The following is a 55638-nucleotide window of genomic DNA, read 5'->3' on the forward strand; positions in this document are numbered from 1 at the left end:
GATCATTTGGACGGCCCGGCGAAAACGCTGCTCGACGACATGGCGTTCTGGGGTCAGGCGGCGAAGCTGGCCAAGGGCGAGACAGAAAATCGTCAAGCCGCATGATCCAAACGGATCTGCCACACGTAGTAGTAGAGTAACGAGTTTGCCCGGCCCCCGCGCCGGGCGTTTTTATGCGCGCCTCCAGGGGCTGCGATTACTGGAAAAGCCCCGTGCAGATCATCGGCATCCAGTCCGCGTGCAACGTACTCAGCGGGAAGGCGCGACGATCCTGCGAGCCCTTCGCGGTCTGCCCGCGCCGCGTCATGACGTAATCGCCATTGAGCAGGTTCACGTCGCAGGTGCCGGTATCCTCGGGATCGATCCGGTCGTAATAGCGGTAGCTGTAGCCCGAGACGACGAAGCCGCCATTGCGCCACGCGATGGAATAGGCGCTTTCCCACGGGGTGCGCCCGATCCCGATCTGTTCGGAATGCAGCTTGAACGCGCTGTCGGAAAGCGGCTCGAGCGAGGGTGTCTGACCGCCCATCTGGCCCGAAAAGACCACCCGTTCGACCGTCATCTCGCGTTTCAGCCCGAAGGTCGGATCACCGAGATAGATCACCAGATCGGCCGCATCCGCGCCGTTCTGCACCAGCATCGCCGCATCCTGCGTGCCGTCGCCGTTCCAATCCCCGGTGAGGGCCGCGAAAATCTCGCCATCCTTGGGCGCCTCCTGAGCTGCCGCCGCGAAGGGCAGCAGCGCCGCGAAGAGCGCGCCCCGGATCGCGAGGCGCGGGATCACGAGGCGATAGCCGCCGCCGATTCCGGCAGTTCCTCGTCGAAGAGGCGCTGGTAGAACTCGGCCACGGTCTGGCGCTCCAGCTCGTCGCACTTGTTCAGGAAGCTCAGACGGAACGCATAGCCGATATTGCCGAAGATGCGCGCGTTCTGTGCCCAGGCGATCACCGTGCGCGGCGACATCACTGTCGAGAGATCACCATTCATGAAGGCGGTCCGGCTGAGATCGGCCACGGTCACCATCTGGCTGATCGTCTTGCGCCCGGCCTCGGTGTTGTATTGCGGGTTCTTCGACAGAACGATCGCGACCTCGGCGTCATGGCTGAGATAGTTCAGCGTCGAGACCAGCGACCAGCGGTCCATCTGACCTTGGTTGATCTGCTGGGTGCCGTGGTAGAGGCCGGTCGTGTCGCCCAGACCCACCGTGTTCGAGGTCGCGAACAGGCGGAAATAGGGGTTCGGCGTGATCACTTCGTTCTGGTCGAGCAGCGTCAGCTTGCCGTCGGCCTCCAGCACGCGCTGGATCACGAACATCACGTCGGCGCGGCCCGCATCGTATTCGTCGAAGACGATCGCGGTGGGGTTGCGCAGAGCCCAGGGCAGGATGCCCTCGTGGAACACGGTGACCTGTTTGCCATCCACGAGCTTGATCGCATCCTTGCCGATCAGGTCGATCCGGCTCACGTGGCTGTCGAGGTTGACGCGCACGCAGGGCCAGTTCAGCCGGGCGGCGACTTGCTCGATATGCGTCGATTTGCCGGTGCCGTGATAGCCCTGGATCATCACGCGGCGATTGTAGGCAAAGCCCGCGAGGATCGCCATCGTGGTATCGGGGTCGAATTTGTAGGTGGAGTCGATCTCCGGCACGCGGTCGGTGCGCTCTGCAAACCCTTTGACCTTCATGTCGGAATCGAGGCCGAACACCTCGCGCAGGTCGATTTCTTCGGTGGGCTTGGCGGTCTGGTCGAGCATCGCGGACGTCCTTTCGTGGTTGGGTCGATTTGTGAACCATCGCGCGCAGGCGTGCAAGGGGGCGATGACGCGTGATGCGCGAGGCTGCTATCGGCCCGTTCCCGCCAGCGTGGCTTGGTTTGAGTTGACCCGGACCCGCCATCCGCTAGAAAGGCCGCAAAGCTTGAGGTGCATCATGCAGCATTACGAATACAAGGTCATCCCGGCGCCCGCGCGCGGCGACAAGGAGCGCGGCCTGAAATCCGGCGCGGACCGCTTCGCCCATGCGCTCTCGGGCGTGATGAACGAGATGGCCACGCGCGGCTGGGAATACCTGCGCGCAGAGACCCTGCCCGCGGAAGAGCGCACCGGCCTGACCGGCAAATCCACGGTCTATCACAACCTGCTCGTCTTCCGCCGTCCCACCAGCGCCGATCCGGCGCGCGCGGTCGGCGCGCATCCCGATCCCGAGGATGCGGCCAATGACGAGGACGCGCCCGAGGCCAAGCGCCGCGCGCTTCTCGCCGATGCGCCGGAAGGCCGCGCGCCGAAACTGCGCGCCAATCGCGACGGGACATTCAAAGACGAAGACTGACGCGGGGCAGGGGCGTTGCGAAGGCGGCGTCCCGAAAGCGGGGCCGCGCGTCCTGAGCCGCCAGTCCCAATACATGCCGCGCGCCCGATGTCGGCGCGCCGGTTGCGTTGCCGTCGGGGCGCCCCGCACCGACCCTTGATCCGAGCAAATAGCGGCCCCATTTCCGCCCGACCCCCTTTCAACATCCGTCATTTCCAGTAGACTGCGTGACCCGACTCGGAGGCAGGCCTCAAACGCCGCCCCGAAGTGGCATTCGGGCAGCAGGCAAGAGGCAAGCATGAGCAACAGCGATCCTTTCGGCTTCAACATTTCGGCCGCGGCGGACAAGAAGCGCCGCTCGCGTGGCAGGCGCGGCATGTCGGGGGCGTTCGAGACCTCGACCCGGATCTGCGACAAGGAAGGCTGCAACGAGCCGGGCAAGTACCGCGCGCCGAAAAGCCCGAAAATCCTCGATGACTACTACTGGTTCTGCAAGGACCACGTCCGCGAGTACAATCTGAACTGGAACTATTTCCAGGGTCAGTCCGAGGAGGAATTCCAGGCCTTCCTCGACAATGCGACCGTCTGGGAGCGGCCGACCAAGCCCTTCAGCAAGGCCAAGGAAGAGGCCGGCTGGGCGCGTCACGGCATCTCGGACCCGCATGAGATTCTCGGCGACAACGCCACGAAGAACCCCGGTCGGACGATGGGCCGCAAGCTGCCGCCAACTGAACGTCGCGCGCTCGATATTCTCGAGGCGAAGGACTCGATGACCAAGGCCGAGGTCCGCAAGTGCTACAAGGCGCTGATCAAAGTGCTGCACCCGGATATGAACGGCGGCGACCGCTCTCAGGAAGAGATGCTGCAAGAGGTCGTCTGGGCCTGGGATCAGCTGAAAGACAGCCGCAACTTCAAGTGACGGCAGGGGCTCTACTTCCTTCGTCTGAGGGCGACAAATCTTATCTTAAGGAATTGGGGGCTCTGCCCCCCGCGCTAACGCGCGTCCCCCGGGATATTTGCGCAAGAGCGAAGACGCCTTTTTACATGTCTTCGCTCTTTTGAAATATCCCGGGGTGAATGCCGCAGGCAGAGGGGCAGCGCCCCTTAGACCCCTTCCCATCCTGCGCCCCCGCCCCATCTCTAGGGGAGGAGGTGCTTCATGAACCCGTTCCCGAGCCTGCGCGCCGTACTGGCGCTCGCCCTGACGATCCCCGTCTTCTCGAGTCTCTGCCTCGCGTCACTCGCCACCCCTGCCGCCGCGCAGAACGTGGGCGAGAAACCCGCGAGCCACGATCTGCCTTTCGTGCTCAAGCCGATCGCGCAGCTGGAAAATCCCTGGGCCATCGCGCCCTTGCCCGACAGCTCGGTTCTGGTGACCGGCAAGGCGGGCAAGATGTGGCATGTCACGGGCGGCAGAGCGCAGGCGATCAGCGGTCTGCCGAAGGTGCAATATAGCGGCCAGAACGGGCTGCTCGACGTCGCTGTCCCGCCCGATTTCCCGGACACGCACGCGGTCTATATCACTTACGTCGCGCCGGATAACGCGCTGCATCTGGCGCGCGGCGTGCTGGACGGCAGCAAGCTCACGCAGCTGAAGACGATCTGGCAGCAGACGCCGGGCGGGCGTGGCCAGCCCGGCGGGATCGTGGCCTTCGGGCCGGACGGGATGCTCTACCTCACGGTGGGCGACCGGATGCAGCCCGACACCGCGCAGGACCCCGACAATCCGCGCGGCAAGATCCTGCGCCTGACCCGCGACGGCGAGCCCGCGCCCGGCAATCCCCATGAGGGGGCAGGCGGCGTGCGCGCCGAGACCTGGACCGAGGGGCACCGCAACCAATACGGCCTCGCCTTCACGCCCGACGGCAAGCTCTGGGAGCATGAGATGGGGCCGCGCGGTGGCGACGAGTTGAACCTGATCGAGAAGGGCAAGAATTACGGCTGGAACGAAGTCTCGAACGGGCGGCACTATTCCGGCCTGTCGATCCCCGATCACGACACGCGGCCCGACTTCTCGCCGCCGAAACTGTGGTGGACGCCGGTGATCGCGCCAGCGGGGCTCGCGGTCTATGAGGGGCGCGACTTTCCCGACTGGCAGGGCGATATGCTGATCGGCGGGCTTGCGGGCAATGGGCTCGCGCTGATCGCGGGCGACGGCTCGGATCAGATCGCGCGCTGGGATTTGCAGATGCGCGTGCGCGACGTGGCCGTGGGGCCCAAGGGCGAGGTCTGGATCATCGAGGATGCGGGGGACGGCGCGCTCTATCAGCTGCTGCCGAAGTGATCTGCGCACGAGCGTAAATGAAAACGACGGCGCGCGCTTCTCAGCGCAGCGCCGCCGCCTTGGACATAGGCCGGGCGGATCATGCCCGGCCTTTCGCGTTGCGGGCTTACATCCGGCCCTTCCACGGCACGACTTTCTTCTCGACCCAGCGCATCGCCAGATCGAAGCACCACGCGATGCCGCCGATCAGGAAGATGCCCACGAGCACGGTCGAGGTCTGCAGGAATTGGCTGGCCGAAAGGACCATGTAGCCAAGCCCCATCGTCGCGGCGACCATCTCGGCGGCGACCAGCGTCGTCCAGCCGAAGCCCACACCGATGCGCATCGCTGTCAGGATTTCCGGCAGCGCCGAGGGCAGCACCACCTCGCGCAGCACCTGCGCGCGGCTCGCGCCCAGCGAATAGGCGGCATGGATCTGCTCGATCGCGACCGAGCGGACGCCTGCGCGCGCACCGAGCGCCACCGGGGCCAGCACCGACAGGAAGATCAACAGCACTTTCGAGGTCTCGCCGATGCCGAACCAGATGATCATAAGCGGCAGATAGGCCAGCGGCGGGATCGGGCGGTAGAACTCGAGGAAGGGATCGAACAGCCCGCGCATCACCGGGCTCATCCCCATCGCGAGGCCCAGCGGAATTCCGATGATACAGGCCAGCGCGAAGGCGGCGAAGACGCGGCCTGCGGAGACGAGGATATGCTCCCACAGCGGCACGCCGGTGAAGCCGGTCGAGATCAGCCCGAAGAGCTTCTGCACGACCGCCACGGGCGAGGGCAGGAACAGCGGTGCGATCAGCCCGGAGGCGGTCACGATCTGCCACAGGCCCAGCACCACAAGAACGGCCACGACCGAGATCTTGATCGTGTTGCCTTCGCCCGGCACGCCATAGGTCTGGCCGGGTTTCGTGGGCGCTTGGCGGAAGATGCGTTTGATCATCGGGGCGGGGCGGCTGTCATCTTGGATATCCATGGTCATGCGGCCTTCTCCTCGTCTGCGAAGATGATGCCGAGAATGGTCTCGCGCATCGCGATGAATTCGGGGGATGCCTTCACGTCGCGGGCGCTCTCGCCTGCGAGGAACCGGCGCGAGAAGGGCAGGTCGAAGCGGTGCGTGATCCGGCCCGGACGGGGCGACATCACGATCAGCTTGGAGCCCATGAAGAGCGCCTCTTCGACCGAGTGGGTGATCAGGAACACCGACTTGCCCTGCGCTTCCCAGATTTTCAGGATCAGTTCCTGCGCGCGTTCGCGGGTCAGCGCATCGAGCGCGCCGAGCGGTTCGTCCATCAGCAGGATGCGCGGATCGGCGGTCAGCGCCCGGCCGATGCCCACGCGCTGCTGCATCCCGCCCGAGAGCATGTAGACGGGGCTGTCCTCGAACCCCTCAAGGCCCAGCACGGTCAGGAATTCGCGGGCGACCTTGTAGCGTTTCTCCTTGGCGACGCCCTGCAGTTTCAGCCCGAAGGCGAGGTTGTCGAGCACGTTCATCCACGGCATCAGCGCGTGTTTTTGGAACACCACGGCGCGGTCCTGGCCGGGGCCGGTGACGGGGGCGCCGTCGAGTTTGATCTGGCCCGAACTGGGCGCGAGGAAGCCCGCGATCAGGTTCAGGAGCGTCGATTTCCCGCAACCCGAGGCGCCGAGGGCGACCACGAATTCGCCCGGCTCGATGGTCAGCTCGACATTGCGAAGGGCTTCGACCGGCTCGGATTTGTCACGGGCGGGGTAGAGTACGGAGGCGCGGCGGATTTCAAGCATCTGGGCTTCCTTTCCGGGGCGGAGCTGGGGAATGGGAAACGCCCGGCCAGAGGGCTGGCCGGGCGCTGGGCGTGTCGTTACTCGCCCATCGCGTCTTGCAGCGGCTTGAGCGTGATGAACTGCGAGTAGTCATCCGCGACGGTGTCGATCCGGCCCGCTTCCTTCAGGAATTCGGCGGTCGATTTGATCGCGGGGGCCATCGCACCACCCAGCCAGTCGGAGCCGACCTGATCGGCGGGCTTGAGGAAGGTGTAGCCACCGAGGATGCCCGGAACCTGTGCTGCGTCCGCGCCGGTATTCGTGGCGATCTCTTTCACCTCGTCGCTGTCGGCGGTCCAGGCGTCCTTGTTGTCGATATAGGCGGCGTCGGCCTCGGCGGTGACCTTCACGAAGCCTGCGACGGCTTCCGGGTTTTCCTCGGCCCACTGGCTGTTGACGACCCAGCCGTCAAAGGTCGGGTAGCCCCATTTCGCGGTCTCATCCGCGCCCATGATGCGGGTGCCCGATTTCAGCAGCTGCGACTGAACCGGATCCCAGATCCAGGCGGCGTCGATGGCGTTCTGCTCCCACGCGGCCGCGATCTGGTCGGGCGACATCGACAGGATGGTCAGGTCGCTTTCCGAGATGCCCTCATGCTTGAGCGCGCCGGTGAGCGAGAAATGCGCGGTCGAGCCGACCGGCACGGCCACGCGCTTGCCCTTGAGGTCGGCCAGCGACGAGATGCCCGAGCCTTCATGCGCGATCAGGCTCTCGGCCTGACCGATCACGTCGCCGATCATGAACAGCTTGATCGGAACGCCCTGGCTGGCGGCGATCGCGAAGGGCGAGGAGCCGAGCGCTGCGAGCTTCACGTCGCCCGAAGCCATCGCGGCGATCACGTCGGTGCCCGAGGCGAATTTGCGCCACTCGACATCGTAGCCCATCGCCTTTGCATAGTCCTCGGTCTTCACCTTGGTCATCATCGGGATCGGCGTCCCGAAATTGCCGATGATCAGCGTTTCTGCCGAGGCCACCGTGGCCATCGGCAGCAGGCCGATCAGCGCGAGCGTCGCGTAACGGGCGGTTTTCTTGAACATGTCTATCCTCGTCTGTTGGTTGAGCGGGCCGTTTGCGGCCTCTTTCGGGGAGGGGCCGGGGCGGTTGCCCGCCCGGGCCAGTGTTGATCCGTGTCAGGCGCTGAGCTTGGCCAGCGCGCGGTCGATCGTCTCGGTGATCCGGGTGATCTCGGACGGGCCGACAATCAGCGCGGGGCTCAGGCACAGCGTGTTGTTGAAGCCTTTGAACGAGCGCGAGGTCTTGCCGATGATGACGCCTTCCGCGTCGCAGGCACCGACCACACTTTCGACGAGCTTCTCGTCGAGCGGCTCTTTCGTGGCGCGATCCGCGACCAGTTCGAGCCCGCAGAACAGGCCCTTGCCGCGCACATCGCCCACGACGGCGTGCTTGTCCTTCAGTTCCATCAGGCGGTCCATCAGCAGATCGCCCATCGCGTTGGTATTCGCGAGCAGGTTCTCGTCCTCGATGATGCGCATGTTCTCCAGCGCCGCCGCCGGGCCCGCCGTGCAGCCGCCGAAGGTCGAGATATCGCGGAAATAGCTCATCGGATCGTCGGGGTCGGAGCGGAACTTCTCGAACACGTCCTCAGTCGTGATCAGGCACGAAATCGCGGCATAGCCCGAGGCCAGACCCTTCGCGGTGGTCACGAAATCGGGCTTGATGCCGTAATGCTGGTAGCCGAACCATTCGCCGGTGCGGCCCATGCCACAGACGACCTCGTCCATATGGATCAGGATGTCGTATTTGGTGCAGATTTCCTGAACCCGCTCCCAATAGCCCGCGGGCGGGGTGATGACGCCGCCGCCTGCCGTGATCGGCTCGAGGCAGATCGCGCCCACCGTGTCGGGGCCTTCGCGCAGGATGACCTCTTCGATCGCGTTCGCGGCGCGCAGGCCGTAATCCGCGTCATCCCATTGCGCGCGATATTCGAGGCAATGCGGCACGGCGACGAACCCGTCGGGGAAGGGGCCATACTGGTCGCGGCGCTGTTCCTGACCGCAGGCCGCCATCGCGCCCAGCGAGGTGCCGTGATAGTCGCGCTCGCGGTAGAGGATCTTCCACTTCTTGCCGCCGTGATGCTTGTGCGCGATCTGGCGGACCATCTTGAAGGCTTTCTCATTCGCCTCGGAGCCCGAGTTGGCGAAGAAGACGCGGCTCAGGCCCGGCGTCTTTTCGACCAGACGGGCGGCGAACTGCGCCGCCGGGATCGTGCCCGCCGAGCCTGCGAAATAGTTCATCTTCAGAAGCTGGTCGCGCACGGCATTGGCGATGCTCTCGCGGCCATAGCCGACATTGACCGTCCACACGCCGCCCGAGACCGCATCGAGATAGTCGCGACCATTCTGGTCCCAGACCGTCATGCCCTTGCCCTCGACAAGAATGCGCGGATCGCGGTGGTCCAGGGCTGCGTGCTGGAACAGGTGGTGCCAGACATGGGCGCGGTCGGCTTCGACCGTGGCGCTGATATCGTTGAACTGACCGTCCATCGGGGTTTCCCTTTCCTTTGGGTTCGGCGCCAATCAAGCATTGCGGCAGCGCAGCATGTGAGGGCCAGAGCGCCAATTCCGATGGGGCCAGATTTCGGCGTCGATGTATTTCGGGCAGAGGTTTTAAGCCCTGAGCTGGGCAAATGACCGGAAATTGGGCGATTGCCGAAGATCGGGCGGCGTCTGGACCGCTCGACCTTGCTCTTCGATGGGGCCAGAGCGCAGATGCGAGGGCAATTCAAAGGAGCCAGATCATGGATCGCTTGCCCGTCTCCATCGACCGTAACAGCCCCGAGCCGCTGCAAAGCCAGCTGCGTCAGGCGCTGATCGCGGCGATTCACGCGGGCAAGATGGCGCCGGGGCAGAAGGTGCTGTCCTCGCGCGCGCTGGCCGAGAAGCTGGGCATCGCGCGCAACACCGCCACCGCAGTCTATGACGAGTTGGTCGCGCGCGGCTATCTCGAGGCGCAGCCGCGCCGCGGGCTCTTCGTCGCCACCCGCGGACAGGGAAAGGGCCAGAGCGTCGCAGGCGCTTCCGTCGTCGATTGGCAGGCCCGCATCGGCGTCACCCCATCGAAACTCAACCATATCCGCAAGCCGCTGAACTGGCAGGACTATCCCTATCCGTTCATCTTCGGGCAGGTCGATCCGCGGCTGTTCCCGCTCAACGCGTGGCGCAATTCCTCGCGCGATACATTGGGGCGGGCCTCGCTCGACTGGTGGGCGGCGGATCGCGCGGTCGATGACGATCCGATGCTGATCGAACAGATCCGGACCCGCATCCTGCCCGAGCGCGGCATCTATGCGCGGCCCGAGGAGATCCTGATTACGCTCGGCGCGCAGGAGGGGTTCTACCTGCTCGCGCAGCTTCTGGCGGGGGCGGGCAAGCGCGTGGGCTGCGAGATGCCGGGCTACCCGGATTCGCGCTTCATCTTCGAGATGTCCGGCGCGCAGAGCGTGCCGCTGCCGATCGACGAGAAAGGTGCGCGGATCGCTTCGGGGCAGGGGCTCGATCTGGCACTTCTGACGCCCGGCGCGCATTGCCCCTCGATGGTGATGATGCCGGGGCCGCGCCGCGACGAGATCCTCGCGCGGGCTTCGCAGGACGATTTCCTGATCATCGAGGACGACTACGAGGGCGAGGTCGCCTTCGCCCGCGAACCGGCGCTGAAATCGCGCGACCGGGACGGGCGGGTGATCTATCTCGGCACGCTGTCGAAGACGCTCGCGCCGGGGGTGCGCCTGGGCTTTCTGGTGGCCCCCGAGCCGCTGGTGAAAGAGGCGCGCTGGCTGCGGCGGCTGGTACATCGCTCGGTCCCGCTCAACAACCAGCGCACGGCGGCGATCTTTCTGGCCGAGGGGCATTACCTGTCGCTGCTGCGCAAGCTGCGCGCGGCCCATGCAGACCGTTGGTATCGCGTGATGGAGCATCTGCCCGATCTGCTGCCCGGCTTCCGCGCGCCCGACCCGTGTCATGGCGGCTCATCTGTCTGGCTGGAACTGCCCGAGGGCGTCAACGGGCGCGAGCTGATCGCAGCGGCGGGGGCGGAGGGCATCTTGCTGGAAAATGGCGATCCTTTCGTGGCCCCGGAACAGGCGGGGCGTTTCATCCGGCTCGGCCTGTCGCTGATCCAGACCGAAGCCATCGTGCCGGGGATGCGCCTCTTGGGCGAGATCGCGGCGCGGCTGGCGCAAGAGGGCGTCTCTGGCCCCAACGAAAATGCCGCTCTGGACCAATCGGGCGCGCAGGCGGCGAGCTAGGGCGAGGGAACGACCCTGACGGAGCCGATGATGTTCGACGCCACGACCCTCTATGTGATCCTCGCCGTGGCCTATGCGGCGGTGCTGCGCGGCATGGCGGGGTTCGGTTTCGCGATTGCCGCCGTGCCGATCCTGTCGCTGTTCATCCCGCCTCTGGAGGCGGTCGCGATGGCGGTGCTGTTGCAGGTGGTCGTGGGGCTGCACGATCTGGTCAAGCTGCGCGGCGCGGTGCATCGGCCCTCGCTGCTGCGGCTCTGTGCGGGGTCACTGATCGGGACGCCGCTGGGGATCTGGGCGCTCAGCGCGCTCAGCCCCGATGCAGCGCGGATGGCGATTGCAGTGCTGGTGCTGGGCGGGCTCGCGATGCTGCTGCGCTACAAGCCCGCCGCCCCGCAGCCGCATTCGGGGCTGGCGCTGCTGGCGGGTGTGGCCTCGGGGGCGTTTTCGGGTCTGGCCGCGATGCCCGGGCCGCCGGCTGTGGTCTATTATCTCGGCGCAGGTACGCCGCCTGCGCAGACGCGGGCCTCATTGCTGCTGTTCTTCTTCGTGGCTTCGGTGATCGCGGTGCCGGGGCTGTGGCTCGCAGGTGCGATTGACGGAGAGGTGCTCTGGCTCACCGCGATTTCCGTGCCGCCGATGGCGCTGGGCACCTGGGCGGGCACGGCGGCTTTCGCGCGGCTCGATCATGCGCAGTACCGCAAGATCGCGATCGGGGTGATGGCGATCTCGGCGGTGCTGGCAGGGTGGCGGGGCCTCTCGGTCTATCTGTGATCGGCCCCGCGTAACTTCAGTCGCGGTGGATCTGGAACGGCGCCCAGCTCTGGCTCACCGGCATGATCTCGATCGAATTGATATTCACATGCGGCGGAAGCGCAGCCACCCAGTAGATGCTCTCGGCGATATCCTCGGGCTGCAACGGATCGGCCCCGGCATAGAGCTTGTCATAGGCTGCCTTGTCGCCCCCGGTGCGCACGAGGGTGAATTCGCTCTCCGACAGGCCCGGCTCGATCGAGGTCACGCGCACGCCGGTGCCCGACAGGTCCGAGCGCAGCCCGAGCGAGAACTGCTGCACGAAGGCTTTCGTCCCGCCATAGACATTGCCGCCCGGATAGGGCCAGTTCGCCGCGATCGAGGCGAGGTTCACGATCAACCCCCGGCGCGCAATCAGCCGATCCAGCGTGAGCCGCGTCATCACTGCGAGCCCGGTGATATTGGTGTCGATCATCGCGCGCCAGTCATCCAGATCGCAGTCCTGCGCAGGGGCGGTGCCGCGCGCGAGGCCCGCATTGTTGATCAGCGCGTCGATCTGCGCGAAGCCTTCGGGCAGGCTGTCGAGCGCTGCACGCGTCGCCGACTCGTCGCGGATGTCGAAACACAGGGGATGCGCGACCTCCGGACCGCCGAGCGCCTCGACCAGCGCGTCGAGCCGTTCCTGACGGCGCCCGGTCACGATGACCTTCCAGCCCTCATGGGCGAAACGGCGGGCGATGGCGTCGCCGAACCCTGCGGTGGCTCCGGTGATGAGGGCGGTTTTGGTCATGAAGGGGCCTTCCTGTCTTGCTGCCTGTCGGGCCGCGCATCTCGGCGCGGCGGTCGCGGCCAGTCTGTCTTCGTGGTCTGCCGGTGCGACAGGGCCAGTCGGGGATTTCCCATGGGGCCAGTCCTGCGCGCCCGCGCACCGCTTGCCGCGGCACGATAGGGGCAGGGGGGCGGAACTGCAATTTCACGGGCGCGTGATTGCGACTATATGATCCGCGTGGTGCGGTCGGTTCTCGGGCTGCGGGGGCGCCCAACGGATCGAAGCGCGTTGAGTCTTTGTGCTATCCTGACGTTCGGGACGGCGCGCAATTGGCGTCTCGCGGATCGGATATGGAAAGGTAGCAAACTCGCATGGCTCTTTGGGTTCTGGCCATCGTCGCTATCGGGCTGCTCGGTCTGTTCGCAAGGCGGCGTCTCGACCTGCGGGCAGACGGGGCCGAGATGGCGCGCCTGAGTGCATTTCAGCCCACCGATCCGCCGCGCTTCTCCGCCGATATGGTCGCCGATCTCCCCGAGCCCGCGCGCCGATTTTTCACCTTCGCCATTGCGGAAGGAACGCCGCTCTACACCGTCGCCCGGCTGGAGATGCAGGGGCAGTTCGGCATGGGCGACAAATCCGCCCCCGGCTACATGCCGATGCGCGCCACGCAGGTGCTCGCCGCGCCGCAAGGCTTCGTCTGGGCGATGTCGGGCGGGACCGGCGGGATGCGTCTCAGCGGCTCCGACAGCGCCAAATGGACCCGGTTCTGGATCGCGGGGCTCGCCCCCGTGGCCCGGTTCGGCGGTAGCGCGGATCACAAACGCTCCGCCTTCGGGCGCTACGTGGCCGAGGCGGTGTTCTGGACGCCCGCCGCCGTGCTGCCGGGCCCGAATGTGACGTGGGAGCCGATCTCGACGAACATCGCCCGGATGACGATGCGCCATAACGGGCTGGAGCAGGCGGTCGACCTCACCGTCGCCGAGGATGGCCGCCCCGAGCAGGTCCGCTTCCTGCGCTGGAGCAATGCGAACCCGCAAAAGCGCCACCGGCTTCAGCCCTTCGGCGGCTATCTCTCGGAGTTTCGCGAGGTCGAGGGCTTCCGTTTGCCGACCCATGTGGAGGCGGGGAACAACTTCGAGACGGAGGCCTATTTCCCGTTCTACATCGCCGATGTCACCGAGATCCGCTTTCCCAGGTGACTGCGCCTACCCGTGCTTCATGGTCGCTCTTCACCGGGGATCACTTCCGTCACGGCGCCTTCACGCGTGAACATCATGTCACGCTTCCACCAGACGACGATCGCGGCGACGCCCACCAGAATCCATGTGTCCCAAGGCTGCGCATCCGGCCAGAACGGGTTGATGAGCTGCCAGTGGAACAGCATCGGCAACAGAAGGCTGCCGCGCGTCGCGTTGAAGATCGGCGTGACCAGAACCGCGAGGGTGATATTGCCGATGAAGAAGGGCAGGAAGCTCCATTGCGCGAAAACCACCCCCGCGAGGTAGAAGGCGGGCAAGTGCCAGACGCCCCAGATCGCGCCGATCAGCACGCCCGCCCAGAATGGGGCCAGATGACGCTGCAACAGCGGTTGCGCGACGCCGCGCCAGCCGAACTCTTCGATCGGGCCGAGAAGCAGCATCATGAACATCACGCTGACCATCGCGCCCACGCCCTCGGGCGGCATCGGCGCAAGCAGGGGGCCGCCCTTGATCAGCGAGCCCGCCATGAAGACGAGCGGGATCACGAGCAGGATGAAGCCCCACCACGGCTCGGGACAGCGCCAGATCAGAAGCCGCGACAGAAACCTGCGCAAACCGCCAATCCCGGCGGAGGCCAAGACCACCGTGAAAGCCGCGATGGCCGGGGCCCAGGTGGCCAGAAAGAAGAGCGGGTGGGAACCGCTGATCTGGCCGAACCGCGCGGCCATGGCGTCAGGCCAGAAGATGTAGCTACCGATCACGCCCCAGGTGATCGCGAAGGTCAGCGCGAGGAAGGCGAGCAGGGCGCGCGCCGTGGATTTCGGGGTACGGTATTCGCGCGCGACAGACATTGGGTTGGCCTTGGAGCGTGACGTCAGGAAGCGCGTCACCGTCGCCGCTTTTCGCGCGGATTTCCTTGTTCTGGGTCAACCAGATCGACCCTCGAACACCCGCGTCAGGCTAAGGGGCCATGAACCGCCGCCGCGCCTCCACCGCGATGTTGTAGCGCTGTTCCAGATCGGCGATCAGCGCCATCGCGACGCGCTTGGCATCGTCGCCCTCGGCCTCCCGGTAGCTCTCTTTGGCGGCCTCCAGCAGCTTCTTGAGCTTGAACTCCTCGGGCAGCGCGCCGGCTTCGGCCATGATGCGCGACGCCACGGCCGTCGCCATATCGGTGAACGCCTCGCCCGAGCGATCCGGGAGCGGCTTGCCCTCGCCGGAAAGCCCGCTCAACTGGCCCTCCGCGAGGGCCTTCTGGATTTGCCGCTCGACGAGGCGGTTCAAGGATTGGGTCATGCGACGGTCCTGCCTGTTCCGGCGCCGCGCGAGAAGCGCGGCACTGCCGCGAGCATAGCGCGCTTAGAGCGATGCGAACACTCAGAGTTCTGTGCGAACCCTGTGAAAGACGGCGCGCGGGTTCAGGCCGGTCGCGCGAATTGCGGCAGCACCCAAAGCCCGTCCGGGGCCGCCGCGCCCACCTGCAACTCGCATCCATAGGTGCGACTGAGGACCGGCCCGCGCATCACCGCCTCGGGCGGCCCATGCGCCTCGATCCGGCCTTCGCGCATCAGCACCATCTCGTCGGCCAGCTGCGCCGAGAGGTTGAGGTCATGCATCACCGCGACCACGCCGCCGCCCGCATCGGCGAAGCGGCGCAGGATCGCCATCACTTCGAGCTGATGCGCGATATCGAGGCTCGCGACCGGCTCGTCGACCAGAAGCCAGCGCGGCCCCGCGTGACTGACCGGTTGCCAGACCTGCGCCCGCACCCGCGCCAGATGCGCGCGGGCCTGCTGGCCGCCCGAAAGCGACTGGATCGCGCGATGGGCGAGATCGCTCAGCCCGACCTCGGCCAAAGCGGCGGACACGATTTCGGGGTGATCCGCCTCGATCCCGGCATGCAGCCCCATCCCCACGACCTCGGCCACGGTGAAGGGAAAGGCGACGCTGTTCGATTGCTCCAGCACGGCGCGCAGCGCGGCCAGCCGCCAGGCGGGCGTCTTCGCGATCTCATGACCTTGCAGCGTGATCCGCCCGCGATAGGGCAGCGCCCCGGAGGCCGCTTGCACCAGCGTGGATTTGCCCGAGCCGTTCGGGCCGAGGATCACCGTCACCGCGCCGGGTTTGGCGCTCAGCGAGAGGCCCTGCAACACGTCGCTACGCCCTCGCGCGACATGCAGATCAGAAATCTCGAGCATGTTCAGACGCCTCCCAGTCCTTGACGGCGGATCAGGATCCACAGGAAGACCGGCGCGCCCAGAATGGCGGTGACGATCCCGATGGGCAGTTCCGCGGGCGCGACCACCAGCCGCGCGATCAGATCGGCGAGCACGAGAAGCGCCGCGCCGAGGAGGGCCGCATCCACCAGCAGCGTCTTGTGATCCGGTCCGCCCGCGATGCGCAGCAGATGCGGCACCACGATGCCCACGAAACCGATCCCGCCCGCCATCGCGACAGCCGCCCCCGCCAGCGCCGCGACGCCGATCACCGCGCGATGCTTGAGCCGCTCTATATCGTGGCCCATATGCGCCGCCGTTGCCTCGCCCAGTGCCAGCGCGTTTAGCCCGCGCGCAAGCCGCGGGGTCAGGATCAGCGCGGGCCCGATCAGCAGCCCGCCCACGAGCAGCTTCATGTCGCTCGCGCTTGCCAGCGACCCCATGCCCCAGAAGGTCAGATCGCGCAGCTGCGTGTCATCGGCGAGGTAGGTCAGGATGCCGGTGAGCGCGCCCGCCAGCGCGGCCAGCGCGATCCCGGCCAGAAGCAGCGTCGCGATCGAGACCTGACCGCCCCGGCTCGCAACCCGGTAGAGCAGCAGTGTGGCACTCCAGGCCCCGCCGAAGGCTGCGACCGGCACCAGCCATGTGCCGAAAAAGGCGGCGATGGCGGCGGGGAGGAAGCCGCTCAGCACGATCATCGCAACGGCCCCGAAGCCCGCGCCTGCGCCGACACCGATGATGCCGGGATCGGCGAGCGGGTTGCGAAACAGCCCCTGCATCACCGCGCCCGCCACCGCGAGCGCCGCCCCGACCATCAGCCCCATCACCAGCCGCGGCAGCCTAATATCGAGCAGCACGACGCGGTCGCGGGTCGAGATCTCCGCGCCGGTCAGCCACTGTCCCAGAACCTGCGGCAGCGAGACCCCCGCCGCCCCGGTCCCGAGCGACAGGGCCGCCGCGATCACCAGCAGCGCGATCAGACCGAGCCGCAGCGGCGCGCAGGGGCTGCGCATGGCGTCGGGCAGGGCGAGGGAGGTCATCGCCATCGCCTCAGCCCTCCGCCTCGGGATAAAGCGCTGCATGCAGAGCTTGCGCGGCCTGCGGCGTGCGCGGCCCGAAGCCCAGTAGCAGCATCCCGTCCATCGCGACCAGCGCGCCGCTTCGGGCCGCGCGGGTCTGCCCCAGCGCGGGGTGGGCGAGGATGTCGCGCTTTGTCACCGCCATCTCGCCCTCGCGATCCATCGTCAGGATCACATCCGGATCGGCGGCAAGGATCGCCTCGTCGGTGACGGGCTTGTATCCGGCGAACCCTGTCGCGGCATTCACCCCGCCCGCAAGCTCGATGATCGCCTCCGCCGAGGAGCCTTCGCCCCCCGCCATCACGCGGCCATTCTGCAGAGACAGCACGAAGAGCACCCGCTTCGGCGTGGCGACAGCGCCCGCCAATTTGCGCACCGCGTCCATTTCGGCGTCGAAACTGGCGGTGAGCCGTTCGGCTGCCTCCTCGCGACCAAGCGCAGCGCCGACCACCGCGATCTTCTCGCGCACGCCTTGCACGCTCGGATCGCCCGGCAGCGCGACGAAATCGACGCCCGCCGCCTTCAGCGTCTCGACCGCTTCGGGCGGGCCTGCCGTGGCTTCGGCGAGGATCAGGTCGGGATCGAGCGCCAGCACTCCCTCGGCCGAGAGCGCGCGGACATAGCCCACATCGGGCAGCTCGGTGATGCGCTCGGGATATTGCGAGGTGGTGTCGCGCGCGACGAGTCGATCCTCCGCGCCAAGGGCCACGACGATCTCGGTCACGGCCCCGCCGAGCGAGATCACGCGGGCGGGCTCCGCCAGTGCGGGGCCTGCGGTGAGAAGGGCTGCGATCAGGGCAAGACGCTTCATGCCTGACCCTCCAGATGCGGCAATGCGCGGATCGTCGCGTTGAACGCCTCGACGCCGCCATCCTTGCGCGAGGCGAAGATCTGCGTGATCAGCGCGCCGTGCCTGTCGAAGGCCTCAAGGCTGAGCGCGGGGCCGTTCTTCGTCGGCTTGTCGACCAGCCAGACCTCAGCGATGTGATCGCCGCGCAGATGCAGGTTGAAGCGCAGGTCGAGCACGTTGATCCACGGGCCCATCGGCTTCACCGTCTCGATCGTGCCGCCGTGGATTTCGATGCAGCCCGCATTGCCGACGAAGATCATCAGCGGCGTCCGGTCGGCGGCGCAGCGGGTCAGCAACGCCTCGACCGCGCTGGGCGACATCTCGGTGGCATAGGGCGCGCCCGCGATCCGGTAGGCGCCGAGCCGGTTCATCTTAAGCTTCGAGACCAGACGCAGGAACTGATGCGTGTCGGTCAGCTTGTCCCATTCCGCGCGCAGGGTCTCGGCCTTCTCGGGCAGCGATTTCGCGGCCTCGACCGTCGCACGCGGCGCAAGGTCGAGCTGATCAGACTGTTCGGGCAGGCGCAGCGCCGCGACGAGCGCGTGGAAGGCCGCCACGTCGCTCTCGGGTTTCAGATGCACCTTGTGGATCGCATCGCCCGCCCGGTCGAACACCTGGATCGAGCGTTTCTCACCATCCTCCAGCGCGAAAGCATGGGCCCAGTGCTGCGCGAAGAGACGCAGGTCGATCTCCTTGCCGAGCACCATCTGCGCATGCGCGCCCGAGTGATACTCTTCGTAAGTGCCGCGCCGTTCGATCACGCAGCTCTCGTTGCGGGTCAGCGCCATCACGTCTCCAAGCGCGGTCAGGCGCGGCATGATCGCATCGGGATGGGCTTCGATCGCGGTGGCGGTCGTGCCGATCTGGGCGGCGACCAGTTCGGCCTCCGCGATGCCATGCTGCGAGGCGAAATCGCGCGCGCGCATCTCGGGGCGTTCGGCGCGGAGCGCGCGGATACCTTCGGGGGAAAGCTGTTGGGGCAGGGTGCCGTCTGCGGGCATGGGGGAGTCCTCTCGTCGTTTTCGCAAGGAGCGCGAATCTGGCGAGAGGGCGAAGCCTCGAGCTGGGCGCGGATGGGGTCAAATATATCTCAGGAATATACTTGACTAGTTTTGTCGGATTCTCTAGCTGGTCACATCATCGAGATCAAGACAGTTTCTGCGCTGCCAGCGTCACGCCAGCCCCATGCAGACCACAAAGGGGACACTCATGGCTACGACGCCTCGCGCCGCGCGGATGCGGCTTTTCACGACAGTTACCAGCCTCGCGCTGATCGCCGCCGCAGGTCCGGCACTCGCACAGGAAAGCGGGACCGATGACGGCTACACGATGCTGGGCCGCCTGATCTATGGCTGGGGTACGCCGAAAGTGGCGATCGACACGCCGCAGGCGGTGACGGTGATCGACCAGCAGGACCTCGACGAGGAACAGCCCCGCACGATGGGCGATCTCTTTGCCGACGTGCCGGGCGTGCAGGCGGCGGGCGCCTCGGCGCGGATGCTGGGGCAGGCCTTCAACATCCGCGGTATCGGCAATGCCGAGCAGACCGGCAGCCAGAACCGCATCATCATCACCGTCGACGGCGCGGTGAAATTCTTCGAGCAATATCGCACCGGTTCCTTCTTCGGCGATCCCGAGCTTTACAAGCGCGTCGAAGTGCTGCGCGGCCCGGCCTCGTCCACGATGTATGGCTCGGGCGCGATCGGCGGCGTGGTGAATTTCACCACCAAGGACGCCACCGATTTCATCCCCGAGGGGCAGACCGGCGCGGTGCGGCTCAAGGGCGCGTATGACAGCAATGGCGACGGCAAGATCGGCACGCTGACCTATGCCCAGAAGCTGGGCGAGGATGCGGATATGCTGTTCAGCTATTCGCAAGGCTCGTCGGATGACATGGAAGACGGTGCAGGCGAAACGATCCCGGCCACCGCAGGCGATCGCTGGTCGGCGCTGCTGAAGTCGAACTACTATTTCGGCGAGAACCGCGATCAGCGCCTGACGTTTTCCGCCTCGCGCACCGATAGCGACCTGAAGGATGCGGCCGTCGCGCAGACCGGCGGGGCGCTCGCCTCGGCATTCGGCACCTCGGATCTGCATGCGATCGACGACACGCTCAGCCTGACCTACGCTAATGAAGGCGTGGGCAACCCGTGGGTCGATCTCGAAGCGCAGCTGAGCTACTCGAAAACCTCGACGGAGCGCGACAATTTCTCGCTCGGGATGATGTGTTCGCCGGGCCGTTTCTCAGTGCTCTGCCCGAATACGGCGAGCTACGAGACCACCGCGCTCAAGCTGGAGAACACCGTAGAGATGTCGCGCGGCGCGTGGGAGAATTACCTCACCTTCGGCACGCAGCTCTCGCATCAGAACCGCTACGCGAATTCCTCGGTGGGCGAACCCGCCTTCCACCCCGGCGGCACCGAGGACAAGCTGGGCCTCTATGTGCAGGGCGAATTCGTCTGGAACGACAAGCTGACGATCACGCCGGGCCTGCGCGTGGACCGGGCGTGGCTCTCGCCCGATGCGGCGGCGGCAGCGCAAGGCGGCACCGATCAGGACGGCACGGCGGTCTCGCCGAAGATCGCGGCGCTTTATCAGTTCAACGACACCTGGGGCGTCTTCGGCTCGCTCGCGCGGACCGAACGGATGCCGACGTTGGACGAGCTCTATCAGACCGACGGGATCGGGGCGGCGGGTCGCACCGCGAGCCTCAATCTCGACAAGGAGAAAGCCACCACGGTCGAGCTGGGCGTGACCTATCAGACCTCGGGCCTGCTGTCGGAGGGCGACAGCCTTTCCGCGAAAGCCACGCTGTTCCACAACGATCTGACCGATCTGATCGCGGCCAACCCCTCCGGCTCGGTCGGCGTGCCCTATTTCCGCAACGTCGATTCCGCGAAAATCTGGGGCGGCGAGATCGAGGCGTCTTACGAGGCCGATCGCTGGTTCGGCCAGCTCGCCTATTCAAAGGTGAAATCCAAGGACGAGGCGACGGGCCAAACCCTGACCGACACGCCCGCCGAGAATATCGCGCTGACGCTGGGGGCGAAATTCCCCGATCAGGGTGTGCGCGCGGGCTGGCGCGTGCAGGGCTTCAGCGGGATCGAGACGGCGTCCGCCTCCACCTCCGCGCCGGGCTACGCCACGCATGATCTCTTCGTCAGCTGGAAACCCGAACGGCTCGCCGGGATCGAGGTGAACCTCACGGTCGAGAACGTCTTCGACCGCGAGTATCGCAACAACCTCTCGCTCGACAACGCGCCGGGCCGGAACGTGAAACTCGCCGTCGCGAAAGCCTTCACATGGTGAGGGCGGCGCTTCTGACACTGCTTTGCGCGTGCCTCCCTCATGGCATTTCCGCGCAGGGCGCGCCCCGGCTCAGCTTGACGCTGGCCGGGGCAACCGAGGCCGAGGACGCCTGCCGGTTGAGTTTTCTCGCCGAGAACGGGCTGGGGCGCGATCTCGGCGCGCTGGTGGTGGAGGCGGTGATCTTCACCCGCGCGGGCGCGGTCGAGCGGTTGTTGCTCCTCGATTTCCGCGACTTGCCCGCGGGCAAGCCCCGCGTGCGGCAATTCGATCTGGCCGGGCTGCGCTGCGAGGCGCTTGGCCAGATCCTGATCAATGGCGTCGAGACCTGCGAGGGCGGGGACGAAGCGGCCTGCGCGGACGCTCTGGAAACCGGCTCGCGCGTCGACGGAACGGAGGTGACGGGATGATCTCTCTTGCGGCAATCCAACAGGGTTTGAACGATTTCGTCGCGCTGGGCGGCTGGGTCGTGGCGCTGCTGCTATGTGTCTCAGTGATCGCCGGGGCGGCGGTGCTGTGGAAGCTCTGGCACCTGATGAGCTTGCGGATCGGTGCTCACGCGCGGTTGGAGACCGCGCTCGACCTGTGGCAGGCGGGCCAGCGCGGGGCGGCGCGCCAGAGCCTTGCGCAAGCCCGTGGCCCTCTGGCCGAGCTGACCCGCCGCGCGATGGCTGCGTCTGAGCCGCAGGCGCTGCGGCCCCGCCTGCAGACGGAGACCGAAATCCAAGCCGCCCGCAGCGAGGCCGGGATGCGGCTGCTGGACGCCATCGCGCAGACTGCGCCGCTGCTGGGCCTGTTCGGCACGGTTCTGGGGATGATCGAAGCCTTCCAGACCTTGCAGAGCGCAGGCGCTTCGGTCGATCCGGCGCAGCTTGCGGGCGGCATCTGGGTGGCGCTTCTGACCACCGCGCTCGGCCTCGGGATCGCGATGCCGGTCTCGCTGTTTCTCTCCTTCGTCGAGAGCCGCATCGCCCGCGAAAGCCAGACTGCCGCGCTGATGATCGAGGCGCTCTGCGGCCCGGCGCTGCCCGAGGGCGCACCTGCCCGGGCCGAACTCAATCGCGCTGTGCAAACCGCCGGGGAATGACATGCGCAAGCCGCTTCGCCGCCGCAGCCTGTCGATGACCTCGCTGATCGACGTGATCTTCCTGCTGCTGATGTTCTTCATGCTGGCCTCGAGCTTTTCACGCATGACCGAACTGCCGATCGCGGCGCGCGGGGCAGGGGGCGCGGCTGCGCCCGAGAGCAAGCTGGCCTTCCTTAAGCTCGGACCCGAGCGGATCAGCCTGAACGGCAATGCGGTGGACTTGGGCGCGCTGGAGGCGGCCCTGCGAGTCGATTTCGGACAGTCCCCGCCGCGCCTGCTGGTCAGCCTCGATCCTGACACGTCGAGCCAGCGGCTCGCCGATCTGCTGGTGAGGCTGCGCGCGGTGCCGGGGCTGCAAGCGGAGGTGCTGGGATGAGCGCCCGTTTCACCCGCCGCCGGAGCGAGCCGATCCTGACCCTGATCAACGTGGTCTTCCTGCTGCTGGCCTTCTTTCTCGTGGCCGGCACGCTCGCCGCGCGCCCGCCCGCCGACCTGCAACTGCTCGCATTGCCGGAAGGCGCTCGCGCGCCCGAGCCGGGCCGGGTGGCGCTGAGCGCGCAGGGCGACATTCTCTGGCCCGAGGGCGTCGCGGATGCGTCCGCCTTCATCGCGCAGCTTCCGCCCGAGGCAGGCGGCGTGGCCCGTATCCTGCCCGATCGCGCGGCGCCCGCGCCCGCGCTCGTGGCGCTGGCCCGCGATCTCAGCGCGGCCGGGGCGCAGGGCATCCGCCTCGTGGCCGAACGGGGAGAGGCGCCATGACCCGGGGCGCGCTCATCGCCTGCGCGGCGCTTGCGGTCTCGGCCGGGCTGCACGCGCTGGGACTGGCGCAGACGCCTGTCGCCGCACCGGACCTGCCGCCCGCAGGCGGGCAGGCCGCGCAGGAGGCCCCGCTTCTGGGCAATGATTTCGCCGATCTCGCGGCAGGACGCGCGACGCCGGTTGTGCCGGAGCGCGCCGAACCGATTGCCCGCAAGGTCACGCGCCCGGTGCAGCCGGAGACGCCCACCACACCAGATGCGGCAAGCCCGTCCGCGCCCACAGCGCCGGACCGCCTCGCCGCCGTCACCCCCACGCCCGAGACTCTGCGCGCCGAGAGCGCGCTCGCCCCGCAGCAAAGCCAGCGCCCCGAGGCGCGCCCCGAACGCCCCGCGCCGCAGCAGGTCGCCAAGCCCAGCAAACTGGCCCACAGCGAAGCGAGGCCCACACCCCCAAGCAACGCGGGAAATGCCGCCCGCGATGCCCGGCGCGGCACCTCGCAAGGCGTGGCCAAGGCGCGCAACACCGCCGATAAAGGCCAGCCCGCCAAGGCCCCCAGCGCGGCCCGGTCCGGTCAATCGCCCCGGCAATACGCGGCCTCGGTCATCCGCAAGATCCAGTCCACGCCGAAGCGACGCGGGCAGGGCCGGGGGCGCGCCGTGGTCGGCTTCGTGATCTCAGCAAACGGGCGCCTGAGTACGGTGCGCATCCTGCGCGGCTCCGGCTCCTCGGGCCTCGACGCGGCGGCGCTCGACCATGTCCGCCGGGCCGCGCCGTTCCCGCCGCCTCCGAAGCCGGGAATGAAGTTCTCCTTCGAATTCGTCGCCCGCGGTTAAGGCTCCGACCCTCAAACGACCCGGAAGGCAACTCGCACAGGTCAGGCAGAACCGGATTCATCCGGTAAAACAGAGCTTTGCACGGCGTTCTTGCCAGCGCTTGAATTCCGTATCGCGTGGTCGCATTCTCGACGACGAAGGGTGGAAAACCATGTCGGAGACACTGTCGGCACTGGGCGGAATCGGGTTGTTCCTGCTCGGCATGAAGATAATGACCGAGGCGCTGCGCGAAGCGGCAGGCGCGAACCTGCGCCGCCTGCTGGCACGGTTCACCACCACGCCGCTCAAAGGCGTCGCGAGCGGTTTGGTCACGACGGCAGTGATCCAGTCTTCCTCAGCGACCACGGTGATGACGGTCGGCTTCGTCGGCGCGGGGCTTCTGAGCTTCACGCAGGCGCTCGGCGTGATCTACGGCGCCAATATCGGCACCACCGTCACCGGCTGGATCGTGTCGCTGGTCGGCTTCAAGCTAAAGCTGGGCGCGGTAGCGATGGGGCTTTTGTTCTTCGCGAGCTTGACGCTGTTTCTCTCGCATGGCCGGGCGGCGCGCATCGGGCGCGTGCTTGCGGGGTTCTGCCTGCTCTTCATCGGGCTCGACATGATGCAGCAGGGCATGTCGGGGGCCGCGGACTGGATCACGGTGGAGCGCATCCCCGGTACCGGAGTGGGCGGCTTGCTCGCGATGGCGGCGCTGGGGCTGGGGGTCACGGTGGTGATGCAATCCTCCTCGGCGGCCATCGCGGTGGTTCTGGTGCTGGTCAGCAACGGCGCGCTGCCGCTGATACAGGCGGCGGCAGCGGTGATCGGGATGAACCTCGGCACGACCTTCACCGCCCTGATCGCCGCCTTCGGGGGATCGCGGGCGATGCAGCAGACCGCAATCGCGAACCTGCTGTTCAATTGCGGGACGATGGTGATCGCCTTTCCGCTGCTGCAGCTAATCGCGGGGCCTCTGGAAGCGCTGGCCGCGCGCACCGGTGTGGATACCGCGCTGGTGCTGTTTCACACCGGCTTCAACCTGCTGGGGACGCTGGTCTTTCTGCCCGTCACACGCCAATTCGCGACGCTCGTCGCGAAGCTGCGCCCCGATCTGGGCGGGCGCGCACCGCCCGAGTTGGACCGCCACCTGCTGAGCGACGAGGGCGCGGCGATGCAATCGGCCCATGCGATGGTGATCTGGGCCGCGCGCGAGGTCTTCTCGGCCTATTCGCTGGCCATCGGCCCTGCGCGCGATCTGCGGCGGATGTCGGCACTGGGCCCGCGGGTCGGGATCGCGCTCGATGAGCTGAAGGATTACATGGCGCAGATTTCGGTCCCGCGCGACAAGCCCACCGAGGCCGCCGCCTTTGCGGCCCTCATGCATCAGGCCGACCATCTGATGCGGCTGGTGGAGCAGGCCGAACATCGCGGCTATATCGCGATCCTGCTGCGCGGCAAGATCACGCCGCGGCCCGCGCAATGGTTCGCCGCCTGCCTGTCGCCCGAACGTCCGCTCGATCTGCCGCAGATCGGGGCGCGGATGGGGCTGATGGCCGATCCGGTCGCCCATCGCTTCGCGCGGCACCGGCGCGGGCTTCTGCTGGGCGAGCATGTCGGGCTTTATACGATGCAGGAGACGTTTCAGGCGACCGATGCGATGCGCTGGTTCACGCGGATCATGCACAACGTCCAACGCGTCGGGGAATATGAGCGCGAGGTGCGCAGCAATCTGGACCATGAGGCCGTCTCCGCCCCCGAGGCCGCGCCGCCGCCTGTCGCCGAGCTCGCCTGATGATATCCGTAAGCCGGCCGAGCCGTCCGCTCATGCGGCATGGGTCGCGCGCATCCCACCGTGCCCCCGTCAATTACCCACGGAGGGTCCGTCTAGGGGCTTTGGGGCATCCCGAAGTGGATGACGTGTCGACCTGCCATCCAAAAATTAGATCCACAACGTTCGTCGAGAATAGCCATATGCAGATCGAGCACGTGGTCCCGCGCTTTCTCCGCTGCAGTCAGCCAGGTCGAATAGGTAGAAACCCAGTAATCGACGTGACGAAGCGCAGGCTCGCGCTCCACGAGGGGAGAGGAGCACCTTCACAAATTCCGGGAAGAGCATCAGGATCGCCGTCTCGATGCCGCATGTCGGGCGATTGCTTCAACCTGCACCGCCCGGCGTGAACGCTGCCCGGGCGCCAGTCTCGGCCGGTTAAATGACCCGGGGCTGCTCAGCCAAGCGTTACCCCCGAGCGCGAGGGGCCAGCCAGCGGGAAGCAGTCTCAGCCCGCGGATCGGACGGCGTCGAGAATTCGGTTCTCCGCGTCTCTCAGGCCGCGTTGGGGCGATTTCCCGTTGAAGACGATGTCGTGGATTTCTTCCCCGAGCGTGCGTTCGATCAGGTTGAATTCCGGCACCGGCGGGCGCGCCCAGGTCACCAGCTCGTTCTTGCGCGCCATCCGGTCGACCATGCTGACGATGGGCGAGGAGGCCAGCGCCTCCGGGTCGGCGCAGACCGAGAAGCGCGGAGCCACGGGGAAGCCGTTCTTCACGTGCTCCTTCATCGCTTCGGGCGAGACCATCCAAGCAATCGCGTCGATAATCTGCTTCTGCCGCGCGGGTTCGACATAGGCGGGGATCGTCAGAAGGAAGCCGCCGATAGGGGCCGACACGCGACGCATCCGGCGCGACGGTGGGGGGAGATAGGCAACACGCCGGGCAACGCGGGAGCTCAGCTCATGCTCGAAGCGCGCCGCGCGCATCGTCCAGCAATAGGCAAGCGCGGTCTGACCCGACATGAAGTAGTGGATCCGCCGCTCCCAATCCATCGTCGCGATGTCGGGGGGAGAAACCTCGACGAGCTGCTTCATGTATTCGATCACTTCGAGCGCATCCTCGGTATCGATCTGAAGCTTCAGCTTCTCGAACGTGTCGAAGCTCCAGCTCTCCTGATTGCGCAGCGGCATGTCGATGACCGTAGTCCGGCAGGCTGCGAGGAAGAACATGAAGGAGTTCGCGATCGGCATGCCACGCTGACCGTTCCACGCGATGCCGTAGAAGTCGTCCTGCGGGTTATGGAATTCCCGCGCGGCGGCGATCGTCTCGTCGAAGGTCTTTGGATAGGCGAGGCCGCGGCTCTCGAACAGATCCTTGCGGGCCGCGAGAATCTCGATCGTGCAATAGAGCGGGATGCCGTATTGCGTCCCCTTCCAGTTGCCGGTCCCCCAGACCGAGGGATGGAAATCCAACGCGTTGATCGCGGCATCCGAGATGAGATCGTCCAGCGGGGCGAGCTCCCCACGCTCCGCGAATTCCCCAAGCCACGGCATGTTCATCGCGACGACGTCATAGCGCGGCGACATTTCCGAAAGGGTGCGCCGCGTGTTGGCATAAAGGTCTGGCAGACGCTGAAGATCGAAGCTGCTGCGCTTGCCGAAATCGTTGCGGAAATCCGACCACATGTTGCGCATGGCGATGAAGTAGTTGTCGTCGTTCAGCAGGAACTTGATATCGCCAAGGTTGATCGAGGAGATGTCCTCGCCGCGCACGGGGGAGATGATCTGCGAGGCGAAATAGCTGCCACCGAAATAGTATTCGCTGGTCTCCATCCCGCGCCGCAAACCGAAGGTCTTCGCCAGATGCCCCTTCACGTAGGTGGCGTAGTCCATGAAAGTGTTGAGCAGGGTGTCGGAAGGTTCGAGGAAATGCGTCTTCAGGCCGTTGCCGCGCGGCACCTGCCGGATCAGGCCATCCTCGATCATCTTCAGGATCATGCGGTTGCCGGTGCTGTAGGGCACATCGGCGAGGCTGATCAGGCCCGACTTGTCGATCGGACTCACACGCAGATGCGCGTCGACCAGTTCGAGCGTGATGTTGAAATACACGTCCGGCTTGCCGCCGGGCATGTTCGCGTCGAAGGGCGCACGAAGCTGCCGGAGGAAATCGACGATCCGGGACAACTCGTGACTCGTGAGTTCAGCATCCTGAGGTTGCATGGCCTCCGAATGCTGCTCCGCCAATTTCATCTTGTCGACAACTTTTCCTGCCATTTCACCAATGCGAAGAAATCTTCGTCCTGCATGCCCGCGTTCGAGGCGCTTCTATAAAGCTCGAGGATCAGGCCGGTTGTCATCAGCGGCACGCTGTTGCGTCGGGCGGCTTCGCTGATGAGCGTGAAATCCTTGATCATCTGAGACACTGTGAAAGCGGGCGTGAAGTCATCTTCGACGACCGGCTTCTGCTTATATTTGAACAGCGGCGAGGCCACTGCGCTTTCGCAAATTACATCCATCATATCGGCTCGGGTCAGGCCGCCGCTGGCGCCGATCGCCAAGGCTTCGGAGAGCACCGCGGAAGAGGCGCCGACCAGAGTGTTCAAAACGAGCTTCATGTAGCGCGCTTCTTCTCCGTTTCCGAGGAAAAATTGCCGTGCAGAGAGTTTGCGGATGTAGGGGAGCGCTTCGTCCCAGCCCGCGCGGTCTCCCGAGGCGAGCACGGTGAGCGCGGCACTCGCCGCCATGTCTGTGCTGCCGGAAAGCGGCGCTCTGACATAGTTGATTTTCTTCGCTGCGAGAACCTTCGCAACGCTTTCGGAGCATTCGGGGGAGACTGTGCTCATCTCGACCAGCGTCGCGCCCGCGGGCAAGGTGGTTGCGAGGCCGAGGTCTTCGTCATTGCCGACGACATCCAGCAAAGCCTGATCGTTCGGCAGCGTCGAGAAGACGATACCCGCATTAGCGAAGTCCGAGATAGACGTGGCCTCGGATGCGCCCACAGCGGTCAGGCGATCACGGCTCTCCTTCGCCGGATCGGACACGACGAGTTTCGCGCCGCTCTCTACGAGGTTGCGCGCCATGGGGCCGCCCATTTTGCCCACGCCGATCCAGCCAAGCGTCTGTTGCGTATCGATCTGATCCGTGTCTGCCACTTGGGTCTGGCTCATGCTGATATCTCCCACTTCTGTACTGGGCCGACATTACGTCGCCAAAATGGTGGTGATGGATGTAATTTATCCGAAGCGGAAATTTTTCTGCAGTGATGGCCGGATTGGTTTGTTACGAATCGTCGCAGCCAAATGGCGATCTCGATGTCGGGGTGATCCCGGCAGACCCAGAGGATCGCGAGACTTGGAAAGGGAGGAAAAGCTTTGAAAGCTGTTCGTTTTCACGGAGCGAAGGACATCCGCGTCGAGGATGTCGAAGAACCGTCGAGCAAACTGGCGCCGGATGACGTTCTGGTCGCGCCGATCGTGACCGGCATCTGTGGCACCGATCTTCACGAATATATCGCGGGGCCGATCGTCACCCCGTCCGAACCGCATATCTATACCGGCGCGTCCAACCCGCAGATTCTTGGCCATGAATTCTCCGCCAAGGTTCTCGCAGTGGGCGACGAGGTCAGCAATGTCACGGTGGGCGAGCGTATCTCGGTTCAGCCGCTCGTGGCGCCGCGCAATGACTACTATGGCAAGCGCGGTCTCTATCACCTCTCGCCGCAACTGGGCTGCATCGGCCTGAGCTGGGCTTGGGGCGGCATGGGCGAGAAGGCCGTCATCAAGGATTACAACGCGCAATCCGTGCCCGAGGGGCTGACGGATGATCAGGCCGCGATGATCGAGCCGGCTGCGGTGGCGCTTTACGGCGTGGATCGCGGCGGCGTCGAGGCGGGCTCGACCGTTCTTGTCTCGGGCGCCGGTCCGATCGGTGCGCTGACGGTGCTGTCGGCCCGTGCGGCGGGTGCGAGCACGATCATCGTGTCGGAGCCGAACCCGAACCGTCGCCGGATCATCTCGGAAATCGCGCCCTATGCGCATGTCGTCGACCCGCGCAGCGGCGAGCTGCCGACCGTCGTCGGCGATCTGACCGAAGAGGGCGTCGGCGTCGACGTCGCGCTTGAATGTGTCGGGCTCGAAGCCTCGCTCAACGCCTGCGCCGAAGCGGTGCGCCGCCAGGGCAAGGTCGTGCAGGTGGGTCTGCACATGAAACCCGCCAGCATCGACGCGATGCTCTGGGCGCTCAAGGACATCTCGGTCGAAGCGACCTGGTGCTACCCGACGCAAATCTGGCCCCGGATCGGCCGCATGGTCGCCTCGGGCAATTTTCCGATCGAGAAAGTCATCACCTCGCGGATCGCGGCGGAAGATGTCGTCGACAAGGGCTTCGAGGCGCTTCTCGATCCTGCCGGGGAACATCTGAAAATTCTCGTCACCACCTGACGAAACGGAACTGCAAGAAAGGGGCGAAAACCCATGGCTGAACAGAATATTGCGTTGATTGTCGGGGCGACCGGCCTCTCGGGCAGCTACACCGCGCGCGAATTGAAATCTCACGGCTGGACGGTCGTGACGGTGTCGCGCAGCGATGTCGATCTCGAGTGGTCCGACCGGCACATTGCCGCAGACCTGACCGATGCGGAAGCCAGCAAGGCCGCGCTGGCTGCGGCCAAGGACGTGACGCATGTGTTCTATTGCACCTGGTCGCGTCAGGCCAACGAGGAAGAGAACGTCCGCGTGAATGGGATGATGGTGCGCAACCTCTTCGAGGGGATCGCAGGCGCGCCGATCAAACACGGAGCGCTGGTGACGGGGCTCAAGCATTACCTCGGTTCGTTCGACGATTACGCCAAGGTCACGCCCTACACGCCCTTCCTCGAATCGAGCCCGCGTCTGCCGGGGCCGAACTTCTACTACGCGCAGGAAGATGTGCTGCTGGAGATGGCCGAGAAATACGGCTTCACCTGGTCGGTGCACCGCCCGCACACGATGATCGGCTTCACGGTCGGAAATTACATGAACATGGCGGTCACGCTCGCGGTCTATGCCTCGATCTGCAAGCACACCGGCAAGCCGTTCCTCTATCCCGGTTCGCCCGAGCAATATAACGCGGTCACCGATGTGACCGATGCGCGCATCCTCGCCAAACAGTTCTACTGGGCCGCGACGACGCCGGAAGCTGCGAACACACCCTTCAATACCGCAAATGGCGATGTCTTCCGCTGGACTTGGCTCTGGGCGCGGATCGCCGAGTATTTCGGCCTCGAGGTCGCAGAATACCCCGGTCACACGACGCCGCTCGAAGAGCAGATGGCGGATGCGCCCGCAATCTGGTCGGAGATGGTGGCTCGATATGGGCTGCAGGATATCCCTCTGACCAAGCTCGCCTCGTGGTGGCACAGCGACGCCGATCTCGGCCGCGAGCTGGAATGCTTCACCGACATGACCAACAGCCGGAAGCTGGGCTTCGACGCTTATCAGAGCACGCCCGACAGCTTCTTCGACGTCTTCGAAGAGCTGCGCGAGCGCAAGATCATTCCGGCGAAGTGAGGAGACTGAGATGCATTACGTGATCCATTGCCTCGACCATGACGGTGCCGTCGACAAGCGGCTGGCCAATTACGAGGACCACAAAGCCTATCTGGCTCAGGCGCCGGTGAAGACGGTGATCTCGGGCCCGCTTCTGGCCGATGACGAGGAAACCATGATCGGCAGCTGCTTCGTGCTGGAGGCCGACAGCCTCGCAGAGGTCGAAGAGTTCAACCGCAACGACCCCTTCGCGAAGGTCGGTCTGTGGAAGTCCGTCTCGATCCGTCCGTTCTCCAAGCGCGTGGACAACCGCTGATGTCGGGGCCGGTCAAAATCGCCCTCGTGGGCATGGGATGGTGGGGGCAGAAGATGCTCGCCGTTCTGTCGAGCGCCCCCGACGACATCACGGTCGTCCGCGCGGTGGAGCCGAATATGGATGCGGTGCGCGATCTCTGCGCCGAGAAGAGCGTGACGCTCAGCGCGGATTACGCCGATGCGCTGAACGATCCCGAGGTCGAGGCCGTCGTGCTGGCGACGCCGCACTCGCTGCACACGGATCAGATCGCCAAGGCCGTCGCGGCAGGCAAACATGTCTTCTGCGAAAAGCCGCTCGCGCTCACCGCCGAAGAGGCCGCGCGGTCGGTCGCGCTTTGCGCCGAAGCTGGGTTGGTTCTCGGCATGGGCCATGAGCGCCGCTGGGAGCCGCCGATCGCCGAGATGCTGGCGAAGGCCGATGCAGGAGAGCTGGGCCGTATCCAGCAGATCGAGGCCAATTTCAGCCACGACAAGTTCGTCGGCATGGACCCGAGCAACTGGCGCGTTCAGGCGAGCGAAGCACCCGCAGGCGGCATGACCGCGACGGGCATTCACCTGCTCGATCTGTCGGTCCGCCTTCTGGGCCGCGCGGAAAGCGTGCTGTGCATCTGCGAGCAGCTGTCTTCGGAACTGCCGCAGGGCGACACGGTCGCGGCCTATGTGAAATTCGCCGGGGGAGGGACCTCCTACGTGTCGGCTTCTCTGTCGAACCCGTTCATGTCCCGCTTCACGGTCTATGGCTCGAAAGGCTGGATCGACATCCGCGACAAGGCGCATGTCGAGGCGCCGGATGGCTGGATCGTCACCTCGGCCATGGCTGGCGGGCCGATCGAGACCGTCGAGATCGGCAAGGCCGAGCCCGTGAAGGACAACCTGGTGAGTTTCGCCCGCGCCGTGCGCGGACAGGAAACCTACCCGATCACCGCCGATCATCTGGTCGACAATATCGCGCTGCTCGAGGCGGTCTTCGCCTCCTCCCGCAGCGGTCAAATCGAACGCGTGGCGCAACCCGCCGCAGCGAAAGTTGGAGCCTGACATGAAAGCCCTGATCTTCGACGAACCGAACAAGCCCATCGTGACGCAGGTGCAGACGCCCGGCATCACGGACAACGAGGTGCTAATCCAGTCGCGCCGCGTCGGGATTTGCCACTCGGATTACGAGCTGCTGGCCGGTCAATACATCATCCCGATTTCCTATCCGGTCGTTCCGGGCCACGAATGGGTCGGCGAAGTCGTCGAGGTCGGGAAGAATGTCGACGGGCTCAAGCCCGGCGATCGTGTGGTCGGCGAATGCGTGATCAACACGCCCGAGCGTATCCACCACTTCGGCTTCTCGATGGACGGTGCGGATCGCGAATTCTTCGCGGCACGTCCCGAATGGCTGCACAAGCTGCCCGATGCGGTGGACGACGCGAAAGGCGCGCTGATCGAACCCTTCACCTGCGGTTATTACGCGGTGCTGCGCCATGGTGGCGTCTGCGCGGCGGATACGGTCGTCGTCTCGGGCGGCGGCACGATCGGCCTCGTCTCGGCTGCTGCCGCGATCGGCATGGGCGCCCGCGTGATCGTGGTCGACCCGGTGCCGCTGCGCCGCGAGATCGCGATGAAGCTCGGTGCGGACGGCACGATCGATCCGACCGCCGGCGACCCGATCGAAGCGGTGCAGGAGATGACCAAGGGCGGCGCCGATCTCGTGGTCGAATGCGCGGGCCATCCGGCCTCGTTGGCCAATGTCTTCGACTATGCCCGCGACGACGGGAATGTCTCGATGGTCGGCATCAATATCGGCCAGAAATTCCCGGTCGAGCTGGGCAAGATCCAGATCAAGAACCTCAACGTGAAAGGCTGTATCGGCTCGCCCGGCGTCTGGCCGGCAGCGATCCGGTTCCTGGAGCGCACCGGGCTCGATCTCTCGCCGATCCAGACCCACAGCTACAACATCGATGACGCGATGACCGCGCTGGAGCTGGGCAAGTCGCCCGACAAGGCGGTCAAGGTCACCTTGGAAATCAGCTGAGACGCGACGCGAGGGAGGAGGAGAAAACATGGCTGAGACGACGCCGCATAGCTTCGGAGGTTCGATGGGACTTTCTTCGATGTCCCTGTCGAAGGGCTTCGTCACCATCGTCGCCTCGACGCTGGCGCTCATCCTCCTTTGCATCATCTTCGCACCCTCGGCGGTCACCGCCGGGTCGCTGATGGGCAGCCTACCTTTCGCGGCGGTGCTTGGCATCGTCGGGCTCGGCCAGATGCTGGTGGTGCAGCAGGGCGGCTTCGATCTGTCGGTGCCGGGCTCGGTATCGCTCGCGGTTGTGATCGCGACCCACATGCCCAATGGGCAGGACGCAGGGCTTCTGCCCGCCCTGATCATCGCGGTCGGCTTCGCGCTCGCCGCGGGGGTGCTCAACGGCATCATGGTCGCCTATTTCCGCCTGAACGCGATCGTCGCGACCATCGGGATGAACGCGCTTCTGTTCTCGGCTGTCTTCGCGATCTCGGGCGGCGTGCCGCGGATCACGACGAACTTGCTGGCCCATATCGCGGGCGGTCAGACCCTGGGTATTCCCCATTCGGTGCTGTTCGCACTCGCCATTCTGGCCCTCGTGTCCTTCGGCCTGAAAAAGACGGTGGTTGGCCGTCGCTTCGAGGCGATCGGGGCCAATCCCAAGGCGGCCCGCGCGGCTGGGCTGAGCGTCAAACCCTATCAGGCGATGGCCTATGTGGCGGCGCAGATCCTTTACTGCACCGCGGGCATCCTGATCGCAGGGATCACCCGCGAACCCACGGCATTTCAGGGCAACAGCCTGCTTCTGCCCTCGGTCGCCGTCGTGGTGCTGGCAGGGACATCGCTTCTGGGAGGGCGCGGCTTTCCGATCTCGGTCGTGATCGCCGCCTTCTTTCTCAATCAGCTCAGCCAGTTCGCTCTGTCGATCGGTGTGCCTTACTCGGCGCAGACCATCGTGCAGGCGCTCGCTCTTGTATTCGGCATCGGGGTCTACTCGATCGAATGGACGACCCGTTTCAAGAAAGAACAGACAAGTTCTACAGAGGAGGAGAACCATGAAACTGTCTAACCTGAAAGGATGCGCTGCCTATATGGCGCTGGGGCTTGGAATTGCCCTTTCGGCCTCGGCGGCCAGCGCAGAGGACGCACCCTCCTGGTGCGGCCCGAACAAAGCCTCGCTGGCGCTGCTCGACGGTTTCGGGGGCAATAGCTGGCGTCTGGTGACGACCGCTTCGGGCAAGGAGGAAGCCGCGAAGTGTCCGAGCATCACCGACTACTACTATGCCGACGGTCAGGGCGACACGCAGAAGGCGATCTCCGACATCAACTCGATGGCGGCGCGCGGTGTCGACGCGATGGTCGTCTTCGGCGATGCTGGTCCTGCAATCCTGCCCGCGCTGACCAAAGCCTATCGCTCCGGCGCGGTCGTCGTGCCCTACCGCGTGAATGTTGGCGGTGAGGCTGGCAAGAACTACACCCGCTTCGTCGGTGCCGACTTCGTCTATGATGGCGAAAGCTGGGGCAAGTGGATCAAGGAGAACTTCCCGGACGGCGCGAACATCCTGTTCCTGTCGGGCCCGGCGGGCAACAGCCAGGGTCTGGACGAGCTCAAGGGGATGAAGAACATCCTCGACGACAGCTACAAGTTCCTGAACCCGGACCCCTTCGCGGTCACCAACTGGGACCCGTCCCTGACGCAGCAGGTGCTGTCGGCCGCCATCGCGCAGCATGACAATATCGACGTCATCGTGTCCGACTTCGGCCCGTCGCTCGTGGGCGCGCTGCCGGTGTTCGCGAATTTCGACCGCTCGATCCCGGCGCTCGCGACCTCGGATGGCAACTCGCTCGGCTGCTTCTGGGAGAAGACCCACGCGGACAACCCTGATTTCAAGCTCTTCACGGTCGCGACCGGCAACGACAACGTTCGTCTCGCCGTGCAATGGGCGATCGCAGAAGCGACCGGTGGCACCCCGCCGTCGGAAGAAATCTTCAAGGCTCCGAACTTCGAGGACTCGACCGATGGGGATCCCAACCCCGTCCAGTGTCGCTCGGATCTGCCCGGCGCGATCTATCTCTCTGCTCAGCTTTCGGGTGACGAGCAGGCGAAGGCCGTCGGCCAGTAACCTCCCCCTGTCTCCGGGCGGCGCGATCCGCCCGGAGACTGCCGCGCCAACCCCCTCAGATCGGCGGAACTAAACGGATGATAGCATTGGCTGAAATCGAACCGATGGAGAAGGCGGACGGGCTCCGCGAAACGTCAACGGGCACCCCCGTGATCCGCTTGCGCGGCGTGTCGAAATCCTTCGGGGCGGTCCGCGCCCTGAGCGACGTGAGCGTCGACATTCACGCAGGCGAGGTGCATGCGATCCTGGGCGAGAACGGGGCCGGGAAATCGACCCTGATGAACCTGATCACCGGCGTTCTCCAGCCTAGCACCGGTCGGATCGAATTCGACGGGCGGGACGTGATGCCGCTGTCACCGGAAAGCTCGTCGGCGCTTGGCGTCGCGATCTCCTATCAGCACCCGGCAATCCTGCCCGACATGACGGTGCTCGAGAACCTGCAGGTTTCTCTGCCTGCCTCTGTCTTCCAAGGCGACCGCAAGGACCGCGTCGGCCAGCGTATGCTGGAAGAGGTCGGCCTCGAGGTGCCGCTGAACGCGCGTGTCGATACCCTGACCATCGCGCAGAAACACCTGCTGGAACTGGCGAAAGCGCTCGCCGTACAGCCGCGTGTGCTTATTTTGGATGAACCGACGGCCGCGCTTGATCAGGACGCGACGGATATGCTGTTCGCGAAGGTGCGGGCGCTGAAGGCCTCCGGCACCGCCGTCATCTATATCACCCACCGTCTGGCCGAGTTGCGCCAGATCGCGGATCGCGTGACCGTGCTGCGCGATGGCCGCCACCGGGGTAGCGCGCCTGCGAGCGAGATCAGCAATTCGCAGCTTCTGGACCTGATCGTCGGGCGCCGTCTGGCCTCTGCCTTCCCGCCGAAATGCGCCGACGCCAATCCCCCGATCAACTTTGAGGTCGAAGGCCTCAGTGGTCGCAAATTCTCGGACGTGGCCTTCGCCTTCGGGCGCGGCCAGATCATCGGCGTCGCCGGTGTCGAGGGCAACGGCCAGTCCGATCTGATGCGCGCCTTGGTCGGCCTTCAGTCCTACCGCGGCGCGATCAAGCTCCATGGTCGCACCCTCTCGCCGAAAGAGCTGAAACACGCGGCGGCCTTCATGCCGTCGGATCGCCATACCGAAGGCCTCGCCGCGGATCTAACGATCCGGGAAAACGCGACCTTCGCCTCGCTCGACAAATATGCCTCGAGCGGCGTGCTGGATCGCGGCAAGGAAATGCAGAAGGTGCAGGAGGTGTTCTCGTCGTTGGCGGTGAAGGCCGCGGGCGTCGAGGCGAAGGTCTCCCAGCTTTCGGGCGGCAACCAGCAGAAGATCGTGATGTCCCGCGCGCTTCTGTCGGAGCCGGGCTTCATCGTGGCCGACGAACCCACGCAGGGCGTCGATGTCGGCGCGCGCTTCGAGATCTACCGGATCCTGCGCGAAGTCTCCGATGCGGGCACCCCGGTGATCGTCAACTCCTCGGATGCGGCGGAACTGGAAGGGCTGTGCGACATCGTTCTTGTCATGTCGCGGGGCCGCATCGTCGAGACCCTGCGCGGAGACGACATCACCGAGGCCCGTATCGTGGGGGCTGCGGTCGAGGCCGACACGCATGCGCATCACGTCGATGAAGAGCATCGGGCGAAAGAGGGCTTCGGCGCGAAGCTGCGCCATTTCGTGCAAACCGATAACGCGACGATCGTGCCGCTCGCGCTGGTGACGGTGCTGCTCGCGCTGTTCGTAAGCGCGCAGAACGAGAATTACCTGTCGTCCTTCAACGTCTCGAACATCCTGATCCTCGCGACCGCGCTCGGCTTCATCGCCTTGGGGCAGACCATCGCCCTGCTGATGGGCGGGATCGACCTCTCGGTCGGGCCGCTCGCGGGTTTCCTCGTGGTGATCGGGTCTTTCTTCATCAACGATGGCAGCCCGGCCACGACGATGGCGCTCGGTTTCACCCTGATGTTCGGCGCGGCGATCGTCGTCGGATTGATCAACGGCGTGCTGATCCGTTTCGCCAATTTCACACCCATCGCAGCCACTTTGGCGATGTTCATCGGTTTGCAGGGCATGAGCTTCGTGCTGCGCGAAGGTCCGGGCGGCTACATCTCCTTCGATGTGATCGACACGCTCACCCGCAGCTTCGGTCCCGTGCCGGTCGCCTTCGTCGTGATGATCGCGATCGCCATCGCGATGGAGCTGGGCCTGCGCCGCAAGCGGGCAGGGTGGCAGCTTCGCGCAGTCGGCTCGCATGAGGAATCCGCACGTCGGATCGGTGTGCGCACGGACCGGACCTTCGTGCTCGGCTATATCGCCGTGTCGCTGCTGACCGCACTTGGTGCGATCATGCTGATGGCGCAGATCGGCGTCGGCGACCCGGCGCAAGGCGTGAACTACACGCTGGGCAGCATCACCGCGGTCGTCCTGGGCGGCACCAGCCTTCTCGGCGGGCGCGGCACCTTCATCGGCTCGCTGCTGGGCGCGGTGCTTTTGACCGAAGTGCTCAACGCCGTGTCCTTCCTCGGTCTGTCGCAGGCCTACCAATACGGCTTCCAAGGGGTGCTGATCCTCGTGGCGGCGCTCATCTACACGACCGCGCGTCGGCGTCGCGAGGAGTAACCTCGCGGCCCACGCTGGCTCAATTCAACGCCTCGTCTGTGCGAGGCGCAGGGAGGAACCATGCCTGAAGCGTTCATCTACACATCCACTCCGGGGCGCATCGTCTTTGGCTCCGGGACCCTGGCGAAAGTCGCCGAGGAGGTGGAGAGACTGGGCTGCGCCCGCGCGCTGATCCTGTCGACGCCGTTCCAGAAATCCGATGCCGAGGCGCTTGCGAACAAGCTCGGGGAGATGGCGCCCGGAACCTTCACCGAAGCCGCGATGCACACGCCGGTCGCCGTGACCGAGGCCGCGCTCGAAGTCTATAACGAGACCAAGGCCGATTGCGTCGTGGCGCTCGGCGGTGGTTCGACCATCGGCCTGGGCAAGGCCATCGCCTGGCGCAACGATGCGCCGCAGGTGGTGATCGCGACGACCTATGCGGGCTCCGAGGTCACCGACATTCTCGGCCAGACCGAGAACGGGCAGAAGACGACCGTCCGCGATCCAAAGATCCGCCCGGAAACCGTGATCTACGACCCCGATCTGACGCTGGGCCTGCCGGTCGCGATGAGCGTCGCGAGCGGCCTCAATGCAATGGCCCACGCGGTCGAGGCGCTCTACGCGCCCGATGCGAACCCAGTCACCTCGCTGATGGCGGTCGAAGGGCTGCGTGCGCTGAAATCGGCGCTGCCGCGGATCGTCGAGACGCCGGAGGATCGCGATGCCCGGGCCGATGCGCTCTACGGGTCGTGGCTCTGCGGCACCGTGCTGGGCGCGGTCGCCATGTCGCTGCATCACAAGCTTTGCCACACGCTCGGCGGCGGGTTCGACATGCCCCACGCGGAGACCCACGCGATCCTGCTGCCGCATACCGCCGCCTATAACGCCGAGGCCGCGTCGGCGCAGCTCGCCCGAGCGACCGAGCTGTTCGGCGGCGATCTGGGCGGCGGACTCCACGACTTCGCGCGCTCCGTCGGCGCCCCGCTCGCGCTGGCCGACTTTGACCTCAGGGAAAGCGATCTGGCGCGCGCCGCCGATATGGCCGTGCAGAACCCTTACAAGAACCCGCGCGACGTCACGCGCGACGGCATTCTCGACCTGCTGACCCGCGCCCATGCCGGGCAACGCCCCGTCACGACCTGATAGGAATGAATGACATGACCCAAGAGCCGAAGATCGCCTATTTCACCGAGGACGCCTCGGTCGAAACCGTCAACGCCCGGGTTTCGGAGAGCACCGATGCGCGCCTCCAGACCGTGATGGCAAGCCTCGTCCGTCACCTGCATGCTTTCGTCAAGGACGTCGAACTGACCCAAGCCGAGTGGGATATCGCGATCGATTTCCTCACCAAGACCGGACAGATCTGCGACGAGAACCGTCAGGAGTTCATCCTGCTTTCCGACGTGCTGGGCGTCTCGATGCTGGTCGATGCGATCAACAACCGCCGCCCGACCGGGGCGACCGAGAACACGGTGCTCGGGCCGTTCCACGTCGATGACGTGCCGGAATACGAGATGGGCGCGAACATCACCCAAGCGGGCGGGCGCGAGACCTGCCGCTTCTATGGCATCGTCACCGATCTCGACGGCAACCCGGTCGAAGGCGCGCGCATCGACGTCTGGTCGGATAGCGAGGACGGCTTCTACGACGTCCAGCAGCCCGACATCCAGCCGCGCAACAACAATCGCGGCGTGTTCACCACGGGGCCAGACGGGCGCTACTGGTTCGAGGGGATCAAGCCGGTCTCCTACCCGATCCCCGATGACGGTCCGGTGGGCAAGATGCTGGGCAAGCTCGGGCGTCACCCGTATCGCCCGGCGCATATGCATTTCATCGTCAGCGCCGAGGGCTTCGATCCGGTGACGACCCATACCTTCGTCGCGGGCGACAAATACCTGACCTCGGATGCGGTGTTCGGCGTCAAGGAATCCCTGATCGCCGAGTTCACCCCGGTCGAGAATGGCGAGACGCTGTGGGAGTCCAATTACGACTTCGTGCTGCATCGGACCGAGTGAGCGGGGAGGCTATCATGTCGAACAAAGACGAGATGGGCGGCGTCGTCGTCACGGGCGCTGCGCGGGGCATCGGCTTCGAAATCGCCCGGCGCGCGGCGGCGGCTGGATATGGCGTGGTGATCGCCGATCTCGATGACGCGGCAGGCGAGGAGGCGGCAAAAGCCCTGACTGCCGAGGGCGGTCGCGCGATCTTCTGCGAGACCGACGTGACGGACCGCGCCGCCACCCGCGCTGCCATTGTCGCCTGCGAGTCGGAGTTCGGCTTTCTCCATGCCATCGTCAACAACGCAGGTTTCAACCGTCCGCAGCCGTTCCTCGAGACGACCGAGGAGAACTGGAACCAGATCATGACGGTCAACGGCATGGGCGTGATGATCGGCATTCAGGAAGCGGCGAAGGCGATGATCGCGGCCAAACGGAAAGGTAAGATCATCAATACCGCCTCGATGGCCGGTCGCGCCGGCTTCGGTGATTTCGCCCCATATTGCGCAAGCAAGGCCGCCGTCATCAGCCTGACGCAGGCCGCCGCGCGCACCCTTGCCCCGCACGGAATCACCGCGAACGCCTTCGCTCCCGGCGTGGTGGAGACCGATCTCTGGACGGTGCTCGACAAGGATTTGATGGAAATGGGGGTGTCTTCCGAGCCGGGCGAGGCCCTGCGCAACTTCGCCGCCGGAATCCCGCTCGGCCGGACTTCGACGCCGGCAGATGTGGCCGGAACGGTGGCTTTCCTGCTCTCGCCGGACTCCGACTACATGACCGGCCAATGCCTGCAGATCGACGGCGGGATGATCATGCAATGACCGCAACCGAGGAGACACGACCCATGACCAAGCATACCCCATTTCCCCGCATCGCCTTCATCGGAACCGGTGCGCAGGGTGCCTCCATCGCGGCGGATTTCACGCTCGCAGGTCTGGACGTCACCTTCATCGACCAATGGCCCGCGCATGTCGAAGCGATGCGGGCGAACGGCCTGACGGTCAATATGCCGACCCGCCAGCTGCGCACGCCGGTCAAGGCGCTGCACCTGTGCGAGATCGCCGAAATTAAGGAACCTTTCGATCTCGTCTTCATGGTGGTGAAGGCCTACGACACGCGCTGGGCGGCGGAGTTGATCAAGCCGGTTCTGGCGGAGCACGGCTTCGTCGTGGGGCTGCAGAACGGTATGACCCAAGAGGCGATCGCAGAGATCGTCGGCAAGCATCGCACGATCGGCGCGGTGATCGAGATCGCATCGAACATGTGGGAACCCGGCATCACCACGCGCCAGAACGACACCGATGAAAGCTGGTTCGCGCTGGGCGCGCTCGACCCCGAGCAGCAGCCGCGCGTGGAGGAGGTCGCCAATATCCTGCGTCATTCCGGCACCGTCGAGGTGGTCGAGGATATCCACTCCGCCAAATGGATGAAGCTCGTGGTGAACGCCGCGGAACTGATCCCCTCGGCGATCATCGACACGGCACTCAACGATGCCGCGCGCCAACCCGAATTCCTCGAGGTGATGCGCAAGGCGGGCTATGAGGCGATGGACGCGGCGCTGGCCGACGGCGCCACGGTCATGCCGATCATCGGGATGCCGCCGGTCATGAGCAACCACCCAGAACGCTTTGTCGACGAGATCTTCGACGAGGTGCTGCGCACTTTCTCGCGCGAAGATACGCTGACGACCTCGCTGCAGGACTGGCGCAAGGGCAGGCGGGCCGAGGTCGACGAGGTGAACGGGCTCGTTGTCGATATCCTCGAAGCGAAGGGGGAAGCCGCGCCGATGAACCGCAAGGTCGTCGAGATGGCCAAGGAGATCGAAGCGGGCAAACGCGTCCTCAGCCCCGCGAACGCGGGCGAACTGGTGGCGCATTACCGAGGGCTAGTGCAGTAGGGACGTGCCTGCTCAGCTCGTAAACCCTTCGGCAGCTTGCACGGGGCTGCGCCGTCGCCGGTGGTTTTTCGGTAGCAAAGGTTGTCGCACGTTCAGCGGATTGCGCCTGAATTCGGATAAATTGCTTGGATGATGCCTCGCGCAAGGCGATAAGCGGAGGGAAATGGCAATAGATCGACGCGCGACGTGAAGATACATAAGTTCGATATCAGTGGACATCCTGGGGAGACTGTCGGTGACATCACCCACCGGCGCCTGCGCGGCGACATCGTGCATGGGCGGTTCAAACCGGGGCAGAAGCTGAAGCTCGATCTGCTGCGCAAGAAATACGATATCAGCGTGACGACGCTGCGCGAATTGCTCAGCAGCCTGACGAATGAGGGGCTCGTCACCGCCGAGGGGCAGCGCGGCTTCGAGGTGGCGCCGATCAGCAAGGCCGATCTGCGCGATCTGGCCGACTTGCGGCTGCTGCTCGAGACCCACGCTCTGCGCCAGTCCATCGCGAATGGCGACATAGAGTGGGAAGCGGGCGTCGTGTCTTCGCATTACAAACTGGAGACGATTGAGCGCGAGCTGATCGCGGGCGGCGACGGGCCGGTGCAACCTTGGGTGCGTCACGACTGGGATTTCCACTTCGCGATGATCGCGGCGTGCGACAGGCCGAACCTGATGCGCACGCATTCCTCGGTCTTCGATCGCTTCATGCGCTATCACATGATCATTCTGGAGTTCCGAGGTGAGAAGGCCAAGGAAGACCACATTCGTTTGCGCGATCTGACCTTGGCCCGGGATGCGGATGCCGCCGTGGAACTGCTGATCTCCCATGTCGAAAGCGGCGTCGACCACATTCTGGCGACCGGTCGCGTTCCCTGAACTCTTTGAAAGACGGTGTCTGACAGTCGGCAAGCGGGTGGAGAAGAACACCCGCTCGTGATTTTGTCCGTCGAAAATAAAAATGTATGATATTTTTAAAGTTGACATATGAAATTGGAGATGCCGAATTGAATGAGCCGCTTTCGATGCGGCGAAAGGGAGGAACTATGACCAAATTGACTCGCCGCAGCGTGCTGGCGACAGGGGCCGCTGGTGCAGCCGCGACCCTGATGGCAGGCACTGCATTCGCTCAAGATCGCCAACGGCTCCGCCTGTCTTCGGTGGTGTCGAATAACGACATTCGCGCCAAGGCCTTCGCCCGCATTTCCGAGGATGTCGCCAAGGATTTCGACCTGCAGGTCTACAACCAGTCGACGCTTGTTCCGCAGGGGGGTGAACTGACCTCGATCCAGCGCGGGACGCTGGAAATGGGCCTCGTCGCGCCGCAGAAGCTGGCCGATCAGGTGCCGGAATGGTCGATCCTGACTGCCGCTTACGTGCTGCGCGATGCGGCCCATATGAAAGCCGTCTTCGACAGCGACGTGGGCAAGCAGTTGAACGATCTTGCGGCTCAGGCTGGGCTCCATGTCCTCGCGCCGGTCTATTTCGGCGCGCGTCAGGTCAACCTGAAGCCCGAGAAGAAGATCAACACGCCCGAGGATCTGAAGGGGATGACCCTGCGCATGCCGGGCGGCGACGCGTGGCAGTTCCTTGGCGAGGCGATCGGCGCCAGCCCGACGCCGCTGGCCTATTCCGAGGTCTACACCGCGCTCCAGACCGGGGCGATCGACGGTCAGGACAACCCGCTGCCGAACGACTACAACATGAAGTTCTACGAGGTCACGAGCCAGATCGCCCTGACCAGCCACCTTGTCGGTTTCGATGTGCTTGGTATCTCCAAGAAGGTCTGGGACGACATGAGCGCCGATCAGCAAAAGCTGCTAAAGGACTCCGTGGACAAGGAAATCGCCGCCAGCACCGAGGAGCACCTCAAGCGCGAGCAGGAACTGGTGGACTTCTTCAAGGAACAGGGGCTCGAGGTCTACGAACCCGACCGCGCCGCCTTCCGGGACTACGCCCAGAAGAAGTATCTCGCCAGCGACTTCGCCAAGAGCTGGCCCGAGGGGATGCTCGAACAGATCAACGCGATCCAGGCCTGACCCCCGGACACACTGAGGGCGGGGGGCCATGCGGGCCCTTCGCCCCTCGAAAGGCAAACCGATGCAAAACACGAGCCGCCGCTGGCGGAACGTAGCGCGCCGTCTGGCAGACGCCGTTCCGGCGCTGCTTCTGGCCGCCATGTTCCTGGCCTTCATCGTTCAGGTCTTCATGCGCTATGTCCTGAACCACCCCGTCGGCTGGACGGTCGAGCTCTGCGTCATCGCGTGGCTCTGGGTCGTGCTGTGGGGGCAATCCGTCTCAGCGCGCGAAGAAGACGAGATCCGCTTCGACATCATCTACGGCGCGGTGCGGCCCAAGGTGCGCCGCGTGTTCCGCATCCTGTTCTCGCTCTTCATCGTCGGGATTTATGCGGCCTCACTGCCGGATGTCCTGAGCTACATCTCCTTCATGAAGATCGAGAAGACGGCCTATATGAAGATCCCCTTCAGCTACGTCTTCTCCGTTTTCGCAATTTTCACGGCGGTCACGATCCTGCGCTATGGCTGGATTCTGATCAAAGAGCTGCGCGGTCAGGGGCCCGAAGATGACAATCCCGACCTGACGCATGTCGCGCGCAAGGATTTCTCCGAATGAGCTGGGAATTCACCCTCGCCGTGGCGGCCATCGTCGCCACCGCTATCGTCGGCCTGCCGATCGGGCATGCCATGCTGGGGGCCTCGATCCTCTATCTTCTGCTCGAACAGCAGGACATGAGCATCGCCGCCGAGCAGGTCCTGCGCGGGCTCTACGGTTCCTACGTCCTGCTGGCGATCCCGCTGTTCATCTTCGCGGCGGACCTGATGAATATCGGCTCGCTCTCCGACCGGCTGCTGGATTTCTGCCGCGCACTGGTGGGGCGCTTCCGGGGCGGGCTGGGCCATGTCAACGTCGTGTCCTCGCTGATCTTCTCGGGCATGTCGGGCTCGGCCATCGCCGACGCGGTGGGGATCGGCAAGATCATCATCCAACTGATGACCAAGGACGGGAAATATCCCCCGGCCTATGCCGGAGCGATCACCGCCGCCGCCGCGATTATCGGCCCGATCATTCCGCCCTCGATCCCGATGGTGCTCTATGCGCTCGTCTCCGACACCTCGATCGGCTACCTCTTTCTCGGCGGCGTGGGGCCCGGTCTGATCCTCGCGCTTCTGCTGATGGTAATGAACGCCATTCAGGCACGCCGTCACGACTTCCCGGTGGAAGTGCCCGTGCCGGTGCGCGAGATGCCCCGCATCACGCTGCGCGCCGTGCCTGCCCTGCTGATGCCGGTGATCCTTCTTGTCGGCATCTATGGCGGCATCACCACGCCCACCGAAGCGGCCGCACTCGCCGCGCTCTATGCCTTCCTGATCTCGACCTTCCTCTACCGCTCCGTCAGCCTGCGGGCGGCCTATGAGACCGTGTGCCAATCCGCGCGATCCACGGCGAGCGTGGGCATCCTGATCGCAGGGGCGCTGGCCTTCAACTACGTGGTCACGGTCGAGCAGATCCCGAATGAGATCCGCGGTGCCTTGGGCGACATGCAGCTCGACCGCGTCACCTTCCTGCTTCTGGTCAACGTGCTCCTGCTGGTGCTCGGGTGCCTGCTCGAAGCCAATGCGATCCTCCTCGTGATCGTGCCGATCCTGCTGCCGACAGCCGTATCGCTCGGTGTGGACCCGGTGCATTTCGGGGTGGTCGTCGTGGTCAACACGATGATCGGGCTCGCAACGCCCCCCTACGGATTGCTGCTCTTCGTCGTCAGCGGGATCACCAAATCCCCGATCGGCCAGACGATCCGCCATCTCGTGCCCTTCCTGATCATCATGATCGTCGGGCTCGCAATCATCACTTTCGTGCCGGGCACCGTGCTGTGGCTGCCCCGGCTTTACGGTTACGGCGGCTGACAGGCCGCAAATCAGGAGACCCCACATGGCCCAGAAAGACCTTCCGATCCTGGTCATCAATGGCCCCAACCTGAACCTGCTCGGCACGCGCCAGCCCGAGATCTACGGGCACGACACGCTCGAAGATGCCGAGCGGCTGAGCCGCGATGCGGCCGCTGCGGCGGGGGTGGAAATCGACTTCCGCCAATCCAACCACGAGGGCGAAATCGTCGACTGGATCCAATGGGCCCGCACCAACGCCTGCGCCATTCTGATCAACCCGGCGGGCTTCACCTCGACCTCCATCGCGATCCTCGATTCCCTGCTGATCTTCGACGGGCCTATCTTCGAGGTTCACGTCTCGGCCCTGTTCCGGCGCGACGAATTCCGCCACCCCTCCTACGTCTCGAAAGCGGCGACGGCGAAGATCGAAGGCTTCGGCATTGCAGGCTACGGCTTCGCGATCACCCGGATCGCCCAACTCGTGAAAGGCGCCAAGTGATGCCTGCCCCCGAGAGCCCTTCCGAGACCGCGTCGGACGATGCAGTCATCCGGCTGGGTCTGATCGGTGACAATATCGCCGTCTCGCAGGCCCCCCGCCTGCACCGGCTGGCCGGGCTGCAGAACGGACGGAAGGTGTCCTATGACCGGCTTGTCCCGCGCGAGCTTGGTCAGGATCACGCGACGATCCTCGCCAACTGCGCCGCACAGGGTTATCGGGGGCTCAACATCACCTATCCCTACAAGGAGAAGGTGGCGGCGCTGGTCCGCATCTCCGACCCGATGGTGCGGCGGCTGGGCGCGGTGAATACCGTCCTCTTCGAACCCACCGGAGCCGAGGGCCACAACACCGATCACTCCGGCTTCATCTCCGCCTACCGCGCCGCGCGAGGGGGCACTCCGCCCGGAGCCACCCTGCTTATCGGCACCGGCGGCGTGGGGCGAGCCATCGCCTTCGCGCTGGTTGCGCTCGATGCCGCCGAGATCCGCCTTGCCGACCACGACATCGAGAAGGCCGAGGTTCTCGCGTCGGAACTCGAAGCGGCGAAACCGGGACTTCGCGTCACCGTGGGGCGGGACGCCGCCGAGATTTCCGAAGGCGCCGAGGGGCTCATCAACGCGACCCCGGTCGGCATGACCGGCCATCCGGGCTCGCCACTTGAGGCATCCGCAATCACCGGCGCATGGGCCTTCGACGCCGTCTACACGCCGGTCGAGACTGAATTCCTCGCTGTGGCACAGGCGGCGGGCCTGCAGGTCATCTCGGGTTACGAGCTGTTCATCTGGCAGGGCGTCGATGCCTGGAAGCTCTTCGCGGGTCTCCCGCTCGACGTCGCCCGCTTGCGCAGCGACCTCGCGAAAACCGACCCGGCCACATCCTGAAAGGAGGCCTTCCATGAAAACCGCCATCGCCACTGTCTCGATCTCGGGAACGTTGCAGGAAAAGCTGGAGGCGATCTCCGCTGCGGGCTTCGACGGGATCGAGATTTTCGAACAGGATTTCATCGCCCATGACGGTGGGCCGCGCGAGGTCGGCCAGATGGTGCGCGATCACGGGCTGGAGATCTTCCTCTTCCAACCCTTCCGCGACTTCGAGGGTCTGCCGGAGCCATTACGCCACCGCGCTTTGAGACGCGCCGAGCATAAGTTCGAGCTCATGCGCGAGCTCGGCACCCGCGACATGCTGGTCTGTTCCTCGGTCCATCCCGAGGCGCTTGGCGGGATCGATCGCATGGCAGACGATTTCGCCGCCTTGGGCGAGCTTGCCGCAGGCTACGACGTCCGCGTCGGGTTCGAAGCGCTGGCATGGGGGCGCCATGTCTGGGACCACCGCGACGCGTGGGAAGTCGTGCGCCGGGCCGATCATCCTAATGTCGGCCTGATCCTCGACAGCTTCCATACGCTCGCCCGCAAGATCGACCCGGATACGATACGGCGGGTCCCGGGAGACAAGATTTTCTACGTCCAGCTTGCCGATGCCCCGGCGATCGACATGGACCTGCTCTACTGGTCGCGCCACTTCCGCAACATGCCGGGGGAGGGCGATCTGGACGTCACGGGCTTCATGCGCGCCGTGATGGCGACCGGCTATGACGGACCGGCGAGCCTCGAGATTTTCAACGACCAGTTCCGCGGCGGCCCGACGCGAACCATCGCACGCGACGGCTACCGCTCCCTGGTGGCGCTGATGGACGATGTCCGCCGCACCGAGCCCGGGCTGGAAGACAAGATCGACGAAATTCCGGCGCGCGTCGCCGTGGACGGGGTCGAGTTCATCGAGTTCGCGGCGCAGGGCGCGGAGGCGGAGGCGCTGAAGACGTTGCTCACGACCCTCGGCTTCCGCATGTCGGGGCGGCATCGCAACAAGATGCTGGAAGTCTGGCGTCAGGGCGATATCCGCATTCTTATCAATGCCGAGACAACGGGCTTTGCCGCCTCCACTTGGACCGCGCGCGGCACCAATGTTTGCGACATCGGCCTCAAGGTCGCGGATGCGGCCTCGACGGTCACGCGTGCGCGAGCGCTCGGCGCCAAGACCTTTTCGCAGCCCGTCGGGCCGGGGGAACTGGACATCCCGGCGATCCGTGGGCTTGGGGGCTCGGTGCTGCACTTCGTGGATGCCTCGAGCGGTCTCAGCGAAGTCTGGGACGTCGAGTTCGAGCCCGCAGAAGACATGTCGAACCGCGACGCTGGCCTGACCTCCATCGACCATGTGGCGCAGACGATGGAATATGACGAAATGCTCAGTTGGGCGCTGTTCTACACGACGCTGTTCGACATGCAGAAAGCCCCGATGGTCGACGTGATCGACCCGGACGGGCTCGTGCGCAGCCAAGCCATCGCATCGCGCGCGCGCCCGGATGGAAAGGGCCTGCAGGTTACGCTCAACGGAGCCGAGACGCATCGTACCCTCGCGGGCGATTTCCTGACGCATGGCTTCGGCGCGTCCGTGCAGCATGTGGCTCTGAGAACCGACGATATGCTCAAGACCGCCGCCGCGCTGGCCGATCTGGGCTTCGACCCGCTGCCGATGCCGGCCAACTACTATGCGGATCTCGAAGCGCGCTTCGACCTGTCGCCGGAATTTCTGGAGCGGCTGCGCGCGTCGAACATCCTCTATGACGAGGATGCGCATGGCGCCTTTCTTCAGCTTTACTCGCGGCCCTTCGCAGGGGGCATGTTCTTCGAAATCCTCGAAAGGCGGGGCGGCTACGAGGGGTTCGGTGCGGCCAACGCCCCGTTCCGGATCGCCGCGCAGAAGCGGTTTGGCCGCGTGAAGGGCATGCCCGAGGTCTGAGTGACGGCGACTCGGTGAAATGTCCCCAAGTGTCTTGGCGACGGGAGCAGCGAGATGCCGAACTCGGCTTGCCGCTGATCCTCCATTCTCCCGCGTACTGTCCGTTTCCCCGTTTCGCAGTGAATGGCGGCATGCTCAGTCTCTGGTGTGATTATCACCAGAAATCAGTCTCTTACGATTTCGAGGAAGCTGGAGCGGGTAGCGGGAATCGAACCCGCGCGTTCAGCTTGGGAAGCTGACAGGCTACCATTACATCATACCCGCATGGTGCGAGCGCAGAGGTATTCCAGCCGAAAGCCACGGTCAAGAGGGATCGCGCGGGTCCTCGTGCCCTCCAATGAAAAAGCGCCCGGCGAGGATCAACTCACCGGACGCCAGGCGCCGCGCGAAAATTAGGGAGACGAGGCGCGGGGTCGATTTACATCTTCGGCTGAAGCACGGTGTCGATCACGTGAACCATGCCGTTCGACTGCTTCACGTCAGCGGTCTGAACCGTCGCGACATCGCCTTTCGGATCCTTCAGCATCACCATGCCGTCCTTGACCATAGCGGTCAGGTTACAGCCGCCGAGCGTCTCAATCGTGGCCATGCCGTTGCCCTTTTGAACGGTCGCCATGATGTTCTCGGCGGTGATCACGCCCTTGGCGACGTGGCAGGTCAGGATATGCGTGAGCATTTCCTTGTTCTCGGGCTTCACCAGCGTCTCGACGGTGCCCGCGGGCAGCTTGTCGAAGGCCGCGTTGGTCGGTGCGAAGACGGTGAACGGACCGTCGCCTGCAAGCGTGTCGACGAGACCCGCAGCTTTCACCGCGGCGACCAGCGTGGTGAGGTTCGGAGCGGCCGAGGCATTGGCTGCGATCGGCTTGCTCTCATACATTTTCGCGCCACCGACCATCGGGTTTGCCAGCGCGGGCAGGGCGAGGCCCAGCGTTGCGGCTGCGGTGAGCGATGCGGCGAATGCGCGGAATTTCATGGACATAGGTTTTCCTTCCCTGTTGAGTGACGGTTGTTCCCGCCAAAGCACAAGGGTTACGGCGCGCCGGGGGCGAGCCGATCACTTATGTCTTATCACGAAACCGTGTGCAGCCTGATCCGGCCTGAAATCGGGCGTCTCGCAGCGCCCCGAGGCGAGGCCCGAAGGCCCGCCTCAGCCGCGCCGGCGGCGCCTGCGCCCGCCATCCTCGCCCGATCCGCCGGTGTTGAAGCTGACCTCCGGAAGCGGTGCGATCTTGCGCAGCTCGGGGAAGGGGGCGGTGGCGTGCGGCAGCGCGTTCGCGGCCACGAAATGCTCCTGGAAGCGGGGCTCGATCGCGGTCTCGACCTTGGTGATCTGATGCACCTGCGCCTCGATCTCGCGCCGCGCCTTCACCGAACACAGTGCCATATGCGCCCCGGTGCCCGCCGCGTTGCCCGCCGAGGTGACGTGATCGAGCGGCGCATCCGGGATCATCCCCAGCACCATCGCGTGCTTGGGCGAGATATGCGCGCCGAACGCACCGGCCAGCACCACGCGGTCGACCGTGTCCACGCCCATCTCGTCCATCAGCAGACGCGCGCCCGCATAGAGCGCGGATTTCGCCAGCTGGATCGCGCGGATGTCGCCTTGGGTGACAGTGATGCGCGGGCCTTCCTCGCCGCCGTCATAGATCACGTATTCATGGGTACGCCCGTACGGCTCGCAGCGCGGCGTGCCGACCTGCTCGGCCGAGCCGATCAGCCCCGACGTGTCCACGATCCCGGCCATCCGCATCTCGGCCACGGCCTCGATGATGCCCGAGCCGCAGATGCCGGTGATCCGGGGCGTGCCGAATTCGGGATCGGTCGACCAGTGGTGATTGCCAATGATCTTGAAGCGCGGCTCCTTGGTCGCGGGGTCGATCTCGATGCGCTCGATGGCGCCCGGAGCGGCGCGCTGGCCGCTGGAGATCTGCGCGCCCTCGAAGGCGGGGCCGGTGGGTGAAGAACAGGCCAGAACCCGTTGTTTATTCCCAAGAAGTATCTCGGCATTGGTGCCGACATCGACGATCAGAGACAGGTCGTCGCGCTTCTGCGGGGCCTCCGACAGCGCCACCGCCGCCGCATCCGCGCCGACATGGCCCGCGATCAGCGGCAGGATATAGGCGCGCGCGCCGGGGCTGGCCTCGATGCCGATCTCGCGCGCGGCGAATTCAAGGCTTTCCGAGGTCGCCAGCGCGAAGGGCGCCTGACCCAGCTCCACCGGATCGATGCCCAGCAGCAGGTGATGCATCACCGGGTTACAGACCACGACCGCCTCGACGATCTCACCCGTCTCGACCTTCGCCTCGCCTGCCAGTTGGCGCGCCAGATCGCCCATTGCGTCCCGCACGGCATTGGTCATTTCCTGATCGCCGCCGGGGTTCATCATCACGTAGGAGACCCGGCTCATCAGGTCTTCGCCGAAGCGGATCTGCGGGTTCATCACGCCCGCGCTCGCCAGCACTCGCCCGTCATCGAGCGCGACCAGATGCCCCGCGATGGTGGTCGAGCCAAGGTCGATCGCCAGCCCATATAGCGGCACCTCGCGCACGCCGGGGAAGATGCCGGTCACGCGCGGCCCGTCGCCCGCATCGTGGATCGCGACCGTGACTTTCCACTCGGCCTTGCGCAGCGCGGGCTGCAGCATCCGAAGCACATCAAGATCGGCGCACACGCCCTTGATCTGCCATTGCTTTTCCAGCGCCTGCGAGAGCCGCTGCAAGTCGCCCTCGGGGCGGTGCATATCCGGTTCCGCGACTTCGACATAGACGGGCCGCGTCGCCGGATCCATCTCCATCACGCGCTCGGAGGCTGCCTTGCGCACGACCTGTTTGTGCACCTGACTTTCGGGCGGCACGTCGATCACCACGTCGTCGAGGATCTCGGTCTGGCAGCCCAGACGCCGCCCCGGTTTCAGCCCGCGAATCCGGTCGTAGCGCTCCTCGACCGCATTGATCGGGCTGACCGCGTCCGGCTCCACATGCAGGCCGAGTTTCGGGAAATCTCCGAAGGAGGGTGTGCATTGGCATTTCGAGCACACGCCGCGCCCGCCGCAGACGGAATCGAGGTCGACCCCCAGCTTGCGCGCCGCTGCGAGCACCCTTGTGCCACGCGCCACGCGCCCCCGCTTTCCAGAGGGGGTAAAGATCACCTGCACGTCGTCGGCCATATCGCGCTCCCGTTTTCCTTGCCCCCGTTCTAGGGCCCAAGCGGGGCAGAGCAAAGCCCGCAACCGACGCGCCTGCATGAGAAATCGTCATCATCATCATGCAGCCGATGCGCGCCGCCCATTGCTCTCCCCAGCGCCGCGTTCTATCTAATCGGGCCATGAAGATACTCTTTCTAGGCGATGTGATGGGCCGCGCGGGCCGCGCCGCGATCACCGAAACCCTGCCGAAACTTCGCGAGGAGTGGCGCCTCGATTTCGTCGTGGTCAATGGCGAGAACGCCTCGGGCGGCATGGGGCTTACCGGTGATCATGCGAAGCTTCTGCTGGATGCGGGCGCGGATGTGGTGACGCTGGGCGATCACGCCTTCGATCAGAAGGATATGCTGCGCTTCATCGAGAGCGAGCCGCGCATCATCCGTCCCGTGAACTACGCCAAGGAAGCGCCGGGCAAGGGCGCGCGGGTGTTTCAGGACCGGCGCGGGCGCAAGGTGCTGGTGGCGCAGGTTCTGGGCAACGTCTTCATGAAACGCGCCTTCGACGATCCCTTCTCGGCCATCGAGGCAGAGCTGAAACGCTACCCGCTGGGCGGGGCGGTGCAAGCAGCCCTGGTGGATGTGCATTGCGAGGCGACGTCGGAGAAGATGGCGATGGGCCATTGGTGCGACGGGCGTGCAAGCGTCGTCGTGGGCACCCATACACATGTGCCCACCGGCGATGCGCAGATTCTCGAGAAAGGCACGGCTTACCTCTCCGATGCGGGCATGTGCGGCGATTACGATTCCGTCATCGGCATGGCGAAGGCCGAACCGATGCGCCGTTTCGTGACCGGCATGGCGAAGGAACGCTTCTCGCCCGCCCGCGGTCCGGTGACGCTCTGCGGCTTTTATGTCGAGACCGACGACAAGACCGGGCGCGCCACCCGCTGCGAAGCGGTGCGCACCGGCGGCAGGCTCGCACAATCGGTGCCAATCTGAGCGTCGTTCGCGTCCCGAGTTGCCCGAACCTCATGCCGTTACGTGGAAATTTCCTCTGCCGCGGGCAGAGCGCGCTTGCTCGTGCAACACGTGTCGATAGTATCGGGCCGATGCGCTTACGCGAGAGCCTGACATGATCCAACTGCCCTTCACCGGCACCGAGACCGCCGTCGCGGCCCTTCTCGTCGTGGGGTGGATGTTCGTCATGTTCGTCCGCGAGACATGGCCGCCAGAGGTCACCGCCATGGCGGGCGCGGCCCTGATGCTGATCTTCGGATTCGTGCCCTACGAGAACGCCGCCGCGATTCTGTCGAACCCGGCGCCCTGGACCATCGCCTTCATGTTCCTGATCGTCGGCGCCCTTGTGCGGACCGGCGCGCTCGACGCGATGACGCGCTATGCGGAATCGCGGATCGACCAGAACCCGAAGCTGACCGTACTGTTGATGTTCGGGGTCACGATGTTCGCGAGCGCCGTGATGAACAACACGCCGGTCGTCGCGGTGATGATCCCGGTCTTCATTCAGGTCGCGCGCAAGCTGAACCTCTCGCCGTCGCGGCTCTTGATGCCGCTGAGCTATGTCACGGTGATGGGCGGCATGATCACCCTGATCGGCACCTCGACCAACATTCTCGTCGATGGCGTCGTGCGGGGGCGGGGGATGGAGCCTTTCACCATTTTCGAGATCGCGCCTCTGGGCTTCGCGATCTGTCTGGTCGGCGGGACGTTCCTCGCGATCTTCGCGCCGAAGCTGATCCCCGAGCGGCAATCGCTCTCCTTCATGCTCGGCGACCGTCCGAAGATGAAATATTTCACCGAGGTCGCGATCCCCGAGGAAAGCGGGCTGATCGGCGAGTCGGTGCTCGAGACCGACACGTTCAAGCGCGAAGGCGTGCGGGTGATCGACGTGCTGCGCGGCGATGCCTCGCTGCGCCGGGACCTCGCCTCTGTCGAACTGATGGCGGGCGACCGCGTCGTGCTCCGCTCCGAGATGGAAGAGCTTCTGGGGATGCAGAAGAACCGCGACCTGCGCATGGTCGACAAGCTGTCCTCGGTGCAGACCGAGACGGTGGAAGTGCTGATCTCGCCCGGCTGCCGGATGATCGGGCAGCGTCTGGGCGATATGCGCCTGCGCCGCCGCTACGGGGTCTACACGCTGGCCGCGCACCGCCGGAACCAGAATATCGGCCGTCAGCTCGACGATCTGATCGTGGTGGTGGGCGATACGCTGCTGCTCGAAGGCGCGCCCGAGGATATCGCGCGTTTGGCCGCCGATATGGACCTCGTGGACGTCTCGAAACCGCAGGCGCGGGCCTATCGCCGCTCGCATCTGCCGCTTGCCATGGGCGCGCTCGGCGCGGTGGTGATCTTCGCAGCCCTTGGCGTGGCCCCGATCCTCGCGCTTGCGATGGTGGCGGTGGCGGGCATCCTCGTGACCCGCTGCATCGACACCGACGAGGCCTTCACCTTCATCGAGGGCCGCCTGCTTGCGCTGATCTTCGCGATGCTCGTGGTCGGCGCGGGGCTGGAGCATTCCGGCGCGGTCCAGCTGATCGTCTCGGGCGTGGCTCCCTTCCTGAAGATGCTGCCGCCGCAGCTCGCGCTGATCGTGGTCTATTTCCTCGGTCTCGTCATGACCGAGTTGCTGTCGAATAACGCGGTCGCGGTGATCTACACCCCGATCGCGATCTCGCTGGCTGCTGCCCTCGGGCTCGATCCGCGGCCCTTCGCGGTGGCGGTGATGTTCTCGGCCTCGGTGGCCTTCGCGACCCCGATCGGGTATCAGACTCACATGATGATCTATGGCCCCGGTGGCTATAAGTTCACCGATTTCCTGCGCGTCGGCATCCCGATGGATATCGTAACCGGGTTGACCGCCTGCCTGCTGATCCCGCTGATCTGGCCCTTCTGAGGAGGTTCCCCCATGCGCTTTGCCGCCCGTCTCGCCGCCCTGTCGCTTCTCGCACCGCTCGCGCTCGCCGCCTGTGTGCCGGGGCAGGGCACCCGCGCACCCTCCTGGCCCGACCGGGTGACCTTTCAGGGCACCGTGATGCGTGTCTCCTTCATCGACGGCACGGTCTGCCACGCGAATATCTCGGGCCAGTATACCGGCGATCTGGCCGGGTGCCCGCATCCGATGCGCTATCAGGTGACCCGGTTCGAGCCGAGCTATCTCGGCGGCGTCGCGGTCGGCAATATCTTCCAGCCCTATGCCGAGGTCACGCTGAAGGACGCGCAAGGCCGCCGCTGGAGCTTCAAGACTCCCGAGCCGATCCCCTCGCGCAGCCAGCCCGACGGGGTCCTCAAGCTGCCGCATTGATCGGCAATGGCGGGCGCCCGGCACCGCCTGCAACCCATCTATCTTGAATCATCCCCCCGTTGCGCACTATACGGGGTCGATTTCGCGACTATTCCGAACGGAGATACCCATGGCAGGCCACTCAAAATGGGCCAACATCCAGCACCGCAAGGGCAAGCAGGATGCGGCGCGCTCGAAGATGTTTTCCAAGCTCTCGAAGGAGATCACGGTCGCCGCCAAGATGGGCGACCCCGATCCCGAGAAGAACCCGCGCCTGCGCCTCGCCGTGAAAGCGGCCAAGTCCCA

Annotated in this window: 54 protein-coding genes and 1 tRNA gene (2 of these 55 cut by a window edge); 37 read left to right on the forward strand and 18 right to left on the reverse strand. The window is 65.3% G+C overall.

Translation table 11 applies throughout. The features are described from left to right. Nucleotides 1-105 carry the end of an NAD(P)H-dependent oxidoreductase gene (locus BMI85_RS14545; protein WP_078601783.1) on the forward strand. The gene continues 495 nt to the left of window position 1, outside the view, so only the last 105 of its 600 coding nucleotides appear in the window; its start codon lies off the left edge, out of view; its stop codon occupies nucleotides 103-105. Nucleotides 106-196: 91 nt separating this feature from the next. Here BMI85_RS14545 and BMI85_RS14550 read toward each other — a convergent pair whose 3' ends face one another. After that, nucleotides 197-784, reverse strand: coding sequence for a hypothetical protein (locus BMI85_RS14550; protein WP_078601784.1), 588 nt, complete (start codon nucleotides 782-784; stop codon nucleotides 197-199). Further along, nucleotides 781-1752 carry a cobaltochelatase subunit CobS gene (cobS, locus tag BMI85_RS14555; protein ID WP_078542657.1) on the reverse strand — a complete coding sequence of 324 codons (972 nt, stop codon included), beginning with the start codon at nucleotides 1750-1752 and terminating at the stop codon, nucleotides 781-783. The genes BMI85_RS14550 and cobS overlap by 4 nt, the downstream gene beginning before the upstream one ends. Nucleotides 1753-1927: 175 nt before the next feature. On the opposite strand from cobS, the gene BMI85_RS14560 reads away from it, so the two are divergent. The 3 genes from BMI85_RS14560 (at nucleotide 1928) to BMI85_RS14570 (ending at nucleotide 4589) form a co-directional block, all read left to right on the forward strand. Next, a complete protein-coding gene (locus tag BMI85_RS14560; protein WP_078601785.1) occupies nucleotides 1928-2326 on the forward strand; it encodes a hypothetical protein in 399 nt (132 codons plus the stop codon). Between the two features lie 277 nt (nucleotides 2327-2603). After that, on the forward strand, nucleotides 2604-3224 hold the full coding sequence (locus BMI85_RS14565) for a DnaJ domain-containing protein (RefSeq protein WP_078522979.1): 621 nt from the start codon (nucleotides 2604-2606) through the stop codon (nucleotides 3222-3224). Between the two features lie 240 nt (nucleotides 3225-3464). Beyond that, nucleotides 3465-4589, forward strand: coding sequence for a PQQ-dependent sugar dehydrogenase (locus BMI85_RS14570; RefSeq protein WP_078601786.1), 1125 nt, complete (start codon nucleotides 3465-3467; stop codon nucleotides 4587-4589). 106 nt (nucleotides 4590-4695) lie between these two features. Here BMI85_RS14570 and BMI85_RS14575 read toward each other — a convergent pair whose 3' ends face one another. The 4 genes from BMI85_RS14575 to BMI85_RS14590 form a co-directional block, all read right to left on the reverse strand. After that, entirely contained in the window at nucleotides 4696-5562 is an 867-nt protein-coding gene (locus tag BMI85_RS14575; protein ID WP_232621617.1) for an ABC transporter permease subunit, read from the reverse strand. Beyond that, a complete protein-coding gene (locus tag BMI85_RS14580; RefSeq protein WP_078601787.1) occupies nucleotides 5559-6344 on the reverse strand; it encodes a taurine ABC transporter ATP-binding protein in 786 nt (261 codons plus the stop codon). The genes BMI85_RS14575 and BMI85_RS14580 overlap by 4 nt, the downstream gene beginning before the upstream one ends. 77 nt (nucleotides 6345-6421) lie before the next feature. After that, nucleotides 6422-7420, reverse strand: coding sequence for a taurine ABC transporter substrate-binding protein (gene tauA / locus BMI85_RS14585; RefSeq protein WP_078601788.1), 999 nt, complete (start codon nucleotides 7418-7420; stop codon nucleotides 6422-6424). A gap of 93 nt (nucleotides 7421-7513) precedes the next feature. After that, nucleotides 7514-8887 carry an aminotransferase class III-fold pyridoxal phosphate-dependent enzyme gene (locus BMI85_RS14590; protein WP_078601789.1) on the reverse strand — a complete coding sequence of 458 codons (1374 nt, stop codon included), beginning with the start codon at nucleotides 8885-8887 and terminating at the stop codon, nucleotides 7514-7516. A gap of 254 nt (nucleotides 8888-9141) precedes the next feature. Between BMI85_RS14590 and BMI85_RS14595 the strand changes: the two genes are divergently transcribed. Continuing rightward, the gene (locus BMI85_RS14595) at nucleotides 9142-10647 is read left to right on the forward strand and encodes a PLP-dependent aminotransferase family protein (protein ID WP_078601790.1); all 1506 of its coding nucleotides are present in this window, start codon (nucleotides 9142-9144) and stop codon (nucleotides 10645-10647) included. Nucleotides 10648-10677: 30 nt separating this feature from the next. Beyond that, nucleotides 10678-11418, forward strand: a complete 741-nt coding sequence (locus BMI85_RS14600) for a sulfite exporter TauE/SafE family protein (RefSeq protein ID WP_078542767.1) — start codon at nucleotides 10678-10680, stop codon at nucleotides 11416-11418. Nucleotides 11419-11434: 16 nt separating this feature from the next. On the opposite strand, the gene BMI85_RS14605 is transcribed toward BMI85_RS14600, so the two are convergent. Beyond that, a complete protein-coding gene (locus BMI85_RS14605; protein ID WP_078601791.1) occupies nucleotides 11435-12187 on the reverse strand; it encodes an SDR family oxidoreductase in 753 nt (250 codons plus the stop codon). Between the two features lie 350 nt (nucleotides 12188-12537). On the opposite strand from BMI85_RS14605, the gene BMI85_RS14610 reads away from it, so the two are divergent. After that, nucleotides 12538-13365, forward strand: a complete 828-nt coding sequence (locus BMI85_RS14610; protein ID WP_078601792.1) for a DUF6544 family protein — start codon at nucleotides 12538-12540, stop codon at nucleotides 13363-13365. A gap of 17 nt (nucleotides 13366-13382) precedes the next feature. Here BMI85_RS14610 and BMI85_RS14615 read toward each other — a convergent pair whose 3' ends face one another. The 6 genes from BMI85_RS14615 to BMI85_RS14640 all read right to left on the reverse strand — a co-directional run bounded on the left by BMI85_RS14615 (nucleotide 13383) and on the right by BMI85_RS14640 (nucleotide 18511). Then, complete coding sequence (locus tag BMI85_RS14615; protein WP_246832568.1) at nucleotides 13383-14255, reverse strand: CPBP family intramembrane glutamic endopeptidase; 873 nt, start codon at nucleotides 14253-14255, stop codon at nucleotides 13383-13385. 70 nt (nucleotides 14256-14325) lie between these two features. Beyond that, on the reverse strand, nucleotides 14326-14661 hold the full coding sequence (locus BMI85_RS14620) for a DUF1992 domain-containing protein (RefSeq protein ID WP_078522970.1): 336 nt from the start codon (nucleotides 14659-14661) through the stop codon (nucleotides 14326-14328). Nucleotides 14662-14783: 122 nt separating this feature from the next. Continuing rightward, nucleotides 14784-15563 (reverse strand): heme ABC transporter ATP-binding protein, encoded by a 780-nt coding sequence (locus BMI85_RS14625; RefSeq protein WP_078601794.1) that lies wholly within the window; start codon nucleotides 15561-15563, stop codon nucleotides 14784-14786. Nucleotides 15564-15565: 2 nt separating this feature from the next. Next, complete coding sequence (locus BMI85_RS14630) at nucleotides 15566-16594, reverse strand: iron ABC transporter permease (RefSeq protein ID WP_246832572.1); 1029 nt, start codon at nucleotides 16592-16594, stop codon at nucleotides 15566-15568. Between the two features lie 37 nt (nucleotides 16595-16631). Next, nucleotides 16632-17471, reverse strand: a complete 840-nt coding sequence (locus BMI85_RS14635; protein WP_078601796.1) for a hemin ABC transporter substrate-binding protein — start codon at nucleotides 17469-17471, stop codon at nucleotides 16632-16634. Continuing rightward, complete coding sequence (locus BMI85_RS14640; protein WP_143595090.1) at nucleotides 17468-18511, reverse strand: ChuX/HutX family heme-like substrate-binding protein; 1044 nt, start codon at nucleotides 18509-18511, stop codon at nucleotides 17468-17470. The genes BMI85_RS14635 and BMI85_RS14640 overlap by 4 nt, the downstream gene beginning before the upstream one ends. 208 nt (nucleotides 18512-18719) lie before the next feature. Between BMI85_RS14640 and BMI85_RS14645 the strand changes: the two genes are divergently transcribed. The 7 genes from BMI85_RS14645 to BMI85_RS14675 all read left to right on the forward strand — a co-directional run bounded on the left by BMI85_RS14645 (nucleotide 18720) and on the right by BMI85_RS14675 (nucleotide 25266). Continuing rightward, a complete protein-coding gene (locus BMI85_RS14645; protein WP_078601797.1) occupies nucleotides 18720-20819 on the forward strand; it encodes a TonB-dependent receptor in 2100 nt (699 codons plus the stop codon). After that, nucleotides 20813-21226 carry a hypothetical protein gene (locus tag BMI85_RS14650; RefSeq protein ID WP_078601798.1) on the forward strand — a complete coding sequence of 138 codons (414 nt, stop codon included), beginning with the start codon at nucleotides 20813-20815 and terminating at the stop codon, nucleotides 21224-21226. The genes BMI85_RS14645 and BMI85_RS14650 overlap by 7 nt, the downstream gene beginning before the upstream one ends. Then, nucleotides 21223-21903 (forward strand): MotA/TolQ/ExbB proton channel family protein, encoded by a 681-nt coding sequence (locus tag BMI85_RS14655; protein ID WP_078601799.1) that lies wholly within the window; start codon nucleotides 21223-21225, stop codon nucleotides 21901-21903. The genes BMI85_RS14650 and BMI85_RS14655 overlap by 4 nt, the downstream gene beginning before the upstream one ends. Nucleotide 21904: 1 nt before the next feature. Then, the gene (locus tag BMI85_RS14660) at nucleotides 21905-22279 is read left to right on the forward strand and encodes a biopolymer transporter ExbD (protein ID WP_246832569.1); all 375 of its coding nucleotides are present in this window, start codon (nucleotides 21905-21907) and stop codon (nucleotides 22277-22279) included. Beyond that, a complete protein-coding gene (locus BMI85_RS14665; protein WP_078601800.1) occupies nucleotides 22276-22662 on the forward strand; it encodes a biopolymer transporter ExbD in 387 nt (128 codons plus the stop codon). Before BMI85_RS14660 ends, BMI85_RS14665 begins: the two co-directional genes overlap by 4 nt. After that, entirely contained in the window at nucleotides 22659-23495 is an 837-nt protein-coding gene (locus BMI85_RS14670) for a TonB family protein (protein WP_078601801.1), read from the forward strand. The genes BMI85_RS14665 and BMI85_RS14670 overlap by 4 nt, the downstream gene beginning before the upstream one ends. A 151-nt stretch (nucleotides 23496-23646) precedes the next feature. Continuing rightward, on the forward strand, nucleotides 23647-25266 hold the full coding sequence (locus BMI85_RS14675; RefSeq protein ID WP_078601802.1) for a Na/Pi symporter: 1620 nt from the start codon (nucleotides 23647-23649) through the stop codon (nucleotides 25264-25266). Between the two features lie 484 nt (nucleotides 25267-25750). Here BMI85_RS14675 and BMI85_RS14680 read toward each other — a convergent pair whose 3' ends face one another. Beyond that, nucleotides 25751-27517, reverse strand: coding sequence for an extracellular solute-binding protein (locus tag BMI85_RS14680; RefSeq protein ID WP_078542677.1), 1767 nt, complete (start codon nucleotides 27515-27517; stop codon nucleotides 25751-25753). Then, nucleotides 27490-28410: an NAD(P)-dependent oxidoreductase gene (locus BMI85_RS14685; RefSeq protein ID WP_078601803.1), complete on the reverse strand. Its 921-nt coding sequence runs from the start codon at nucleotides 28408-28410 to the stop codon at nucleotides 27490-27492. Before BMI85_RS14685 ends, BMI85_RS14680 begins: the two co-directional genes overlap by 28 nt. 204 nt (nucleotides 28411-28614) lie before the next feature. On the opposite strand from BMI85_RS14685, the gene BMI85_RS14690 reads away from it, so the two are divergent. From BMI85_RS14690 to BMI85_RS14780, 19 genes are all read left to right on the forward strand, one after another. Further along, on the forward strand, nucleotides 28615-29682 hold the full coding sequence (locus BMI85_RS14690) for a 2,3-butanediol dehydrogenase (protein ID WP_078547546.1): 1068 nt from the start codon (nucleotides 28615-28617) through the stop codon (nucleotides 29680-29682). Nucleotides 29683-29715: 33 nt separating this feature from the next. Then, complete coding sequence (locus BMI85_RS14695) at nucleotides 29716-30789, forward strand: SDR family oxidoreductase (protein WP_078601804.1); 1074 nt, start codon at nucleotides 29716-29718, stop codon at nucleotides 30787-30789. Between the two features lie 10 nt (nucleotides 30790-30799). After that, nucleotides 30800-31084: a YciI family protein gene (locus BMI85_RS14700; RefSeq protein ID WP_078522957.1), complete on the forward strand. Its 285-nt coding sequence runs from the start codon at nucleotides 30800-30802 to the stop codon at nucleotides 31082-31084. Next, entirely contained in the window at nucleotides 31084-32118 is a 1035-nt protein-coding gene (locus BMI85_RS14705) for a Gfo/Idh/MocA family oxidoreductase (RefSeq protein WP_078601805.1), read from the forward strand. The genes BMI85_RS14700 and BMI85_RS14705 overlap by 1 nt, the downstream gene beginning before the upstream one ends. A gap of 1 nt (nucleotide 32119) precedes the next feature. Then, the gene (locus BMI85_RS14710) at nucleotides 32120-33100 is read left to right on the forward strand and encodes a zinc-binding dehydrogenase (protein ID WP_078601806.1); all 981 of its coding nucleotides are present in this window, start codon (nucleotides 32120-32122) and stop codon (nucleotides 33098-33100) included. 28 nt (nucleotides 33101-33128) lie between these two features. Next, nucleotides 33129-34157, forward strand: a complete 1029-nt coding sequence (locus tag BMI85_RS14715) for an ABC transporter permease (RefSeq protein WP_208607997.1) — start codon at nucleotides 33129-33131, stop codon at nucleotides 34155-34157. Continuing rightward, entirely contained in the window at nucleotides 34144-35211 is a 1068-nt protein-coding gene (locus BMI85_RS14720) for a substrate-binding domain-containing protein (protein WP_078522954.1), read from the forward strand. Before BMI85_RS14715 ends, BMI85_RS14720 begins: the two co-directional genes overlap by 14 nt. 86 nt (nucleotides 35212-35297) lie before the next feature. After that, nucleotides 35298-37820 (forward strand): ATP-binding cassette domain-containing protein, encoded by a 2523-nt coding sequence (locus BMI85_RS14725; protein WP_210402364.1) that lies wholly within the window; start codon nucleotides 35298-35300, stop codon nucleotides 37818-37820. A gap of 60 nt (nucleotides 37821-37880) precedes the next feature. Continuing rightward, nucleotides 37881-38945, forward strand: a complete 1065-nt coding sequence (locus BMI85_RS14730; RefSeq protein ID WP_078601808.1) for a maleylacetate reductase — start codon at nucleotides 37881-37883, stop codon at nucleotides 38943-38945. A gap of 14 nt (nucleotides 38946-38959) precedes the next feature. Next, entirely contained in the window at nucleotides 38960-39817 is an 858-nt protein-coding gene (locus tag BMI85_RS14735; RefSeq protein WP_078601809.1) for an intradiol ring-cleavage dioxygenase, read from the forward strand. A gap of 14 nt (nucleotides 39818-39831) precedes the next feature. Continuing rightward, nucleotides 39832-40620 carry a glucose 1-dehydrogenase gene (locus BMI85_RS14740; RefSeq protein WP_143595092.1) on the forward strand — a complete coding sequence of 263 codons (789 nt, stop codon included), beginning with the start codon at nucleotides 39832-39834 and terminating at the stop codon, nucleotides 40618-40620. Between the two features lie 23 nt (nucleotides 40621-40643). Continuing rightward, complete coding sequence (locus tag BMI85_RS14745; protein ID WP_078601810.1) at nucleotides 40644-41696, forward strand: 2-dehydropantoate 2-reductase; 1053 nt, start codon at nucleotides 40644-40646, stop codon at nucleotides 41694-41696. A gap of 186 nt (nucleotides 41697-41882) precedes the next feature. Beyond that, on the forward strand, nucleotides 41883-42569 hold the full coding sequence (locus BMI85_RS14750; RefSeq protein WP_078522949.1) for an FCD domain-containing protein: 687 nt from the start codon (nucleotides 41883-41885) through the stop codon (nucleotides 42567-42569). A 167-nt stretch (nucleotides 42570-42736) separates the two neighbouring features. Beyond that, nucleotides 42737-43729, forward strand: a complete 993-nt coding sequence (dctP, locus tag BMI85_RS14755) for a TRAP transporter substrate-binding protein DctP (RefSeq protein WP_078601811.1) — start codon at nucleotides 42737-42739, stop codon at nucleotides 43727-43729. Nucleotides 43730-43790: 61 nt separating this feature from the next. Beyond that, the gene (locus BMI85_RS14760) at nucleotides 43791-44324 is read left to right on the forward strand and encodes a TRAP transporter small permease subunit (RefSeq protein ID WP_078542688.1); all 534 of its coding nucleotides are present in this window, start codon (nucleotides 43791-43793) and stop codon (nucleotides 44322-44324) included. Further along, nucleotides 44321-45616 carry a TRAP transporter large permease gene (locus tag BMI85_RS14765; RefSeq protein ID WP_078542689.1) on the forward strand — a complete coding sequence of 432 codons (1296 nt, stop codon included), beginning with the start codon at nucleotides 44321-44323 and terminating at the stop codon, nucleotides 45614-45616. The genes BMI85_RS14760 and BMI85_RS14765 overlap by 4 nt, the downstream gene beginning before the upstream one ends. Before the next feature lie 25 nt (nucleotides 45617-45641). Continuing rightward, nucleotides 45642-46097, forward strand: coding sequence for a type II 3-dehydroquinate dehydratase (locus BMI85_RS14770; protein WP_078522945.1), 456 nt, complete (start codon nucleotides 45642-45644; stop codon nucleotides 46095-46097). After that, nucleotides 46097-46978 (forward strand): shikimate dehydrogenase, encoded by an 882-nt coding sequence (locus BMI85_RS14775; RefSeq protein ID WP_078601812.1) that lies wholly within the window; start codon nucleotides 46097-46099, stop codon nucleotides 46976-46978. The genes BMI85_RS14770 and BMI85_RS14775 overlap by 1 nt, the downstream gene beginning before the upstream one ends. A 13-nt stretch (nucleotides 46979-46991) precedes the next feature. Further along, nucleotides 46992-48893, forward strand: a complete 1902-nt coding sequence (locus tag BMI85_RS14780) for a sugar phosphate isomerase/epimerase and 4-hydroxyphenylpyruvate domain-containing protein (protein WP_078601813.1) — start codon at nucleotides 46992-46994, stop codon at nucleotides 48891-48893. Nucleotides 48894-49083: 190 nt separating this feature from the next. On the opposite strand, the gene BMI85_RS14785 is transcribed toward BMI85_RS14780, so the two are convergent. The 3 genes from BMI85_RS14785 to BMI85_RS14795 form a co-directional block, all read right to left on the reverse strand. Further along, a tRNA-Gly gene (locus tag BMI85_RS14785) sits at nucleotides 49084-49157 on the reverse strand. 154 nt (nucleotides 49158-49311) lie between these two features. Next, nucleotides 49312-49872: a fasciclin domain-containing protein gene (locus tag BMI85_RS14790; RefSeq protein ID WP_246832570.1), complete on the reverse strand. Its 561-nt coding sequence runs from the start codon at nucleotides 49870-49872 to the stop codon at nucleotides 49312-49314. Nucleotides 49873-50040: 168 nt separating this feature from the next. After that, nucleotides 50041-52059 (reverse strand): ASKHA domain-containing protein, encoded by a 2019-nt coding sequence (locus BMI85_RS14795; RefSeq protein WP_078601814.1) that lies wholly within the window; start codon nucleotides 52057-52059, stop codon nucleotides 50041-50043. Nucleotides 52060-52217: 158 nt separating this feature from the next. Here BMI85_RS14795 and BMI85_RS14800 point away from each other — a divergent pair, with 158 nt between their 5' ends. The 4 genes from BMI85_RS14800 to BMI85_RS14815 all read left to right on the forward strand — a co-directional run. After that, nucleotides 52218-53033 (forward strand): TIGR00282 family metallophosphoesterase, encoded by an 816-nt coding sequence (locus BMI85_RS14800; protein ID WP_078522877.1) that lies wholly within the window; start codon nucleotides 52218-52220, stop codon nucleotides 53031-53033. A gap of 133 nt (nucleotides 53034-53166) precedes the next feature. Next, entirely contained in the window at nucleotides 53167-54945 is a 1779-nt protein-coding gene (locus BMI85_RS14805) for an SLC13 family permease (RefSeq protein WP_078522876.1), read from the forward strand. A gap of 12 nt (nucleotides 54946-54957) precedes the next feature. After that, entirely contained in the window at nucleotides 54958-55353 is a 396-nt protein-coding gene (locus BMI85_RS14810) for a hypothetical protein (protein ID WP_078547516.1), read from the forward strand. 109 nt (nucleotides 55354-55462) lie between these two features. Then, on the forward strand, nucleotides 55463-55638 hold the 5' portion of the coding sequence (locus tag BMI85_RS14815) for a YebC/PmpR family DNA-binding transcriptional regulator (RefSeq protein ID WP_078522874.1). Its footprint extends 565 nt past the window's final position; only the first 176 of its 741 coding nucleotides appear in the window; the start codon lies at nucleotides 55463-55465; its stop codon lies off the right edge, out of view.

It is taken from the genome of Thioclava sp. DLFJ4-1, from assembly GCF_002020145.1.
Lineage (GTDB): Bacteria > Pseudomonadota > Alphaproteobacteria > Rhodobacterales > Rhodobacteraceae > Thioclava > Thioclava sediminum.

What these genes read in the sequence shown, in the direction of transcription:
- cobS (WP_078542657.1), bottom strand. Translation starts at nt 1,752, where the DNA reads ATGCTCGACCAGACCGCCAAGCCCACCGAAGAAATCGACCTGCGCGAG.
- BMI85_RS14560 (WP_078601785.1), top strand. Translation starts at nt 1,928, where the DNA reads ATGCAGCATTACGAATACAAGGTCATCCCGGCGCCCGCGCGCGGCGAC.
- BMI85_RS14565 (WP_078522979.1), top strand. Translation starts at nt 2,604, where the DNA reads ATGAGCAACAGCGATCCTTTCGGCTTCAACATTTCGGCCGCGGCGGAC.
- BMI85_RS14570 (WP_078601786.1), top strand. Translation starts at nt 3,465, where the DNA reads ATGAACCCGTTCCCGAGCCTGCGCGCCGTACTGGCGCTCGCCCTGACG.
- BMI85_RS14575 (WP_232621617.1), bottom strand. Translation starts at nt 5,562, where the DNA reads ATGACCATGGATATCCAAGATGACAGCCGCCCCGCCCCGATGATCAAA.
- BMI85_RS14580 (WP_078601787.1), bottom strand. Translation starts at nt 6,344, where the DNA reads ATGCTTGAAATCCGCCGCGCCTCCGTACTCTACCCCGCCCGTGACAAA.
- tauA (WP_078601788.1), bottom strand. Translation starts at nt 7,420, where the DNA reads ATGTTCAAGAAAACCGCCCGTTACGCGACGCTCGCGCTGATCGGCCTG.
- BMI85_RS14590 (WP_078601789.1), bottom strand. Translation starts at nt 8,887, where the DNA reads ATGGACGGTCAGTTCAACGATATCAGCGCCACGGTCGAAGCCGACCGC.
- BMI85_RS14595 (WP_078601790.1), top strand. Translation starts at nt 9,142, where the DNA reads ATGGATCGCTTGCCCGTCTCCATCGACCGTAACAGCCCCGAGCCGCTG.
- BMI85_RS14600 (WP_078542767.1), top strand. Translation starts at nt 10,678, where the DNA reads ATGTTCGACGCCACGACCCTCTATGTGATCCTCGCCGTGGCCTATGCG.
- BMI85_RS14605 (WP_078601791.1), bottom strand. Translation starts at nt 12,187, where the DNA reads ATGACCAAAACCGCCCTCATCACCGGAGCCACCGCAGGGTTCGGCGAC.
- BMI85_RS14610 (WP_078601792.1), top strand. Translation starts at nt 12,538, where the DNA reads ATGGCTCTTTGGGTTCTGGCCATCGTCGCTATCGGGCTGCTCGGTCTG.
- BMI85_RS14620 (WP_078522970.1), bottom strand. Translation starts at nt 14,661, where the DNA reads ATGACCCAATCCTTGAACCGCCTCGTCGAGCGGCAAATCCAGAAGGCC.
- BMI85_RS14625 (WP_078601794.1), bottom strand. Translation starts at nt 15,563, where the DNA reads ATGCTCGAGATTTCTGATCTGCATGTCGCGCGAGGGCGTAGCGACGTG.
- BMI85_RS14630 (WP_246832572.1), bottom strand. Translation starts at nt 16,594, where the DNA reads ATGCGCAGCCCCTGCGCGCCGCTGCGGCTCGGTCTGATCGCGCTGCTG.
- BMI85_RS14635 (WP_078601796.1), bottom strand. Translation starts at nt 17,471, where the DNA reads ATGAAGCGTCTTGCCCTGATCGCAGCCCTTCTCACCGCAGGCCCCGCA.
- BMI85_RS14640 (WP_143595090.1), bottom strand. Translation starts at nt 18,511, where the DNA reads ATGCCCGCAGACGGCACCCTGCCCCAACAGCTTTCCCCCGAAGGTATC.
- BMI85_RS14645 (WP_078601797.1), top strand. Translation starts at nt 18,720, where the DNA reads ATGGCTACGACGCCTCGCGCCGCGCGGATGCGGCTTTTCACGACAGTT.
- BMI85_RS14650 (WP_078601798.1), top strand. Translation starts at nt 20,813, where the DNA reads ATGGTGAGGGCGGCGCTTCTGACACTGCTTTGCGCGTGCCTCCCTCAT.
- BMI85_RS14655 (WP_078601799.1), top strand. Translation starts at nt 21,223, where the DNA reads ATGATCTCTCTTGCGGCAATCCAACAGGGTTTGAACGATTTCGTCGCG.
- BMI85_RS14660 (WP_246832569.1), top strand. Translation starts at nt 21,905, where the DNA reads ATGCGCAAGCCGCTTCGCCGCCGCAGCCTGTCGATGACCTCGCTGATC.
- BMI85_RS14665 (WP_078601800.1), top strand. Translation starts at nt 22,276, where the DNA reads ATGAGCGCCCGTTTCACCCGCCGCCGGAGCGAGCCGATCCTGACCCTG.
- BMI85_RS14670 (WP_078601801.1), top strand. Translation starts at nt 22,659, where the DNA reads ATGACCCGGGGCGCGCTCATCGCCTGCGCGGCGCTTGCGGTCTCGGCC.
- BMI85_RS14675 (WP_078601802.1), top strand. Translation starts at nt 23,647, where the DNA reads ATGTCGGAGACACTGTCGGCACTGGGCGGAATCGGGTTGTTCCTGCTC.
- BMI85_RS14680 (WP_078542677.1), bottom strand. Translation starts at nt 27,517, where the DNA reads ATGGCAGGAAAAGTTGTCGACAAGATGAAATTGGCGGAGCAGCATTCG.
- BMI85_RS14685 (WP_078601803.1), bottom strand. Translation starts at nt 28,410, where the DNA reads ATGAGCCAGACCCAAGTGGCAGACACGGATCAGATCGATACGCAACAG.
- BMI85_RS14695 (WP_078601804.1), top strand. Translation starts at nt 29,716, where the DNA reads ATGGCTGAACAGAATATTGCGTTGATTGTCGGGGCGACCGGCCTCTCG.
- BMI85_RS14700 (WP_078522957.1), top strand. Translation starts at nt 30,800, where the DNA reads ATGCATTACGTGATCCATTGCCTCGACCATGACGGTGCCGTCGACAAG.
- BMI85_RS14705 (WP_078601805.1), top strand. Translation starts at nt 31,084, where the DNA reads ATGTCGGGGCCGGTCAAAATCGCCCTCGTGGGCATGGGATGGTGGGGG.
- BMI85_RS14710 (WP_078601806.1), top strand. Translation starts at nt 32,120, where the DNA reads ATGAAAGCCCTGATCTTCGACGAACCGAACAAGCCCATCGTGACGCAG.
- BMI85_RS14715 (WP_208607997.1), top strand. Translation starts at nt 33,129, where the DNA reads ATGGCTGAGACGACGCCGCATAGCTTCGGAGGTTCGATGGGACTTTCT.
- BMI85_RS14720 (WP_078522954.1), top strand. Translation starts at nt 34,144, where the DNA reads ATGAAACTGTCTAACCTGAAAGGATGCGCTGCCTATATGGCGCTGGGG.
- BMI85_RS14730 (WP_078601808.1), top strand. Translation starts at nt 37,881, where the DNA reads ATGCCTGAAGCGTTCATCTACACATCCACTCCGGGGCGCATCGTCTTT.
- BMI85_RS14735 (WP_078601809.1), top strand. Translation starts at nt 38,960, where the DNA reads ATGACCCAAGAGCCGAAGATCGCCTATTTCACCGAGGACGCCTCGGTC.
- BMI85_RS14740 (WP_143595092.1), top strand. Translation starts at nt 39,832, where the DNA reads ATGTCGAACAAAGACGAGATGGGCGGCGTCGTCGTCACGGGCGCTGCG.
- BMI85_RS14745 (WP_078601810.1), top strand. Translation starts at nt 40,644, where the DNA reads ATGACCAAGCATACCCCATTTCCCCGCATCGCCTTCATCGGAACCGGT.
- dctP (WP_078601811.1), top strand. Translation starts at nt 42,737, where the DNA reads ATGACCAAATTGACTCGCCGCAGCGTGCTGGCGACAGGGGCCGCTGGT.
- BMI85_RS14760 (WP_078542688.1), top strand. Translation starts at nt 43,791, where the DNA reads ATGCAAAACACGAGCCGCCGCTGGCGGAACGTAGCGCGCCGTCTGGCA.
- BMI85_RS14765 (WP_078542689.1), top strand. Translation starts at nt 44,321, where the DNA reads ATGAGCTGGGAATTCACCCTCGCCGTGGCGGCCATCGTCGCCACCGCT.
- BMI85_RS14770 (WP_078522945.1), top strand. Translation starts at nt 45,642, where the DNA reads ATGGCCCAGAAAGACCTTCCGATCCTGGTCATCAATGGCCCCAACCTG.
- BMI85_RS14775 (WP_078601812.1), top strand. Translation starts at nt 46,097, where the DNA reads ATGCCTGCCCCCGAGAGCCCTTCCGAGACCGCGTCGGACGATGCAGTC.
- BMI85_RS14780 (WP_078601813.1), top strand. Translation starts at nt 46,992, where the DNA reads ATGAAAACCGCCATCGCCACTGTCTCGATCTCGGGAACGTTGCAGGAA.
- BMI85_RS14790 (WP_246832570.1), bottom strand. Translation starts at nt 49,872, where the DNA reads ATGTCCATGAAATTCCGCGCATTCGCCGCATCGCTCACCGCAGCCGCA.
- BMI85_RS14795 (WP_078601814.1), bottom strand. Translation starts at nt 52,059, where the DNA reads ATGGCCGACGACGTGCAGGTGATCTTTACCCCCTCTGGAAAGCGGGGG.
- BMI85_RS14800 (WP_078522877.1), top strand. Translation starts at nt 52,218, where the DNA reads ATGAAGATACTCTTTCTAGGCGATGTGATGGGCCGCGCGGGCCGCGCC.
- BMI85_RS14805 (WP_078522876.1), top strand. Translation starts at nt 53,167, where the DNA reads ATGATCCAACTGCCCTTCACCGGCACCGAGACCGCCGTCGCGGCCCTT.
- BMI85_RS14810 (WP_078547516.1), top strand. Translation starts at nt 54,958, where the DNA reads ATGCGCTTTGCCGCCCGTCTCGCCGCCCTGTCGCTTCTCGCACCGCTC.